Annotated in this window: 60 protein-coding genes and 1 tRNA gene (1 of these 61 running past the window's edge); 28 read left to right on the top strand and 33 right to left on the bottom strand. The window is 69.2% G+C overall.

The window, feature by feature from the left end:
- Both AB0J76_RS04420 and AB0J76_RS04425 read right to left on the bottom strand, forming a co-directional pair.
- Positions 1 to 43, bottom strand: the 5' end (the start) of a protein-coding gene (locus AB0J76_RS04420; RefSeq protein WP_352322963.1) for a D-alanine--D-alanine ligase. 914 nt of this gene lie to the left of the window's left edge; only the first 43 of its 957 coding nucleotides appear in the window; its start codon is at positions 41 to 43; its stop codon lies beyond the left edge, outside the window.
- 130 nt (positions 44 to 173) lie between these two features.
- Positions 174 to 1,406, bottom strand: a complete 1,233-nt coding sequence (locus AB0J76_RS04425) for a PLP-dependent aminotransferase family protein (RefSeq protein ID WP_352322971.1) — start codon at positions 1,404 to 1,406, stop codon at positions 174 to 176.
- Positions 1,407 to 1,675: 269 nt separating this feature from the next.
- On the opposite strand from AB0J76_RS04425, the gene AB0J76_RS04430 reads away from it, so the two are divergent.
- Positions 1,676 to 2,293, top strand: coding sequence for a GNAT family N-acetyltransferase (locus AB0J76_RS04430; protein WP_352322962.1), 618 nt, complete (start codon positions 1,676 to 1,678; stop codon positions 2,291 to 2,293).
- Positions 2,294 to 2,370: 77 nt separating this feature from the next.
- Here the strand turns inward: AB0J76_RS04430 and trxA are convergent, their stop codons facing one another.
- From trxA to AB0J76_RS04470, 8 genes are all read right to left on the bottom strand, one after another.
- On the bottom strand, positions 2,371 to 2,685 hold the full coding sequence (trxA, locus tag AB0J76_RS04435; protein ID WP_352322961.1) for a thioredoxin: 315 nt from the start codon (positions 2,683 to 2,685) through the stop codon (positions 2,371 to 2,373).
- A 10-nt stretch (positions 2,686 to 2,695) separates the two neighbouring features.
- Complete coding sequence (gene trxB / locus AB0J76_RS04440; protein ID WP_352322960.1) at positions 2,696 to 3,628, bottom strand: thioredoxin-disulfide reductase; 933 nt, start codon at positions 3,626 to 3,628, stop codon at positions 2,696 to 2,698.
- Between the two features lie 124 nt (positions 3,629 to 3,752).
- Positions 3,753 to 4,625, bottom strand: a complete 873-nt coding sequence (locus tag AB0J76_RS04445) for a zf-HC2 domain-containing protein (RefSeq protein ID WP_352322959.1) — start codon at positions 4,623 to 4,625, stop codon at positions 3,753 to 3,755.
- On the bottom strand, positions 4,615 to 5,250 hold the full coding sequence (gene sigM / locus AB0J76_RS04450) for an RNA polymerase sigma factor SigM (protein ID WP_352322958.1): 636 nt from the start codon (positions 5,248 to 5,250) through the stop codon (positions 4,615 to 4,617). Before sigM ends, AB0J76_RS04445 begins: the two co-directional genes overlap by 11 nt.
- A 16-nt stretch (positions 5,251 to 5,266) precedes the next feature.
- Complete coding sequence (locus tag AB0J76_RS04455; RefSeq protein WP_352322957.1) at positions 5,267 to 6,784, bottom strand: protein kinase family protein; 1,518 nt, start codon at positions 6,782 to 6,784, stop codon at positions 5,267 to 5,269.
- Between the two features lie 230 nt (positions 6,785 to 7,014).
- Positions 7,015 to 8,619 (bottom strand): murein biosynthesis integral membrane protein MurJ, encoded by a 1,605-nt coding sequence (gene murJ / locus AB0J76_RS04460; RefSeq protein WP_352322956.1) that lies wholly within the window; start codon positions 8,617 to 8,619, stop codon positions 7,015 to 7,017.
- Positions 8,616 to 10,727 (bottom strand): DUF6049 family protein, encoded by a 2,112-nt coding sequence (locus tag AB0J76_RS04465; RefSeq protein ID WP_352322955.1) that lies wholly within the window; start codon positions 10,725 to 10,727, stop codon positions 8,616 to 8,618. The genes murJ and AB0J76_RS04465 overlap by 4 nt, the downstream gene beginning before the upstream one ends.
- A 44-nt stretch (positions 10,728 to 10,771) precedes the next feature.
- Complete coding sequence (locus AB0J76_RS04470; protein WP_352322954.1) at positions 10,772 to 11,326, bottom strand: YbaK/EbsC family protein; 555 nt, start codon at positions 11,324 to 11,326, stop codon at positions 10,772 to 10,774.
- A gap of 100 nt (positions 11,327 to 11,426) precedes the next feature.
- Here AB0J76_RS04470 and AB0J76_RS04475 point away from each other — a divergent pair, with 100 nt between their 5' ends.
- Positions 11,427 to 12,851: a CCA tRNA nucleotidyltransferase gene (locus AB0J76_RS04475; protein ID WP_352322953.1), complete on the top strand. Its 1,425-nt coding sequence runs from the start codon at positions 11,427 to 11,429 to the stop codon at positions 12,849 to 12,851.
- Here the strand turns inward: AB0J76_RS04475 and AB0J76_RS04480 are convergent.
- Positions 12,831 to 14,120, bottom strand: coding sequence for an MFS transporter (locus AB0J76_RS04480; protein ID WP_352322952.1), 1,290 nt, complete (start codon positions 14,118 to 14,120; stop codon positions 12,831 to 12,833). The two genes, AB0J76_RS04475 and AB0J76_RS04480, sit on opposite strands and share 21 nt — an antisense overlap.
- Positions 14,121 to 14,214: 94 nt before the next feature.
- Here AB0J76_RS04480 and idi point away from each other — a divergent pair, with 94 nt between their 5' ends.
- Positions 14,215 to 14,799, top strand: coding sequence for an isopentenyl-diphosphate Delta-isomerase (gene idi, locus AB0J76_RS04485; protein ID WP_352322951.1), 585 nt, complete (start codon positions 14,215 to 14,217; stop codon positions 14,797 to 14,799).
- Positions 14,800 to 14,825: 26 nt separating this feature from the next.
- Here idi and AB0J76_RS04490 read toward each other — a convergent pair whose 3' ends face one another.
- On the bottom strand, positions 14,826 to 15,905 hold the full coding sequence (locus tag AB0J76_RS04490) for an inositol-3-phosphate synthase (RefSeq protein WP_352322950.1): 1,080 nt from the start codon (positions 15,903 to 15,905) through the stop codon (positions 14,826 to 14,828).
- 13 nt (positions 15,906 to 15,918) lie between these two features.
- Entirely contained in the window at positions 15,919 to 16,503 is a 585-nt protein-coding gene (locus AB0J76_RS04495; RefSeq protein ID WP_352322949.1) for a PadR family transcriptional regulator, read from the bottom strand.
- Positions 16,504 to 16,636: 133 nt separating this feature from the next.
- Here AB0J76_RS04495 and AB0J76_RS04500 point away from each other — a divergent pair, with 133 nt between their 5' ends.
- The 4 genes from AB0J76_RS04500 (at position 16,637) to AB0J76_RS04515 (ending at position 22,103) form a co-directional block, all read left to right on the top strand.
- Complete coding sequence (locus AB0J76_RS04500) at positions 16,637 to 17,023, top strand: DUF5318 family protein (protein ID WP_352322948.1); 387 nt, start codon at positions 16,637 to 16,639, stop codon at positions 17,021 to 17,023.
- Between the two features lie 231 nt (positions 17,024 to 17,254).
- On the top strand, positions 17,255 to 19,729 hold the full coding sequence (locus AB0J76_RS04505) for a transglycosylase domain-containing protein (RefSeq protein WP_352322947.1): 2,475 nt from the start codon (positions 17,255 to 17,257) through the stop codon (positions 19,727 to 19,729).
- Positions 19,726 to 21,042, top strand: a complete 1,317-nt coding sequence (locus AB0J76_RS04510) for a glycosyltransferase 87 family protein (protein WP_352322946.1) — start codon at positions 19,726 to 19,728, stop codon at positions 21,040 to 21,042. Before AB0J76_RS04505 ends, AB0J76_RS04510 begins: the two co-directional genes overlap by 4 nt.
- Entirely contained in the window at positions 21,039 to 22,103 is a 1,065-nt protein-coding gene (locus AB0J76_RS04515) for a mannosyltransferase family protein (RefSeq protein ID WP_352322945.1), read from the top strand. Before AB0J76_RS04510 ends, AB0J76_RS04515 begins: the two co-directional genes overlap by 4 nt.
- A gap of 75 nt (positions 22,104 to 22,178) precedes the next feature.
- Here the strand turns inward: AB0J76_RS04515 and AB0J76_RS04520 are convergent, their stop codons facing one another.
- The gene (locus AB0J76_RS04520; RefSeq protein WP_352322944.1) at positions 22,179 to 22,922 is read right to left on the bottom strand and encodes a deoxyribonuclease IV; all 744 of its coding nucleotides are present in this window, start codon (positions 22,920 to 22,922) and stop codon (positions 22,179 to 22,181) included.
- A 76-nt stretch (positions 22,923 to 22,998) separates the two neighbouring features.
- Between AB0J76_RS04520 and AB0J76_RS04525 the strand changes: the two genes are divergently transcribed.
- The gene (locus tag AB0J76_RS04525; protein ID WP_352322943.1) at positions 22,999 to 23,178 is read left to right on the top strand and encodes a hypothetical protein; all 180 of its coding nucleotides are present in this window, start codon (positions 22,999 to 23,001) and stop codon (positions 23,176 to 23,178) included.
- A 58-nt stretch (positions 23,179 to 23,236) separates the two neighbouring features.
- Here AB0J76_RS04525 and AB0J76_RS04530 read toward each other — a convergent pair whose 3' ends face one another.
- Positions 23,237 to 23,554 carry a hypothetical protein gene (locus tag AB0J76_RS04530; RefSeq protein WP_352322942.1) on the bottom strand — a complete coding sequence of 106 codons (318 nt, stop codon included), beginning with the start codon at positions 23,552 to 23,554 and terminating at the stop codon, positions 23,237 to 23,239.
- Positions 23,555 to 23,745: 191 nt separating this feature from the next.
- Between AB0J76_RS04530 and rpsF the strand changes: the two genes are divergently transcribed.
- The 7 genes from rpsF to AB0J76_RS04565 all read left to right on the top strand — a co-directional run bounded on the left by rpsF (position 23,746) and on the right by AB0J76_RS04565 (position 28,162).
- A complete protein-coding gene (gene rpsF / locus AB0J76_RS04535; protein WP_026214314.1) occupies positions 23,746 to 24,036 on the top strand; it encodes a 30S ribosomal protein S6 in 291 nt (96 codons plus the stop codon).
- A gap of 148 nt (positions 24,037 to 24,184) precedes the next feature.
- Positions 24,185 to 24,742 (top strand): single-stranded DNA-binding protein, encoded by a 558-nt coding sequence (locus tag AB0J76_RS04540; RefSeq protein WP_352322941.1) that lies wholly within the window; start codon positions 24,185 to 24,187, stop codon positions 24,740 to 24,742.
- 63 nt (positions 24,743 to 24,805) lie between these two features.
- Positions 24,806 to 25,042, top strand: a complete 237-nt coding sequence (gene rpsR / locus AB0J76_RS04545; RefSeq protein ID WP_020543048.1) for a 30S ribosomal protein S18 — start codon at positions 24,806 to 24,808, stop codon at positions 25,040 to 25,042.
- 14 nt (positions 25,043 to 25,056) lie between these two features.
- Positions 25,057 to 25,503 (top strand): 50S ribosomal protein L9, encoded by a 447-nt coding sequence (rplI, locus tag AB0J76_RS04550; RefSeq protein ID WP_352322940.1) that lies wholly within the window; start codon positions 25,057 to 25,059, stop codon positions 25,501 to 25,503.
- Positions 25,504 to 25,686: 183 nt separating this feature from the next.
- Positions 25,687 to 26,565, top strand: coding sequence for an ABC transporter substrate-binding protein (locus AB0J76_RS04555; RefSeq protein WP_352322939.1), 879 nt, complete (start codon positions 25,687 to 25,689; stop codon positions 26,563 to 26,565).
- 17 nt (positions 26,566 to 26,582) lie between these two features.
- On the top strand, positions 26,583 to 27,422 hold the full coding sequence (locus AB0J76_RS04560; protein WP_352322938.1) for an amino acid ABC transporter permease: 840 nt from the start codon (positions 26,583 to 26,585) through the stop codon (positions 27,420 to 27,422).
- Entirely contained in the window at positions 27,419 to 28,162 is a 744-nt protein-coding gene (locus AB0J76_RS04565) for an amino acid ABC transporter ATP-binding protein (RefSeq protein ID WP_352322937.1), read from the top strand. The genes AB0J76_RS04560 and AB0J76_RS04565 overlap by 4 nt, the downstream gene beginning before the upstream one ends.
- On the opposite strand, the gene AB0J76_RS04570 is transcribed toward AB0J76_RS04565, so the two are convergent.
- A complete protein-coding gene (locus AB0J76_RS04570; protein WP_364388757.1) occupies positions 28,159 to 29,628 on the bottom strand; it encodes an amino acid permease in 1,470 nt (489 codons plus the stop codon). The two genes, AB0J76_RS04565 and AB0J76_RS04570, sit on opposite strands and share 4 nt — an antisense overlap.
- Positions 29,629 to 29,750: 122 nt before the next feature.
- Positions 29,751 to 31,052 (bottom strand): MATE family efflux transporter, encoded by a 1,302-nt coding sequence (locus tag AB0J76_RS04575; protein ID WP_352318477.1) that lies wholly within the window; start codon positions 31,050 to 31,052, stop codon positions 29,751 to 29,753.
- 284 nt (positions 31,053 to 31,336) lie between these two features.
- On the opposite strand from AB0J76_RS04575, the gene AB0J76_RS04580 reads away from it, so the two are divergent.
- Both AB0J76_RS04580 and AB0J76_RS04585 read left to right on the top strand, forming a co-directional pair.
- Positions 31,337 to 33,970 carry a replicative DNA helicase gene (locus AB0J76_RS04580; protein WP_352318475.1) on the top strand — a complete coding sequence of 878 codons (2,634 nt, stop codon included), beginning with the start codon at positions 31,337 to 31,339 and terminating at the stop codon, positions 33,968 to 33,970.
- Positions 33,971 to 34,084: 114 nt separating this feature from the next.
- Entirely contained in the window at positions 34,085 to 34,540 is a 456-nt protein-coding gene (locus AB0J76_RS04585) for a universal stress protein (protein ID WP_352318473.1), read from the top strand.
- Here the strand turns inward: AB0J76_RS04585 and soxR are convergent.
- Together soxR and AB0J76_RS04595 are read right to left on the bottom strand one after the other, a co-directional pair.
- Positions 34,506 to 35,012, bottom strand: a complete 507-nt coding sequence (gene soxR / locus AB0J76_RS04590) for a redox-sensitive transcriptional activator SoxR (protein WP_352318471.1) — start codon at positions 35,010 to 35,012, stop codon at positions 34,506 to 34,508. The two genes, AB0J76_RS04585 and soxR, sit on opposite strands and share 35 nt — an antisense overlap.
- 9 nt (positions 35,013 to 35,021) lie before the next feature.
- Complete coding sequence (locus AB0J76_RS04595; protein WP_352318469.1) at positions 35,022 to 35,453, bottom strand: Lrp/AsnC family transcriptional regulator; 432 nt, start codon at positions 35,451 to 35,453, stop codon at positions 35,022 to 35,024.
- Positions 35,454 to 35,509: 56 nt separating this feature from the next.
- Between AB0J76_RS04595 and AB0J76_RS04600 the strand changes: the two genes are divergently transcribed.
- Complete coding sequence (locus AB0J76_RS04600) at positions 35,510 to 36,421, top strand: SMP-30/gluconolactonase/LRE family protein (RefSeq protein ID WP_352318467.1); 912 nt, start codon at positions 35,510 to 35,512, stop codon at positions 36,419 to 36,421.
- Between the two features lie 5 nt (positions 36,422 to 36,426).
- Here AB0J76_RS04600 and AB0J76_RS04605 read toward each other — a convergent pair whose 3' ends face one another.
- Positions 36,427 to 37,158, bottom strand: coding sequence for an ABC transporter permease (locus AB0J76_RS04605; protein ID WP_352318465.1), 732 nt, complete (start codon positions 37,156 to 37,158; stop codon positions 36,427 to 36,429).
- Positions 37,155 to 38,060 carry an ABC transporter ATP-binding protein gene (locus AB0J76_RS04610; protein ID WP_352318463.1) on the bottom strand — a complete coding sequence of 302 codons (906 nt, stop codon included), beginning with the start codon at positions 38,058 to 38,060 and terminating at the stop codon, positions 37,155 to 37,157. The genes AB0J76_RS04605 and AB0J76_RS04610 overlap by 4 nt, the downstream gene beginning before the upstream one ends.
- 109 nt (positions 38,061 to 38,169) lie before the next feature.
- Between AB0J76_RS04610 and AB0J76_RS04615 the strand changes: the two genes are divergently transcribed.
- The 3 genes from AB0J76_RS04615 to dnaN all read left to right on the top strand — a co-directional run bounded on the left by AB0J76_RS04615 (position 38,170) and on the right by dnaN (position 41,452).
- The gene (locus AB0J76_RS04615; RefSeq protein ID WP_352318461.1) at positions 38,170 to 39,588 is read left to right on the top strand and encodes a histidine kinase; all 1,419 of its coding nucleotides are present in this window, start codon (positions 38,170 to 38,172) and stop codon (positions 39,586 to 39,588) included.
- On the top strand, positions 39,588 to 40,241 hold the full coding sequence (locus AB0J76_RS04620; RefSeq protein ID WP_352318460.1) for a response regulator transcription factor: 654 nt from the start codon (positions 39,588 to 39,590) through the stop codon (positions 40,239 to 40,241). The genes AB0J76_RS04615 and AB0J76_RS04620 overlap by 1 nt, the downstream gene beginning before the upstream one ends.
- 113 nt (positions 40,242 to 40,354) lie before the next feature.
- Positions 40,355 to 41,452: a DNA polymerase III subunit beta gene (gene dnaN / locus AB0J76_RS04625; protein WP_352318458.1), complete on the top strand. Its 1,098-nt coding sequence runs from the start codon at positions 40,355 to 40,357 to the stop codon at positions 41,450 to 41,452.
- Positions 41,453 to 41,471: 19 nt separating this feature from the next.
- On the opposite strand, the gene AB0J76_RS04630 is transcribed toward dnaN, so the two are convergent.
- Positions 41,472 to 41,927 (bottom strand): helix-turn-helix domain-containing protein, encoded by a 456-nt coding sequence (locus AB0J76_RS04630; protein WP_352318456.1) that lies wholly within the window; start codon positions 41,925 to 41,927, stop codon positions 41,472 to 41,474.
- Between the two features lie 63 nt (positions 41,928 to 41,990).
- On the opposite strand from AB0J76_RS04630, the gene AB0J76_RS04635 reads away from it, so the two are divergent.
- Both AB0J76_RS04635 and AB0J76_RS04640 read left to right on the top strand, forming a co-directional pair.
- Complete coding sequence (locus tag AB0J76_RS04635; RefSeq protein ID WP_352318454.1) at positions 41,991 to 42,278, top strand: antibiotic biosynthesis monooxygenase; 288 nt, start codon at positions 41,991 to 41,993, stop codon at positions 42,276 to 42,278.
- Entirely contained in the window at positions 42,275 to 43,117 is an 843-nt protein-coding gene (locus AB0J76_RS04640) for an SDR family oxidoreductase (RefSeq protein ID WP_352318452.1), read from the top strand. Before AB0J76_RS04635 ends, AB0J76_RS04640 begins: the two co-directional genes overlap by 4 nt.
- A gap of 7 nt (positions 43,118 to 43,124) precedes the next feature.
- Here AB0J76_RS04640 and AB0J76_RS04645 read toward each other — a convergent pair whose 3' ends face one another.
- The 5 genes from AB0J76_RS04645 to upp form a co-directional block, all read right to left on the bottom strand.
- Entirely contained in the window at positions 43,125 to 43,799 is a 675-nt protein-coding gene (locus tag AB0J76_RS04645; protein WP_352318450.1) for a FadR/GntR family transcriptional regulator, read from the bottom strand.
- Positions 43,800 to 43,899: 100 nt separating this feature from the next.
- Positions 43,900 to 45,243: a helix-turn-helix transcriptional regulator gene (locus AB0J76_RS04650; protein WP_352318448.1), complete on the bottom strand. Its 1,344-nt coding sequence runs from the start codon at positions 45,241 to 45,243 to the stop codon at positions 43,900 to 43,902.
- 96 nt (positions 45,244 to 45,339) lie between these two features.
- Complete coding sequence (locus AB0J76_RS04655) at positions 45,340 to 45,873, bottom strand: PH domain-containing protein (protein WP_352318446.1); 534 nt, start codon at positions 45,871 to 45,873, stop codon at positions 45,340 to 45,342.
- A gap of 264 nt (positions 45,874 to 46,137) precedes the next feature.
- On the bottom strand, positions 46,138 to 46,362 hold the full coding sequence (locus AB0J76_RS04660) for a hypothetical protein (RefSeq protein WP_352318442.1): 225 nt from the start codon (positions 46,360 to 46,362) through the stop codon (positions 46,138 to 46,140).
- Between the two features lie 210 nt (positions 46,363 to 46,572).
- Positions 46,573 to 47,211: a uracil phosphoribosyltransferase gene (upp, locus tag AB0J76_RS04665; protein WP_352318440.1), complete on the bottom strand. Its 639-nt coding sequence runs from the start codon at positions 47,209 to 47,211 to the stop codon at positions 46,573 to 46,575.
- Between the two features lie 155 nt (positions 47,212 to 47,366).
- On the opposite strand from upp, the gene AB0J76_RS04670 reads away from it, so the two are divergent.
- The 4 genes from AB0J76_RS04670 to AB0J76_RS04685 all read left to right on the top strand — a co-directional run bounded on the left by AB0J76_RS04670 (position 47,367) and on the right by AB0J76_RS04685 (position 48,924).
- A complete protein-coding gene (locus AB0J76_RS04670; RefSeq protein ID WP_352318439.1) occupies positions 47,367 to 47,876 on the top strand; it encodes a tRNA adenosine deaminase-associated protein in 510 nt (169 codons plus the stop codon).
- Positions 47,877 to 47,895: 19 nt separating this feature from the next.
- Entirely contained in the window at positions 47,896 to 48,372 is a 477-nt protein-coding gene (locus AB0J76_RS04675) for a tRNA adenosine deaminase-associated protein (RefSeq protein WP_352318437.1), read from the top strand.
- Positions 48,369 to 48,824 (top strand): tRNA adenosine(34) deaminase TadA, encoded by a 456-nt coding sequence (gene tadA, locus AB0J76_RS04680; protein ID WP_352318435.1) that lies wholly within the window; start codon positions 48,369 to 48,371, stop codon positions 48,822 to 48,824. Before AB0J76_RS04675 ends, tadA begins: the two co-directional genes overlap by 4 nt.
- 10 nt (positions 48,825 to 48,834) lie before the next feature.
- A tRNA-Ser gene (locus tag AB0J76_RS04685) sits at positions 48,835 to 48,924 on the top strand.
- Positions 48,925 to 48,964: 40 nt separating this feature from the next.
- On the opposite strand, the gene AB0J76_RS04690 is transcribed toward AB0J76_RS04685, so the two are convergent.
- The 6 genes from AB0J76_RS04690 to AB0J76_RS04715 form a co-directional block, all read right to left on the bottom strand.
- Positions 48,965 to 49,282, bottom strand: a complete 318-nt coding sequence (locus tag AB0J76_RS04690) for a hypothetical protein (RefSeq protein WP_352318433.1) — start codon at positions 49,280 to 49,282, stop codon at positions 48,965 to 48,967.
- Between the two features lie 109 nt (positions 49,283 to 49,391).
- Positions 49,392 to 49,688 carry a type II toxin-antitoxin system VapB family antitoxin gene (locus AB0J76_RS04695; RefSeq protein ID WP_352318431.1) on the bottom strand — a complete coding sequence of 99 codons (297 nt, stop codon included), beginning with the start codon at positions 49,686 to 49,688 and terminating at the stop codon, positions 49,392 to 49,394.
- Between the two features lie 45 nt (positions 49,689 to 49,733).
- On the bottom strand, positions 49,734 to 50,591 hold the full coding sequence (locus tag AB0J76_RS04700) for a neutral zinc metallopeptidase (RefSeq protein ID WP_352318429.1): 858 nt from the start codon (positions 50,589 to 50,591) through the stop codon (positions 49,734 to 49,736).
- A 53-nt stretch (positions 50,592 to 50,644) separates the two neighbouring features.
- Positions 50,645 to 51,616, bottom strand: a complete 972-nt coding sequence (locus tag AB0J76_RS04705) for a neutral zinc metallopeptidase (protein ID WP_352318427.1) — start codon at positions 51,614 to 51,616, stop codon at positions 50,645 to 50,647.
- 200 nt (positions 51,617 to 51,816) lie between these two features.
- Positions 51,817 to 52,293, bottom strand: a complete 477-nt coding sequence (locus AB0J76_RS04710; RefSeq protein WP_352318425.1) for a hypothetical protein — start codon at positions 52,291 to 52,293, stop codon at positions 51,817 to 51,819.
- Between the two features lie 160 nt (positions 52,294 to 52,453).
- A complete protein-coding gene (locus AB0J76_RS04715) occupies positions 52,454 to 53,236 on the bottom strand; it encodes a class I SAM-dependent methyltransferase (protein ID WP_352318423.1) in 783 nt (260 codons plus the stop codon).
- A gap of 351 nt (positions 53,237 to 53,587) precedes the next feature.
- Between AB0J76_RS04715 and AB0J76_RS04720 the strand changes: the two genes are divergently transcribed.
- Entirely contained in the window at positions 53,588 to 54,697 is a 1,110-nt protein-coding gene (locus tag AB0J76_RS04720) for a hypothetical protein (protein WP_352318421.1), read from the top strand.
- Positions 54,698 to 54,829: the final 132 nt, after the last annotated feature.

Raw genomic sequence — 54,829 nt, forward strand, 5'->3', positions numbered from 1 at the left:
AGAGGCCCCCGGCCAGCACGAGCACGTGGCCCAGATCGCTCATCACATCTCCTCCGCTGATCGTACGCGTCCAACCGTACCGGCGGCTGGCGGCGAATGGTGTAGGTGAGGCCCGCACACGAGTACGGCCGGCGTCCCCGTCCCCGGGGGAGCGCCGGCCGTACCGAGGAAAGCTAGGCCAGTTCGGGCCCCGGCGTGTCAACGCCGGCCCGCTCGGGACCGGAGCCGGTGCCGAACATGTCCCGGAGCTGCATCTCCTGCTCGATCACCCCGGACAGGCGCCGGACGCCTTCGCGGATGCGATCGGGCTCGGGGAAGCAGTAGGACAGTCGCATGTGCCGGGCGCCGCTGCCGTCGGAGAAGAACCCGGTGCCGGGCACGAACGCCACCCGCTCGGCCACGGCCCGCGGCAGGATCGCCTTGGAGTCGAGCCCTTCGGGCAGGGTCGCCCAGACGAAGAAGCCGCCGGCCGGCCGGGTCCAGGTGACCTCGGGCGGCATGAGGGCCTCCAGGGAGTCCAGCATGGAGTCGCGCCGCTCGCGGTAGAGCTCCTTGAAGGACTTGATCTGCTCCCGCCACGGCTGCGTGGCCAGGTATTGGCCCACGGCGAGCTGCGTGAACACCGAGTGCGACAGCACGGCCGACTCCATGGCCAGGATCAGCTTGTCGCGGATGGCGTGCGGCGCGAGCGCCCAGCCGACGCGGAAGCCGGGGGCGAGCGTCTTGGAGAACGACCCCAGGTAGACCACGCCGTCGGGGTTGTCGGCGCGCAGGGCGCGCATGGGCTCGCCGTCGAAGCCGAGCAGCCCGTACGGGTTGTCCTCGATGATGAGGATTCCGGCACGCTGGCAGATGTCGAGCACCTGCTGCCGCCTGGCCAGGTTGAGCGTGACGCCGGCCGGGTTCTGGAAGGTCGGGATCGTGTAGAGGAACTTGACGGGAGCTCCGGCGGTCTCCAGCGCGTAGATGGTCTGGGCCAGCGATTCGGGCACGATGCCCTGATCGTCCATGGCGATGTGGACCACTTTGGCCTGGTAGGCGGAGAACGTCCCGAGGGCCCCGACGTACGAGGGGCCTTCGGCGAGCACGACGTCGCCCGGGTCGATGAAGATCCGGGTGATCAGGTCGAGCGCCTGCTGTGAACCGACGGTGACGACGACGTCGTTCGCCCCGGCCTCGATCCCCTCCAGCCGCATGACCTCGCAGATCTGCTCGCGCAGGTGCGGGTCACCCTGGCCGGAACCGTACTGCAGCGCGACCGTGCCGCGCGTGGTGACCAGGTCGGAGACCAGCTGGCCGACCATGTCGAGGGGGAGCGCCGTGACGTACGGCATGCCGCCGGCGAGCGAGACCACCTCGGGTCTCGACGCGACGGCGAAGAGAGCTCGGATCTCGGAGGCGACCATCCCGGTAGCTCGCGCGGCATACCGGTCGACGTAGGCGTCGATGCGCGACCCTTGGGTCGCGGGTGTCTGACCGTGATCCAGCTCTTCCGTCACGGCCCACCTCCTAGGTGTCATATCGGACCGAAATACCAGATTACGCCAGTCGGACATGTCCTTCGTGACCGGGCTCGACCGTCGTGGTATCCGCTGGCTCCATCTTCACTGAGCTACCATGCCACCAACGGACGCGGTTTTCGCGCGCTTTTCTGGGTCGACGATAGGGGCCGTAGTTGTCGCGCCGGCTGGTCAACATAACCCTGGACAATCTCGAAGATCTGCCTCGCCGCTGCCGGCGGTGCGTGTTCTGGGAGCTCGATCCCGTCAGCGGCGAGCGTGCCATCCATTCCGGCGACTCCGGGCTGGAGAAGGAGGCCTGGATCTCGGGCACGCTGCTGGAATGGGGGAGCTGCGGGAAAATCGTCTATGTCGACGGGGTTCCGGCCGGGTTCGTCCTCTACAGCCCGCCGCTCTACAGCCCGCGTTCGCTGGCCTTCCCCACCTCGCCGGTGAGCGCCGACGCCGTGCTGCTGATGACGGCCCACATCATCCCCGAGTTCTCGGGCGGCGGGCTGGGCCGGATGCTGATCCAGGGCGTGGCGAAGGATCTGACCCGGCGCGGGGTGAAGGCCATCGAGGCGTTCGGCGACCTCAAGTGGGAAGAGCCTAGTTGTGTGGTTCCTGCTGAATACTTGCTTTCTGTGGGTTTTAAGACGGTTCGACCGCATTTGCGATTTCCGCGCCTGCGTTTGGAGCTGAAGAGCGCCATCTCGTGGCGTGAGGACGTCGAGGTGGCCCTCGAACGCCTTCTGGGGTCCATGAGCCCGGAGCGCGCCCTTCGTCCCGTCTGACGGCTCTTGGGGGCCGAAGAAGGGCATACGAAAGCCCCCCGCGGGCATCGCCGCAGGGGGCTCTCACATGAGGGCGACTAGATGATGCCGTCGAGCTCGCGCAGCAGCATGGCCTTCGGCTTGGCGCCGATGATCTGCTTCACGACCTCGCCCCCCTTGTAGACGTTCATCGTGGGGATCTGGAGCACGCCGTACTGGCGGGGAACCTCGGGGTTCTCGTCGATGTTCAGCTTGACGATCTCGAGCTTGTCGCCGTGCTCGTTCGCGATCTCCTGCAGGATGGGCGCGACCTGACGGCACGGGCCGCACCACTCGGCCCAGAAGTCGACCAGCACGGGCTTGTCGCTCTTGAGGACCTCGGTCTCGAACGTGGCGTCGGTAACTGCCTTCACGGTGCGCTCCTTACTTCTCGTTGTTGGCCAGCCAGCGCTCGGAGTCGAGCGAGGCGGCACAGCCGGTGCCGGCCGCGGTGATGGCCTGGCGGTAGGTGTGGTCGACGACGTCGCCGGCCGCGAACACACCGTCGATGTTGGTGGCGGTCGAGGGCGAGGCGACCTTGACGTACCCGTCCTCGTCGAGTTCGACCTGGCCCTTGACCAGGTCGGTGCGCGGGTCGTGACCGATGGCCAGGAACAGCGCGTCGGTGGCCAGCTCGCACTCCTCGCCGGTCTTGACGTTGCGCAGCTTGACCGCCTCGACCTTGGTGTCGCCGAGCACGTCGACGACCTCGGAGTCCCAGACGAACCGGATCTTCTCGTTGGCGAACGCGCGCTCCTGCATGATCTTGCTGGCGCGCAGCTCGTCACGGCGGTGGACGACCGTCACCATGCGCCCGAACCGGGTCAGGAACGTCGCCTCCTCCATGGCGGTGTCGCCGCCGCCCACGACCACGATGTCCTTGTTGCGGAAGAAGAAGCCGTCGCAGGTGGCGCACCAGGACACGCCGTGGCCGGACAGGCGCTTCTCGTTCTCCAGGCCGAGCTCGCGGTAGCCCGAGCCCATGGCCAGGATCACCGACTTGGCGTAGTAGGTGTCGGTGTGGGTCTTGACGACCTTGGGGTTGGCCTCCAGGTCGACCTCGACCACGTCGTCGGCCACCAGCTCGGCGCCGAAGCGCTCGGCCTGCTTGCGCAGGTTGTCCATCAGGTCGGGGCCCATGATGCCGTCGGGGAAACCGGGGAAGTTCTCCACGTCGGTGGTGTTCATGAGCGCACCGCCCGCCGTCACGGAGCCCTCGAAGACCAGCGGCTTGAGTTCGGCGCGCGCGGAGTAGACGGCCGCGGTGTAGCCCGCAGGGCCCGACCCAATGATGATCACGTTACGAACGTCGCTCAACGCTCCCACGCCTTCCTCGTCTGCTGTTTGCTTCGGGCTCAACAGATCCTAGGCCGCGCTGATTCCCGGCCCTGCCCGCGAAACGAAAGAGCCCGCCGAAGCGGGCTCTGACGTGGGCTTTCGATTACCAGCGGCCCAATGTGGGCTTGCGCAGGTTCTTGCAGTTGAACGGGTCGACGATGTCGATGCGCAGCTTCTTGGCGGCCTGGTCCTTCCAGGAGGCCACGATCAGCGCCTCCTGGCCGTTGTACTGGCCCTGGTCGACCGCGAACGTCTTCAGCTTCGAACGGGCCGCCACCTTGCCGACGCATCGGTCGACCCTGGCGGTGTCCGTGGGGCCTTCGAGGGCCGGCGCGGCGCCGAAGTACCCGAGCAGCGGCTGGCGCAGCTCCCGGTCGCTGTAGTTGTAGTTGCTGTCGGTCAGCGCGTAGGCCCTGGCCCGCTGGTGGGGCTTCGACGGTGTCACCGGCTGCGCCACCGTGGGCCCGGACGAACCGCCCGGCCCGCTCCCGCCGGCCAGCAACCCGCCGGAGACCGCCAGCGTGCCGACCACCACCGCGGCCGCCGCCGACGCCGCCACGGCGGGCATGGCCCACCTGCGCCGCCGTGCCGACCTGGTCCGGGCCGGGACGATCGTGCCGTCGTCGGAGACCACGCCGAGACGTACCGGCTCGGGCGTCTCCGCCGCCGGCTGCTCCCACGGGGAGTCCCGCATGAGCCTGTCCCAGTCAGGTGCCTCCACGAGGTCGACGCCCCCTCGGCGGGACTCCGCCTCGGCGGCCAGCGCCTTGTCGATGCGCAGTGCGACGCCCATCGGCATGGCCGGTGTTGGGGTCGCCGCGAGCACCTCGCGAACCGCCGCCAGGTCTGCCAGCAGCTCCCCACAGGGGTCGCAGACCGCGAGATGCTCGCGGACCCGGCGTGCCGTCGCGGCGTCCAAGAGACCCTCTGCCAGCTCGGCTAGGACCTCAAGATCGTAGTGCGTATCACCCGTCACGAAGTTCTGCTCCCTTCGCGGATGAGACGCGATTGAGGTCCGAACGGTTCCGCAGATGCGAAAGAATTGGGGCAAGTTTCGCGCGACCCCTCGCGCATCTGCTCTTCACGGTGCCGCTGGGCACCTGAAGCACCTGAGCTGCGTCTTCGACGGAATACCCCATCATGTCCACGAGCACGAGAGCCGCCCGCTGGTCGGCGGGCAGCAGTTTCAGAGCGGCCGAAACCTCCATCGAGACCTCGCGCTCGACGGTCTGGTCGGGGAGCGGGCTGTCCCGCTCGGCGGCCTCGATCAGTTCGTCGTCGGCCACCGGACGGACGGACTTGCGCCGCATCCGGTCGAGGCAGGCGTTGACGACGATGCGGTGGAGCCAGGTGGTGACGGCCGCCTCGCCTCGGAACGAGGCGGCCTTGCGATATGCGGAGACGAACGCGTCCTGAACGGCGTCCGCCGCCTCGTCAGGGTCACCGAGAGTACGCAGCGCCACCGCCCACATGCGGTCACGGTGCCTTTTGACGATCTCGCTGAACGCGTGTGGATCCCCGTTGATGTGCGCGGTGAGCAGCTCGGCGTCTGTGATCGCCGGCCGCTCCGCTGGTGAGGGTGTCTCGGGTGGGGAGTTCACAAGAGAGATTCCTGATTTATGCCGATCCGGGAGAATGCACCACTACTTCATAGATGGTGCCACGAAACTGGCCCGCATCTGCCGGAACGCGCGTAAACCAGATCAAAACGTACCGACCGCTTGCTGAGTCCTCGGGGGTCAGGGTGGTCTTGCCCGAGGCGCTCTTCTGGGTCGCCACGGTCTTGAGCGAGCCGAGCTCGGGGGAGTCGCCGACCTTGAGCTCGACGCTCGCGCCGTCGGCCTTGCCCAGCGTAGCCACCACGTCGCTGATCTGCATGGACTTGCCCATGTCGAGCAGCAGGCCGACGCCCTTCTTGAGGTTTCCCAGCTCGGCGTTGCCGTAGCTCTGGGTCGTCCAGGCCGTGCTGGGCTTGCCGTCGATGGCCAGCTCGGCGATGTCGGACTTCTCGTCGCCGTCGTCGCCGAGCGGGTCGAAGCCCTTGGCCTTGTCGGCCTTGACGGCCTGGACCGAGGCCGAGGCGGAGGACTTGCCGGTGGTCGGGCTGACCGACGCCTCCGGGGTGGCGGGGCTGCCGAGGCTGCGGCCGATCGTCCAGGCGCCGACGCCCACGGCGGCGATGACGAGCAGCACCACCAGCGTCATCAGCACCCGGTTGAGCACGCTGCCGCCGCCCTGGCTGGGCGGCCGGCGCGGCACGGGCGGCGGGGGCGGCATCGTGCGCTGCTGCCGGTGGGCGATGTCGAGGCCCTCGGTGTGGGAGGCGGAGGCGACCGCCGGCGTCGAGGGGTAGGAGATGGCGATCGGCATGGGCCGGGCCACGTCGGCCAGCGCCTCGGCGACCTCCGACGGGCTCGACAGCGCGCCCTGCCCCTTGCGCGACTCGGGAAGGCAGGCGCGGACGGTGACGGTGTCCAGATAGTTCGGGACGCCGGCGGTGACCTGCCGCGGCGAGCAGAAGTGCCCGTCGATCATGGGAGCGGCGGGCAGGCCGCCCTCCTCCTCGTCACCGGGCCAGTGGCCGGTCAGGCCGGCGTAGAGCAGCCTGCCCAGCCCCTCGGCGTCGTCGAGGGCGGGCTGGTCGGTGGTGAGCCCGGACAGCGCGGCGTCGACGGCCACGCCGAGCACCTTGACCGTGTTGCCCGTCGTCCAGATCAGGTGGGACGGGCGCAGGCACAGGTGGTAGAGCTTGGCCTCGTGAGCGTGCGCCAGCGCCTCGGCGGCCTCGGCCACCAGGCCGGCCGCGCGTTCCGGCTCCAGCGGGCCGGCGGCGAGCAGGTCGGTCAGCGACTCGCCGGTGACCCACTCGCTGACCACGTAGGAGTGCTTGTCGTCCTCGGCCGCGTCGAACACCTGCGTCAGGCGCGGGTCGGTGAGCCGGCTCGCCGCACGGGCGGCGGTGACGACCTCGTGCACGCGCGGGAAGTCGGGGCCAAACGTGTGCACCGCCACCGGGCGGGCGAGGATCTCGTCGATCGCCTTCCACAGGGTCGCGCCGTCGGACTCGCTGACGCGGTCCTCCAGCCGGAAGCGCTCGGCCAGTCGGGTGCCGGGTTCCACGGCCGACGTGCTCACAGGCTCTCTCCGCTAGGCCGATCGGGCGTGCTCATGACTCGACTCACCTGCGTGGTGGTGTCCCACGTAGGCACGCTATGCCGGGTGGATCCGCCCACGCCCCTCCTGCTTCCATTCGCGCGTGTCGGGCACCATGGTAGTGCCGAGTCGATTCCCCCCGCGTTCTTTGCCAACGGGAAACTCGTCAGCCGTCGTGGTCAAGTCCGTCCATATGCCGGATTTCCCAATTACTACCGACCTACGCGTCTGGCGACCATACCAACGAGTGAGTTGACCTCCGCTATGCGCATCCTGTGGGCGACGGCGAGATAGAGCAACAGTCCCAGCCCACCACCCACGGCCAGGACAATCAGCGAGTTGACGAAACCCAGACCACCGAACAGCTGAGTGACCACCCAGACGGTGAGCAGCCCCAGCAGGGCAGTGGGCAGCGACGCCAGGTACATCCTGGTCAGCGCCGTGCCGATGGTCCAGCCGCCCAGGCCCTGGACGCGGCGGCTGGCCAGCGTCCAGGCCAGGACCGCGCCCAGCCCGTACGCGACGGCGTACGCCAGCGCCAGGCCCATCACCGCGTAACGGGCGGGCAGCAGCACGAAGAAGATCACCATGAGCAGCGCGTTGACCGCGGTCGTGCCGGCCCCCACGAACACCGGCGTACGGGTGTCGCCGAAGCTGTAGAACACCCGCAGCAGGAGCTGGAACACCGCGAACGGCACCAGCGCCAGGCCGTAGACCTGCAGCACGTTCCCGATGTAGACGGCGTCGGCGACGCTGTTGGCCCCGTGGCCGTAGATCGGCACGGTGACCGCCGGGCCGAGCACCATCAGCAGCAGCGAGACCGGCACCATGAGCGAGCAGATCAGCCGCACGCTCGACCCGAACTCGCTGCGCACGTCGTCGAGCCGGCCCTCGCCCACCGCCCGGCTCATCCGGGGCAGCATCGCCGTGATCACCGACACCCCGATGATCCCGTACGGCAGCTGGAAGAGCTGGAACGCCAGCGTGTACGGGCTGATGCCGTGGCCGGCCACCTCGTTGCCCGCCGAGCTGGCCAGGTTGGTCGTCAGCATGAACCCGAGCTGGGTGACCACCACGTAGCCGATGGTCCAGACCCCGGCCCTGCCCATCTCGCCCAGCCGGGCGTTGCGCACGTCGAAGCGCGGGGTGAACGAGAACCCCACCCGCTTCAGCGCGACGATCAGCACCACCGCCTGGGCGACGATGCCCGCCGTGGTGCCGAGACCGAGCAGCGCGAGGTCGCCGGTGGTGACCGCCTCGATGTCGGACCCGCTGCCGACCACGGCGTAGGCCACGAACACGCAGATGACGACCAGGTTGTTGAGCACCGGCGCCCACATCGGAGCGCCGTAGCGGTCGCGGGTGTTCAGGATGGCGCCGGCGACCGCGCCGATGCCGAAGAAGGCGAGCTGCGGCAGGATGAACCGGGCCAGCATGACCCCGGTCTCGAACTTGATGCTGCCGCGGTCCCAGTCGGTGTAGAGGTCGATGAGCAGCGGCGCGCCCAGCACGGCCAGCGCGGCCACCACGACCAGCACGGCGGTGGCCAGCGTCAGCAGGCGCTGCTCGTAGGCCCGGCCGCCGTCGGCGTCGTGCTGCTGCGCCCGGACGATCATCGGCACCACGACGCTGCTCAGCACGCCGAGCAGCAGCAGGTCGAGGATGCTGTACGGGATCGCGTAGGCCGCGTTGTAGGAGTCGCCCAGCGCCGCGGTGCCGATGGCGTAGGCCAGCACCATCGTGCGGGCGAACCCGGTGACCCTGGACACCATCGTGCCCGCCGCCATGATGGCGCTGGCCCGCAGCATGCGGCTCATACGGTCTCACTCTCCCGGGATCTGCCCGCTCGCGCGAGCCGTCGCTCCGACCGGCGGCGCAGGATCCGCGTCACGACGGCGGCGAGCATCACCGTCAGCGCGGCGCCCACGATGACCAGGGCGATGCCGGTGTAGCCGGTGGTGCGGATGGTCAGTCGCTCCGGCTTGCCGTAGGGCAGGCCGTCGATCGTGCGCAGTTGCACGGTGACGGTGGCGTCGCCGCTGGTGGTGGCGGTCATCTTCACCTGCAGCGTGCCGCTCTGGTTGCCGCCGATCACCAGCGGCTCCTCCGACACGGGCTCCTCGATCTGCAGCCGCCCGCGGTCGTTGGACCTGACGTCGATGTGCAGGGTGACGGGCTGGTCCAGCGAGTTCTTCACGCTGATGGGCACCACGCCGTTGCTGCCGGCGAGCGTGCGCGGCGCGTCGGTGATCTGGATCTTGTCGATGCGCTCGTCCACGGCCGTGCCGACGAGCTTGGTCACCGCGCGGCCGGCTCGGGTGTTGTTGCGCCAGGCCGACGAGGTGAGCCTGAGCACCGCGGCGTCGAAGGCCGAGGGCGCCTTGGTCCCGGCGACCGAGGCGGTGACGGAGGCGGTGAGCTGCGCCTGCGTGGCCACCTCCTTGACGGGGGCCAGGTACTTGGCGCTCAGCTCCTCCTTGCGGTCCTGCTCGGTGTAGGTGAGCCCGGCCCGTGGCGTGGCCGCCTTGCTCGGCTTGATCGAGTCGAGGGTGGTCATCGAGAGCCACGGCAGCTTGCGCGCGGTCTTCAGCAGGCTGGTGACCAGCGTCGGGTTGGGGTCCCAGCGGCGCGACGGCGCGACGACCAGCGACCGCGGCTCGACCTGCCCGGTCTCGGCGGCGATCATCGCGGTCTCGGCGATGAAGCGCTGCGTGCTGAGCAGGACCGTCGTGGGCGCGGTCGGCTCGAACAGCCGGCTCAGCTCGGCGTCGGCGACCAGCGCCTTGACCGGCCCGGCGACGCTGTCGAGGGTGGCGACGGCGTCGGGCGTGTGGGCGACGGGCGGCTGCGGCGGCAGGTTGGTGGAGTTGAGCAGGACGGTGGTGACCTTGCCGGGGCTGACCGCGAGCAGGTCGAGCGCGTCGGCGTCGAGCACGCCCGCGGGCGGCCAGTTGATCGAGGTCTGCGCGTTGCGGTTGAGCAGCGCCCTGGCGGTCTGGCCGCCGAGCTCGATCGCCCGGCCGGGCTGCGCGTCGAGCCCCTGATGGGCCAGCGCCGCCACGTCGGGGTCGCCGTAGGGGGTGGCGATGACGGGGGAGTCGGCCAGCGCCGTGCTCATGGTGGACAGCCAGGTGCCGGCGGTGTCGTTGGCCGGCTTGCCGTCGGTGGCGTCCTTCGTCTTGACGTGGTAGCCCTTGGTCATCGCCTTCAGGTCGTCGAGCAGCGACGGCTCGACGAACCAGGTGACCTCCTTGGGCGCCGTCTGCGCGATGCGGGCCAGGTCGGCCAGGCGGCCCTTGCCGCTGAGCGACTGGCTCAGCTTGTCGTCGACGAACAACGTCTCGTCGTAGCCCCGGTGGGGCTGGTCGATGACGGGCAGGGCGACGGCCAGCTTGTTGCGCGGCAGCTTCGGCGTGGTGGGCGGGGCATAGGTGAGGAACGTGCGCTGCGCCGAGATCGGCACTTCGTTCTGGGAGACGTCGACGGCGATCCGGTAGACGCCGAACGCGCGGTAGCCGAGCTGGATCGGGGTCGCCGTGAACGTCCAGGTGGCCTGCCCGCCGACGGCCAGGGCCGGGATGTCCATGGCCGAGGTGCGGGAGACGTTCGCGGGCAGCGTGGCGTTGTTCTGGTCGATCTGGTACGCCGCCATGGAGGCGCGGTCGTAGAAACGTTCGCTCGTGTAGCGCAGGCGTACACGGAGGGGGCCGAGCGCGGTTCCGGTGTCGTTGCGGACCGTGCCGGTGAACTTGATCTCGTCGGTCGGGCTGCTCGTCACCTGCGGCGTGATCGAGGTGATGGAGACCGAGAGCGACTCGCGCGCCGCCTCCACCGTGGCAGCAGAGTTCGGCGCCGCCGCCACCATGGGGGCGAGCGACGCGACGGACATCACGGCGAGCAGCGCGACCTTACGGATCACACGCATGCCAGAGCTGGGGTACGACGGCGCACGCCCGCAATGGTACGGGTTCAGTGCCGCGGCGCGACCGCCTCGCGTGTTCCCCGCGGTCGGGGCGTACGCAGGTCGACGGTCTTGCCGGTGAGGAGATTCAGCAGGTCGAGCGCACGAAGACAGAGCGCGGTGTGCCGTTCGCCGGTGGCGGTGAAGACCGCCATGTCGTCGGCGACGAGCCGGTCGTCGATGAGCACCGGCAGCGTCTCCGGCAGCAGCAGCGGGCAGACGAGCCCGTCGGTGTAGTCGGTGGCCGAGTTGACCAGGAAGGCCGGCGCCGGCCGCACCTGGCGGGCGCCCAGCAGGCCCCCGACGACGCCGGGCTGGGGCGGGGTCGCCGCGGTGGCGACGACGGCGACGACGACCTCGCTGCCGATCCTGGTGGCGACGTCGAACACGGTGACCACGACGCACCGCCCGGGCTCTGCGGAGACCGTCTCCGGCAGTTCCTCCGCGCAAGTCATGGGGCGCGGAAGGCGTACGATCTCATGATGGACCTGGTGTGCGAGGAGCCAGCGGTGGATCGCGAGGGCGTCCTTCATGAAGTCCTCCTCCGTCTCGCCCTGTTCCATGGCCCCCGACGGTCCCCAGACCGAAGGTAACCCGGACCTGATGTGGCTCGGGGGATATGTTCCGGAATCGAAGGACCGACAGGGTTTGTCCGACTCAACAATGACCGAAAGCCAGCAGCGGGCGATGCACGACCTGTTCCGCAAGATCGCACCGGTGGCCGACGAGCTCGGCCGCCTGTTCGCCGACCACGGCCACGAGCTGGCCCTCGTCGGCGGCCCCGTGCGCGACATCCTGCTGGGCCGCGTCGGCAACGACCTCGACCTGACCACCGACGCCAACCCCCACAGGGTGCTCGACGTCGTCCGGGACTGGGCCGACTCCGTGTGGACGATCGGCATCGACTTCGGCACCGTCGGCCTGCGCAAGGGCAACTGGCTGATCGAGATCACCACGTACCGGAGCGAGTCCTACGACCCCAAGTCGCGCAAGCCCGAGGTCGCCTACGGCGAGACGCTGGAGGCCGACCTGGAGCGGCGCGACTTCGCGGTCAACGCGATGGCGGTGCGCCTGCCCGGACACGAGTTCGTCGACCCCTACGGCGGCCTCGACGACCTGCGCGCCAAGCGGCTGCGCACGCCCGGCACCCCCGAGCGCTCGTTCGCCGACGACCCGCTGCGCATGCTCCGGGCCGCCCGGTTCGCCTCCCAGCTCGGCTTCGGCGTCGACCGGGCCGCTCTGGCGGCGATGACCGCGATGGCCGAGCGCATCGAGATCGTCTCGGCCGAGCGCATCCGCGACGAGCTCGACAAGCTGATCTGCGGCGCCAACCCGCGCGAGGGCCTGCGCCTGCTGGTGGAGACGGGCCTGGCCGCCCACGTGCTGCCCGAGCTGCCCAAGCTGCGCCTGGAGATCGACGAGCACCACCGGCACAAAGACGTCTACGAGCACACGCTGACCGTCCTCGACCAGGCCATCGCCCAGGAGGAGGACGGCAAGCCCGACCGGATCCTGCGCTGGGCCTCGCTCATGCACGACATCGGCAAGCCCAAGACCCGGCGCCACGAGGCCGGCGGGCGGGTGTCGTTCCACCACCACGAGGTCGTCGGCGCGCAGATGACCAAGAAGCGCATGGCCGAGCTGAGGTTCCCCAAGGACGTCGTGGCCGACGTCTCCCACCTGGTCGAGCTCCACCTGCGCTTCCACGGGTACGGCACGGGGGAGTGGACCGACAGCGCCGTGCGCCGCTACGTGCGCGACGCCGGCCACCTGCTCGACCGCCTGCACAAGCTGACCAGGGCCGACTGCACCACCCGCAACAAGCGCAAGGCGGCGGCGCTGTCGCGCACCTACGACCAGCTCGAAGAGCGCATCGCCCGGCTCGCCGAGGAGGAGGAGCTGGCCAAGATCCGGCCCGAGCTCGACGGCAACGAGATCCAGGCCGTGCTCGGCGTGGGCCCCGGGCCCGTGGTGGGCCGGGCCTACAAGTTCCTGCTCGACCTCAGGCTGGACAAGGGCGTGCTCGGCAAGGAGGCGGCCACCCAGGCGCTGCTCGACTGGGCGAGGTCAAACGGCCTGGGAGCGTGACGCCGACGTCGTGACCATCCGGTAGGCCAGCGCCGCGAGGGGGTAGCCGACCGTGATGATCACGACGGCCGCGTACGACTTGCCATTGGGCGGCAGGATCGCCGCCGAGAGCGCGGCGGCCAGCACGTACATGCCGTTGAAGAGCATGTCGTAGAGCGAGAAGGCGCGGCCGAGATAGGCGTCCTCGACGTCGCGCTGGACGGTCGTGTCGGCGCAGATCTTGACGCTCTGCCCGGCCACGCCCAGCACGAAGCCGGCCACCGGCAGCCCCCACGTCTGGAACGGCAGGACGAGCGCGCCCGCCAGCACGCCGGCCGAGGACAGCGCGATGACCACCCAGGGGCCGATGCCGAACCGCTCGGTCGCGTACGGGGTGATGATCACCGCCAGGAAGTAGCCGAAGCCGGAGGCGGCCACCACCAGGCCGATCCCGCGCAGGGCGGCGTCGGGGTCGCCGTCGGTGAAGTAGTAGCGGTAGAGGATGATGCCGAGGGCGGTGGCCATGCCGTACAGGAAACGGTGGGCGGCCATCGCGCCCATGGTCGCCGCCGCTTCGCGGTGGCGCGCCAGGTGGCGGGCGCCGTCGACCAGGCCCACGACCACGTTGCGCAGGGCCTCGCGGGCCTGCGGCTGGTGAGGGTCGTAGGAGGGGCCGAGCAGCGCGCGGTCCATCGTGCGGGCGACCAGGGCGCTCAGCCCGAACATCACGCCGGACACCGCCAGCAGCAGGCCGATGCCCCGGTCGCCGTCGCCGAACACCTCGCGCAGCAGGAACCCGACGCCCGCGCCGACGAACGTGACCACGGTGCCGCAGGTCGGCGTCACCGCGTTGGCCGCCATCAGCCGGTCGGCCGGCACCACGTGCGGCAGCGAGGCGCCGAGCGCGGCCAGGAAGAACCGGTTGACCCCGAGCACGCCGAGCGCGGCCGCGTAGAAGACGGGATCGGGCGCGTCGGAGGCGACCAGCGCCGCCGCGACCAGCAGCAGCCCACCGCGCACGAACGGCGCTGTGACCAGGATCTGCCGCCGCGACCACCGGTCGATGAACACCCCGACGAACGGCCCGAGCACGCTGTACGGCAGGAACAGCACGGCCAGGCCGGCGGCCACCGCCAGGGCCGTCGTCTGCTTCTCGGGGCTGAAGAAGGCGAAGTTCGTGACGCCGAACTGGAAGATCCCGTCGGAGAACTGGGAGACCAGCCGCGTGCCGAACAGCCGTCGGAAGTCACGGCCTTGGAGGACGACGCGGAGATCGGCGACGAATGACACCCCGTCAGCCTAGCCGGGCGCACCGCGGCATAGGATGCGCCGAGGTGGCCGGGCGGGTTCCGAACGCGCATGACGATCTCGTACGCTTCATAGCGTGACGACCGAGGAACACGTTGTGCTGGTCGACCGCGAGGGGCGCGCGCTCGGCACCGCGCCCAAGACGTCGGTGCACGGCCGGGAGACCCCGCTCCATCTAGCCTTCTCCAGCTACGTCTTCGACCCGGAAGGCCGCGTGCTGCTCACCAGGCGGGCCAGCCACAAGATCACCTGGCCCGACGTCTGGACCAACAGCTGCTGCGGCCACCCGCTGCCGGGCGAGGCGCTCGGCAGCGCGGTCATCCGCAGGCTCTCCTACGAGCTGGGCCTGCACGCCGGGAGCGCCGATCTCATGCTGCCCGGCTTCTCCTACCGCGCCGTCATGGGCAACGGCATCGTCGAGCACGAGCTGTGCCCGGTCTACCGCGTCACGGTCGACGCCCCGGTGGCGCCCAACCCCGACGAGGTGGGCGAGGTGCGCTGGATGCCGTGGAAGGAGTTCGCCGAAGGCGTGCGCAGCGGTCTGCTGGCGATCTCACCGTGGTGCAGGGAACAGGTGCCGCTGCTCAGCGAGCTGGGCGCCGACCCGATGAGCTGGTCTCCCGCCTCCGACGACGAACTGCCCCCCGCCGCGCGCGGCTGAAGCCGCGGCCGCGAGGGGCCCACAGGTCAGCGCTCGACCTCGCCCCTGATGAACTTCTCGACGTACTCGCGGGCCTCGTCGTCGGAGTACTGCTCCGGCGGCGACTTCATGAAGTACGACGACGCCGACAGGATCGGGCCGCCGATGCCCCGGTCAAGAGCGATCTTGGCCGCGCGCACGGCGTCGATGATGATGCCGGCCGAGTTGGGGGAGTCCCAGACCTCCAGCTTGTACTCCAGGTTCAGCGGGGTGTCGCCGAACGAGCGGCCCTCCAGGCGCACGTACGCCCACTTGCGGTCGTCGAGCCACGGCACGTGGTCCGACGGGCCGATGTGCACGTCGGCCTTGCCCATCTCGTGCGGGATCTGCGAGGTGACCGACTGCGTCTTGGAGATCTTCTTCGACTGGAGCCGGCTGCGCTCCAGCATGTTCATGAAGTCCATGTTGCCGCCGAAGTTGAGCTGGTACGTGCGCAGCAGCTCGACGCCGCGGTCCTCGAACAGCTTGGCCAGCACGCGGTGCGTGATGGTGGCGCCGACCTGCGACTTGATGTCGTCGCCGACGATCGGCACGCCGGCCTCGGTGAACTTCTCGGCCCACTCGGGGTCGGAGGCGATGAAGACCGGCAGCGCGTTGACGAACGCCACCTTGGCGTCGATGGCGCACTGCGCGTAGAAACGGTCGGCCTCCTCCGAGCCCACCGGCAGGTACGACACCAGCACGTCGACCTGGTTGTCGCGGAGCACCTTGACCACGTCGACGGGTTCCTCGTCGGACTCCTCGATGATCTCGCGGTAGAACTCGCCCAGACCGTCGAAGGTGTGGCCGCGCAGCACGGTCACCCCCGTCGGCGGCACATCGGTGATCTTCACGGTGTTGTTCTCGCTGGCGACGATCGCCTCGGACAGGTCGCGGCCGACCTTCTTGGCGTCCACGTCGAAGGCGGCGACGAACTCGACGTCACCCACGTGGTAGTCACCGAACTTCACGTGCATCAGGCCCGGCACTCGCGCGGCCGGGTCCGCATCCTTGTAGTAGTGGACGCCCTGGACCAGCGAAGACGCGCAGTTGCCGACACCGACAATGGCCACGCGAACCGAACCCATCGCACTCGCTCCCTTACTCATCAGTTGACGTGGTATCTCTCTCGGGCCCTTCCGAGGCCCGCCGCTCCGTGGCGATCAGCTCGTTCAGCCAACGCACCTCGCGTTCGACCGACTCGAGCCCATGGCGCTGCAGCTCCAGCGTGTAGCTGTCGAGCCGCTCCCTGGTACGGGCCAGCGCCGTGCGCACGCTGTCGAGGCGCTCCTCCAGGCGGCTGCGGCGGCCTTCGAGGATGCGCAGGCGCACCTCGGCCTCCGTGTGCCTGAAGAAGGCGAAGTGCACACCGAAGCTCTCGTCCTCCCAGGCTGACGGGCCGGCCTGGGTCAGCAGCTCCTGGAGGCGTTCCTTGCCCTCCGCGGTGAGCTTGTAGACGATTTTCGACCGGCCGCCGACGATCGTGGCGGGAGCGGGCTGCTCCTCCACGATGAGGCCCTGGGCCAGAAGTGATCGCAGACAGGGGTACAGCGATCCATAGGAGAACGCACGGAACATGCCCAGCAGGGCGTTGAGCCGTTTGCGCAGCTCATAGCCGTGCAGCGGCTGTTCGTGCAGCGACCCGAGCACGGCTAGCTCCAGAACTCTGCCTTGTCCGCTAGCCACTGGAACCGCCCCCTCTCGCGTCGATGTATCGAGTCGATACATCCAGAGGATACGTCGATTCGCTATAAGGCCGCAATCAAAGGATTTGCCAAGCCGTTGGGATGAATCGGTAAAACGCCGTAGTCTGGCGCTCATGTGGTCACAGCGGAGGGTGGTGGACTACGGCCTCGCCAAGCGGGCAGCGGTCCGTTCCCTGGAGGTGGGCCGTGCCTCGCGCGGGGACCTCTGTGACGCACAGCCGTACCTCCTTCGCGCGGCCCGCGTGTTCGGCGAGCCGACCGAACGTCTCTGCCCGGTGTGCGAGAGGGAGAACGTCACCAACGTGACCTATGTCTTCGGCGATTCGCTGGGGCGGCATGCCGGTCAGGCAAAGGCCACGTCAGAGCTTGTCGAAATGGCCCATGATTACGATGAGTTCCGGGTGTACGTCGTCGAGGTCTGCCAAGGTTGTTCCTGGAACCACCTGACGGTCTCGTTCGTCCTCGGCAACGGACCGCCAGACCTCGTCGGCCAACCGTGAACACCGAGGGCGGCGAGTCACCTCACGCCCATACGCCGTTTTTATCCGACGACGATGCGAGGACGTGTGAGTAACAGCATGAATGAGGGGACGGCCCGCCCGGGAAGGCGCCGTCGCTCCAACTCATCCCGTTCTGTGCCCCCAGGTTCTCCTCCCCAAACCGGCGATTCCGATTGGGGTGCTTCGCAGCAGCAGCGTCGTCCTGAAGCCGCTTATGAGCAGACGGGCGCGATGTCCGCGCAGCCGTACGGCGACCCCGCCTCCGGGCCGCAGCCCCAGCGCGGGGCGCCCCAGGGGCGCGAGGAGCCGGCGCCGCGCGGCCGCTCCCGGGCCCGGCAGGACACGCGTTCGCTGAGCAACCAGGAGACGATGGTCAGCGACGCGCCGCCCAGGCGTTCGCGCAGGGCGAGCGGGCAGGGCGAGCCGCCCGAGCCGCCGGGCCCGCCCGGCCGGCCCGACGGGAAGCGCGGCGGCTGGCGCCGGTTCGTGCCGAGCTGGAAGATCGTCGTGGCCAGCGTCGTCGTGCTGGCGGCCGGCATCTTCGGCATGATCATGGTCGCGTACAACCTCACGCCGGTGCCCGAGGGCACGCAGGCGTCGGCGGTGGCGCAGCAGAGCACGCTCTACTACCGCAACGGCAAGGTCCTGGCCAAGCTCGGCGTGCCCCGGCAGACCGTCACCATCGACAAGATGGCCCAGACCGTCAAGGACGCCACGGTCGCCATCGAGAACAAGACGTTCTACGAGGACTCCGGCGTCTCCATCTCGGGCATGGCCCGTTCGGTGTGGATGACCGCCACCGGCCAGCAGCTCCAGGGTGCCTCGACCATCACCCAGCAGATGGCCCGCGGCTACTACGACGGCCTCAGCCAGGAGGTCTCCGTCAAGCGCAAGCTCAAGGAGATCTTCGTCGCGGTCAAGCTCAACCAGTCGCTGAGCAAGGAAGAGATCCTCGCCCGCTACCTCAACACCGTGAACTTCGGCCTCGCCTACGGCGTCGAGGCCGCCTCGCAGGCGTACTTCGGCAAGAACGTGCACGCCAAGGACCTGACCCCCGAGCAGGGCGCCTACCTGGCCGCCCGCATCCAGCGCCCGAGCTGGGGCCCCGACGACCCCGGCCTGCGCGAACGGTGGAGCACCACCATCAAGTACATGGCCGAGCAGTGGCCCGACAAGTACGGCGACCTGCCGGCGAAGGCCAAGTTCCCCAAGGTCTACAAGGGCGACACCAAAGAGGTCTACGCGGGCCTGCGCGGCTACATGATCACGCAGGTGCTGGAGGAGCTGAAGCAGCGCAAGCTCACCCCTGACATGGTCAGGAGCGGCGGCTACCAGATCACCTCGACCTTCGACGAGAAGCTCATGAAGGCCGCCAAGACGGCGGTGGAGACCGAGCTGGCGACCAGGTCGAAGGAGTACCACGCCGGGCTGGCGGCCGTCGATCCGCGGAACGGCCGCGTCCTGGCCTTCTACGGCGGCTCGAACTTCCTCACCGACCCGTTCAACGAGCCCTTCGACGCCAACAAGCAGGCCGCGTCGGCGTTCAAGCCGTACGTGCTGGCGGCCTGGCTGCAGGCCGGTTACTCGCTCAAGAGCTACGTGCCGGGCAACCAGACCGTGCCGAAGGTCATCCCCGGCCAGCAGAACGGCGGTTTCCGCAACAGCCACAACGTCGGCCAGGCCGTCGACGTGGTGAAGGCCACGGCCCAGTCCGTCAACACCGCGTACGTGTCGATGGCGTACAAGCTGCCCAGGAAGCTCGACGAGGTGAAGGAGCTCGTGGAGAACGCCGGGTTCGACAAGGGGCGCATGGACCAGGACGTCAAGGAGCACCAGTTCCAGTTCGCCATCGGCAGCGCCCTGGTGAAGCCGGTCGAGCAGGCCGCCGGATACTCGATCTTCGCCAACGGCGGCAAGTACACCAAGTACCACGTGGTCCAGGACGTCAAGCTCAACGGCCAGGTCGTCTACCCCGAGCAGCGGACCTCGACCAGGGTCATCGACGCGGAGGTGGCCGCCGACGCGACGACCGCCATGCAGGAGGTGCTGAGGAGCGGCACCGCCGCCGGCCAGGGCCTCGGCAACCGGCCCGCGGCCGGCAAGACCGGCACCAACAACGACGAGAAGGAAGCCTGGTTCGTCGGTTACACCCCGCAGATCTCCACGGCCGTCGGGTTCTACCGCGAGCAGTGCGTGACCAAGAAGGGCACGGTCGTCCAGCCCCGTCACTCGAACTGTCCCGTGACCCCTGACGAGAAGAAGCCGAGCAAGAAGTACGGCCCGAACAACCCGTACACCAGGGCCAAGGAGGTCTCGCTCGGCTTCGAGGGCGCCGGCCCGCCCACCGCGACCTGGCGGCGGTTCATGCTCGCCGCCCACGAGGGCAAGCCGATCGAGCAGTTCCCGCAGAAGGCCGACATCGGCCTGCCGGAGAACATCGTGGAGCGCCCGGTGCCGACGCCGACGCCGACCGCCACGAACCCGTTCGACGACGGCGCGGACAACCCCTTCGACGACGGCGGCGACCAGAACTGCCTGGCCGCGCCGTGCAACGACGACAGCGGCGACGTCACCGACGACTCGCAGGACACCGGCATCCCCGAGGCCGACGACCACGGCATCCTGAGCGGCGGCGGAGGCGGCCGGGCGCCCGACTCCCGGCCGACGGGCAGCTCGCAGATGAGCGCCCGGCACGAGGAGTGGTGACCACGACCGAGGCACGCGTCCCGCTGGCGGCGCGTGCCGTGCCGTACCTGCCCCTGGGGCTGATCGCCGCCCTGGGGGCCGTCCTCGGCTACGTCGTGCGGCTGCCGTGCCGCACCGGCGGGTGGAACGACCAGGTCCAGACGTACACGAACTTCTGTTACACCGACATCTACCCGCTGTACTTCGACCGGCAGCTCGCGACCCAGAACCCGTACTTCGCCGACGTGCCGTTCGACAAGCAGGTCGAGTACCCCGTGGTGCTCGGCGAGGTGATGCAGGCCATCGCCTGGATCTCGCGGAAGCTGGAGCTCGACCAGGTCGCGCAGGCCGTCCGGTTCTACGACCTCACGGTCCTGCTGCTCGGCGTCTGCCTGGTGGCCGGCGTCCTGCTGATGGCGGCGGTGGCCGGGCCCACCCGCCGGTGGGACGCGCTGTGGTACGCGATCTCGCCGGCCGTGATCCTGGCCGCGTACATCAACTGGGACCTGGTCGCCGGCGCGCTGTCGATGGGCATGCTGCTGGCCTGGGCGCGCAGGCGGCAGGTGCTCGCGGGCGTGCTGCTCGGGCTGGCGATCGCGACCAAGTTCTACCCGCTGATGTTCCTCGGCGCGCTGTTCCTGCTCACGCTGCGGACCGCGCGCTGGCGGCCGTTCCTGGTGACGGTGGGGTCGGCCGCGGGGGCCTGGCTCGTGGTGAACGTGCCCTTCATGGTCTTCGCCTGGGACGGCTGGCGCCGGTTCTACGTCTTCTCCCAGGAACGCGGGATCGACTGGGGCTCGCCCTGGCTGTTCTTCCAGCGCAAGGGCTGGGGGATCCTCGGCGAGGCCGACGTCAGCACGCTCGGCATGGTGACGCTGGCCGCGCTGTGCCTGGGCATCGCCGTGCTCGCGCTCACCGCGCCGCGCCGGCCCCGGCTGGCGCAGCTGTGCTTCCTCGCCCTGGCCGCGTTCATGATGACGAACAAGGTGTGGTCGCCGCAGTTCGTGTTGTGGCTGGTGCCGTTCGCGGTGCTGGCCAGGCCCAGGTGGAAGCCGCTGGCGTTGTGGCAGCTCGCCGAGGTCTGGTACTTCGCGGCGATCTGGCTCTACCTGCTCGCCCAGCCCCCGCTCAGCAGGGACGACCTGGGCATCGGGGACAACACGTACTTCACCGCCGTCTGGGGACGGGTCATCACCATCGGCATCATGATGGCGTTCGTCGTCCGTGACATCCTGCGTCCGGACCGGGACGTGGTGCGCCAGGACGGCATCGACGACCAGGCGGGCGGGGTGTTCGACGACGCCCCCGACCGGTTCGTGCTGAAGACAAGATGATCACCCGCTCGGCCGCTCGGGACGCGCTGCTGCTGTGGCTCGGATCGCGGGCCGGGCTTCTGCTGTCGACGCTGCTCGGCCTGACCCTGGCCGAGTACGCCGGCAAGTGGCGCCAATGGGACGCCGGCCTGTTCCTCACCATCGCCCAGTACGGGTACGACGGCGAGCCGGGCAAACCACGCGACGACGGCCTGCCCGCGTTCTTCCCCGGCCTGCCGGTCGTGCTGCGGGCGGTGCATCTCGTGGTGCCCGACTGGGCGATCTGCGGGCTGCTGATCTCGCTGGTCGCCGGGGCGGTGGCCATGGTCGCGCTGGCCCGGCTGGCCGAGTTCGAGGGCGCGACCGGCTGGATGGCGGTGCTGGCGCTGCTGCTGTTCCCGATGGCCGTGTTCCTGGCGGCGGGCTACAGCGAGTCGCTGTTCCTGGCCTTCGCGATCCCCGCCTGGCTGGCCGCCCGGCTCGGACGCTGGCCGCAGGCCGTCCTGCTGGCGGCGGGGGCGTCGTGCGTGCGGATCACCGGGCTGTTCCTGGCGGTCGCGCTGGCGGTGGAGTTCGTCAGGAGCAGGGAGTCGTGGCGGCGGGCCGGCTGGCTGGCGGTGCCGTTCCTTCCGCTGGCGGCGTACTCGTTCTACCACTACCGGCGCTCGGGCGACTGGCTGGCGTGGAAGCACGCGCAGGAGGCCGGCTGGGGACGCGACTTCGTCTGGCCCTGGGAGGCGTGGCGCACGACGTGGAACTCGGCCATGGGCACCGACGACTTCGCGGTGGCCTTCCGCATGGAGATCGCCGGGGCCGTGCTGGCGGTGGGCGTGCTGGTGTGGCTGCTGGCGCTGCGCAGGTGGAGCGAGGCCGTCTACTGCGGGTTGCAGGCGGCGGCGCTGATGACCTCGGCGTACTACCTGTCCATCCCGCGCTCGCTGCTGCTGTGGTTCCCGCTGTGGGTCCTGGTCGCCAAGGTCGCGACCAGGAAGCCGTGGGTGATCGTGCTGTACGCGGTGATCTGCGGGCCGCTCATGTACCTGAACGCGGCCCGCTTCCTCACGGGCGCCTGGGCGGGCTGAAATCTCTACCCGTTTCTTCGCCTCGGTAATCCAGGGAAGTTATCCACAGGCTGTGTGTTTTCGGCCGGGAGACGTTCAGAGGTTCTTGCGCAGGAACGCGATGTCGTCGGCCTGGCCCTCGCCCGGCGTCTCCACCACGACCGGCGCGCCCGCCGCCCGGCAGACCGCGAGGATCAGCTCCGGGTCGATCTTCCCCTGACCCAGGTTGGCGTGCCGGTCGGCGCCGGAGTCGAAGTCGTCGCGCGAGTCGTTGCAGTGGACGAGGTCGATGCGGCCGGTGATCGCCTTGACCCGCTCGACCAGGTCGACCAGCTCCTCGCCGCCCGCGTGCGCGTGACAGGTGTCGAGGCAGAAGCCCACGTCGAAGCCGTCGAGCGCGTCCCACAGACGGGCGATGCGCTCCAGCTTGCGGGCCATGGCGTTGCCGCCGCCCGCGGTGTTCTCGATGAGCACGGGGATCGGGCACTCCATGCGCTCGAACACCTTGCGCCAGTTGTCGAAGCCCACCTGCGGGTCGTCGCTCTTGTTGACGTGGCCGCCGTGCACGACCAGGCCCTTGGCGCCGATCCCCGCGGCCGCCTTGAGGTGCTGTTCGAGCAGCTTGCGGCTGGGGATCCTGATGCGGTTGTTCGTCGTGGCGACGTTGATCAGGTAGGGGGCGTGGATGTAGACGTCGACGCCCTCGACCGGCTTGTCCAGCAGCACCGGCTTGGCGTAGCCCTGCGGGTCGCCGAGGAAGAACTGCACGACCTCCGCCCCGACCCGTTCGGCGTGAGCGGCGGGATCGTCCTGGTCGACGTGAGCTCCGATACGCACCATGTCAAGGAGCTTATCCGTTTGGCGCAACGGCCTCCGGGAAGACGCCCGGCACCCCCTACCCCCGAGGAGAGCGCACATGACACGCTGGCGGCTGCGGGCGCTGATCTTATTGGTCTACGTGATCGTCGGAATCTACGTCGCCTGGCTCCACGACTACATCACCCCGGGTCTCCTCCGGGACGTCGCCGAGGCCCTGCTCGCGGTGTTCCTCTGGTTCCTGGTGCTGCTCGGCATCGACCTGCACATCGGCAGGTGAGTCACATATACCCGACGGCCCCGGCGTCACCGGGGCCGTCGGCCGGGTGCGGGGCCCGTCAAGGATGCGGCAGGAAGCCGCCGTGGGCGATGCCGAGCACGGCCCCCACGAACGAGGCCACCAGGCCCACGATGTTGACCGAGCGCTGCGGCGTGGTCACCGAGATGTACTGCGAGTAGAGCCCGGTCCCGAAACCGAGCGTGCCGATCCAGGACGAGATCACGTGGGCGGCGGGGAAGAACGCGGCGACGAACGCCACGAGCCCGCACACCAGTGTCGCGATCGCCAGGCCGTTCTCCACCGGGTGAGAGCGTCCGTCGGTGTTGAGCGTGAGCCTGAACCGCTCCCTTTCGGAGGGATGAAGCACATGTGGCACAGCCGCCACCCCCTTGGTTTCCTACAGGCCTTCCCACCTACTCGTGGCTGGTAACCTGGGCAGCGCTGCGTTGTGATGGGTGACCCATCGCCCCGGGGCGCCGAAATGGGGCGCCGCGGCCTGACGTCAGCGTCCTCCTGTCACGGCAGAGTGTCGTGACCGCAAAAGTCCAGAGGAGGTTGGAGTCCCGCATGCGTCGTTACGAAGTAATGGTCATTCTGGACCCTTCGCTCGATGAGCGCACTGTCGCGCCGTCCCTCGACCAGTTCCTCACCGTGGTCCGCAACGACGGCGGCACCGTGGAGAAGGTCGACGTCTGGGGCCGTCGCCGTCTCGCCTACGACATCGACAAGAAGTCGGAAGGCATCTACGCCGTCATCGACCTGTCCGCGGAGCCCGCGACGGTCAAGGAGCTCGACCGCCAGATGAACCTCAACGAGGGCATCCTGCGCACCAAGGTCCTGCGCCCGGACGTGCACTAGCCACAGGAAAGCCGCGAAGCGGGCCGTCCCCCCGGGAGGCGGCCCAACGAGCGGGTTTCTTGTTGACGACCACCGGCTTTTTGTCGGAGAGCACCCGTACTCTGAGCCGTAATCCAAGCGAAGGCGTGCAGGAAGGCGAGCGCTAGCCATGGCAGCAGGCGACACCGTAATCACCATCGTCGGCAACCTTGTCGACGACCCGGAGCTGCGCTTCACCCCGACGGGTCAAGCGGTGGCTCGATTCCGCATCGCGTCCACTCCGCGGTTCATGGATCGCCAGACCAACGAGTGGAAGGATGGCGAAAGCCTCTTCCTGACCTGCAACGTGTGGCGGCAGGCGGCGGAGAACGCCGCCGAGAGCCTCCAGCGCGGCATGCGGGTCATCGTGCAGGGGCGGCTCAAGCAACGGTCTTACGAGACCAAGGAAGGCGAGAAGCGCACGGTCTATGAGGTCGAGGTCGACGAGGTCGGCCCGTCCCTGCGCAACGCCACGGCCAAGGTCAACCGCACCACCCGCCAGGGTGGCGGCGGTGGCGGCGGCTTCGGCGGCGGTCCCGCCGACGACCCGTGGGCCTCTGCCTCGCCCGCCCCGCCCCAGGGCGGCGGCTACCAGGGCGGTGGCGGCGGCTTCGGCGGCGGCGGTGGCGGCAACCAGGGCGGCGGCTTCGGCGGCGGCAACGACTTCAGCGACGAACCGCCTTTCTAACACCTGTCCACAAGCCCGAGTCCATTCCCGCCCGAAAGGCGGGGCTCTGAGAGGAGCACCACGATGGCTAAGCCGGCACTGCGCAAGCCCAAGAAGAAGGTTTGCCTGTTCTGCCACGACAAGATCTCATACGTCGACTACAAGGACACGGCGCTGCTGCGGAAGTTCATCTCCGACCGCGGCAAGATCCGTGCGCGCCGGGTGACGGGCAACTGCACCCAGCACCAGCGCGACGTGGCGACCGCGATCAAGAACGCCCGTGAGGTGGCTCTGCTGCCTTACACGAGCACCGCGCGCTAAGGAGGTCTGTCGACATGAAGCTCATCCTCACCAACGAGGTCTCCGGCCTCGGCGCCCCTGGCGACGTCGTCGAGGTCAAGGACGGCTACGGCCGTAACTACCTCATCCCGCGCGGCTACGCCATGCGCTGGACGCGTGGCGCCGAGCGCCAGATCGAGACCATCAAGAAGGCTCGCGACGCTCGCGAGATCCGCGACCTCGGCACCGCCAAGGAGGTCGCCGGCCAGCTCGGCGCCCTGCGCGTGCGGCTGTCCACCCGCGCGGGCGAGTCGGGCCGGCTGTTCGGCTCGATCACCACGGGCGACATCGCCGACGCCGTCAAGGCGGCCGGCGGCCCGATCCTCGACCGCCGTCGCATCGAGATCCGCAACCCGATCAAGAGCGTCGGGTCGCACAAGATCACCGTCAAGCTCCACCCCGAGGTGTCGGCGTCCGTCGACGTCGACGTCGTGGCCGGCTGACGAACGCTGATCAAGCCCCTCTCCGCCAGGAGAGGGGCTTTTTCGTGTTCCGGGCGACCGGCTGCCACGGCGACGCGTTCCCCGGCGGGGCCGGCTGACCTGGTGACCTGCGCACTTAATCCCTATCGGGGCAGCGTAGAATGCCTGCGTTCTTTGTGTGTGTTTCCCCCTGGAGGCTCTGCCATGGCCCGTTCCACGATGCTGCTCGCGATCGGTGTGCTCGCGGTAGGGGCCGTCGCATGTGCCCCGGCCGACCAGCCGGCCGCCACGGCGACCGGTCCCGCCGCGACCGGCTCCACGGCGGCCGACGCCTGCGCCAAGGACCAGCTCAAGCTCGTCAACGGCGGCAAGCTGACGGTCGGCACCGACAAGCCGGCCTACGAGCCGTGGTTCAAGAACGACGACCCGAGCAACGGCCAGGGGTTCGAGAGCGCGGTGGCGTTCGCGGTGGCCGGTGAGCTCGGCTTCGACCGGACCGAGGTGGAGTGGAGCACGGTCAAGTTCGACTCCGCGTTCGCACCCGGGGCCAAGCAGTTCGACTTCGACGTCAACCAGGTCTCGATCAACCCCGACCGCGCCAAGGCCGTCGACTTCAGCAAGGGCTACTACACGGTCAAGCAGGCCGTCGTGGCGATCAAGGGCAGCAAGTTCGCCGAGGCCAAGAGCGTGGCCGAGCTCAAGGACGCCAAGTTCGGCGTCCAGGTGGGCACCACGTCGCTGGCCGGCGTGAAGGACGTCGTCAAGCCCTCCGCCGAGCCCAACGTCTACAACGACCAGGTCGACGCCGTGAACGCGCTGAAGAACAAGCAGGTGGACGCGATCGTCGTCGACCTGCCCACCGCGTTCTACGTGACGGCCGCCCAGGTGGAGAACTCCAAGATCGTCGGCCAGTTCAGCTCGACCGGCGGCACGCCGGAGGAGTTCGGGCTGGTCATGGAGAAGGGCAGCGCGCTCAAGCCCTGCGTCGACAAGGCCGTCGACTCGCTGAAGTCGAAGGGTGAGCTGGCGAAGATCGAGCAGGAATGGCTGGGCTCGGCGGCGGGCGCGCCCGAACTGTCGTGAGCCCGACCAGTAAGCCCGTGAGCGAGCACGTCCCCTCGCAACGGCAGCTTGAGCGCGAGCGCGTCCGCCGATCACGGGCGCGCCGCTCGGCCTCGATCGCGACGGCCTCGACGATCGTGTTCATCGTCCTGGTCGCCGTCCTGGTCACGAACTCGCCCGGATGGCCCCGGGTACGGGAGGCGTTCTTCGCGCCCGAATGGTTCGTCGCCGCGCTGCCCAAGGTGCTGGAAGGGTTCCTGCTCAACATCAAGATGTTCCTGATCGCCGAGCCGCTGATCCTGATCGTCGGGCTGCTGGTGGCGCTGGCCAGGGGCATCACCGCGCCCGCGTTCTTCCCGATCAGGGCCCTGGCCACGCTCTACACCGACGTCTTCCGCGGCGTGCCGACGATCCTGGTCATCTACCTCATCGGGTTCGGGCTGCCCGCGCTGCGGTTGCAGGGCATCCCGACCGACCTGGCGACGCTGGGCGTGATCGCGCTGACGCTGTCGTACGGCGCGTACGTGGCCGAGGTGTTCCGCTCCGGCATCGAGTCGGTGCATCCGAGCCAGATCGCCGCCGCCCGCTCGCTGGGCCTGAGCCACGTCAAGGCCATGCGGTTCGTGGTGCTTCCGCAGGCCACCCGCCGGGTCGTGCCGCCGCTGCTCAACGACTTCGTCTCGCTGCAGAAGGACACCGCCCTGGTGGCCACGATCGGGCCGCTGGAGGCGCTCAGGCAGGCCCAGATCATCGCCACCAGCAAGTTCAACTACACCCCCTACCTGGTCGCCTCGCTGGTGTTCATCCTGCTCACGATCCCGATGGCCAGGTTCACCGACCACCTGGCCGCCCGTACGCGCAGGAGGCGTGGCGCATGAGCCTGCTGACCATCGAAGGGGTGTGGAAGAACTTCCACGGCCACAGCGTGCTGCGCGGGATCGACCTTGAGGTGCAGCCGCACGAGGTCGTCAGCCTGATCGGCGCGTCCGGGTCGGGCAAGTCCACCCTCCTGCGCTGCGTGAACCTGCTGGAGACCGTCGACGACGGCGCCATCCACCTCGACGGCCAGGAGATCACCGACCCCCGCGTGGACGTCGACGACGTGCGCAAGCGGCTCGGCATCGTCTTCCAGGCGTTCAACCTGTTCCCGCACATGAGCGTGCTCGACAACATCACGCTCGCGCCCCGGCGGGTGCTCAGGACGTCCAAGGAACAGGCCGAGGAGCAGGCGCACGAGCTGCTGGCCAGGTTCGGGCTCGCGGCCAAGTCCGGCGCTTACCCCGACCAGCTCTCGGGCGGGCAGCAGCAGCGGGTGGCGGTCATCCGGGCGCTGGCCATGCAGCCCAGGCTGATGCTGCTGGACGAGGTCACCTCGGCGCTCGACCCCGAGCTGGTGGTGGAGGTGCTGGGGATCGTCAGGGAGCTCAAGGAGTCGGGGATGACGATGATCCTCACGACCCACGAGATGAGCTTCTGCCGCGACATCTCCGACACCGTGTGCTTCCTCGACGGCGGGGTGCTGGTGGAGAAGGGCCCGCCGGAGAAGATCTTCGCCGCGCCGGAGCAGCCGCGCACCAGGGAGTTCCTGCGCAGCGTGCTCGAATCCGGACGCCTCTAGCGACGGTGGCGGCCCCGGCCGGGTTCGGCCGGGGCCGCCCGCGGGGTGGCCAGCAGGCTGTGGCGGCGGCCGTACAGAAGGTAGACCAGGAGGCCGAAGGCCATCCACAGGACGAACCACGCCCAGGTGAGCAGGCGCAGGTTGAGCATCAGCCACAGCGTGGCGACCAGCGACAGCGCGGGCAGCAGCGGCGAGAGCGGCACGCGGAAGCCGCGTTCCAGGTGCGGCATGCGCCGCCGCATCACGATCACCCCGGCCGCCACGAACAGGAACGCGAAGAGCGTCCCGATGACGACCAGTTCCTGCATGGTGAGCACCGGGACGAACTCGGCCAGCACGATCGCGATGAACCCGATCACCAGCGTCACCCGCGACGGGGTGTGGTACTTGCGGCTGACCGTGGCCAGGCCGCGCGGGATCAGCCCGTCGCGGGCCATCGAGAACAGCACCCGCGTCTGACCCACGATCAGCACCAGGATCACGGTCGTCAGCCCGAGCACCGCCCCCGCGTCGATGACGTGCACCATCCAGTCCACGCCCACGGCACGGAACGCGCTGGACAGCGGGGCGTCCCCACTGATCTTGGTGTACGACACCATGCCCACCATGACCAGCGCGACCGCCAGATAGATGACCGTGGCGATCACCAGGCTGCGGATCATGCCCTTGGGCACCGACTTCGGCGCGTTGACGCTCTCCTCGGCCGAGGTCGCGACGATGTCGAAGCCGATGTAGGCGAACGCGATCGCCGAGGCCGCGGCGAAGACGCCGAACCAGCCGAAGGCCATGCCGTGCCCGGCGAAGAGCTCGATGATGGTCTGCGGGCGGACGGGCAGGGCCTTGGGCTCGACGTAGAAGTCGCCGTAGTTGGCCACGTCGATGTGGGTCAGGCCCACGACGATGACCGCCCCGATGGCCAGCAGCTTGGCCGACACCATGATCCACAGCGCCCGGAGCCCCACCCGCGCGCCGACGGCCACGATGCCCGTGAGCAGCACCAGGATGACCAGGACGAGCACGTCGTCCACGCCCTGAGGCACCCGCACGCCGAAGTCGGCGACCGCCTTGACCGCGATGGACGCCCACGCCCTGGCCACCACCGCGGCGGCGAACTGCAGCTCCAGGATCAGCGCCCAGCCGATGATCCAGGCCCAGACCTCGCCGAAGATGACGTACGTGAAGGTGTAGGCGCTGCCCGAGGTCGGCATCGTGGACGACAGCTCGGCGTAGCACAGGCAGGCGAGCAGGCACGCGATACCGGCGATCATGAACGAGAGGATCACGCCGGGACCGGCCATGGTGTGGGCCTGCTCGCCGGCGATGCTGAAGATGCCGGCGCCGATGATGACGCCGAGCCCGAGAACGACGAGGTCGGCCGGGCGGTAGACCTCGGGCAGGCTGTGCCGGGCGCCGGTGCGTAACCCGGTCGCCTCTGACGGTGGCAGTCGTCGAAGAATCGTGGACACGGAACACCCCGCTCAGGGAACTCGCCCACTCTGTCTCACCACTTGGACAACGGCAAGCACAGGACGATTACGGTGACCCGGCGTCCGGGCGTGCGCAGGGGGGACGCGGCTGGTCGGATCGGCTACGCGCCGGTCACCAGCCAGGCCGTGCCGGCCGCGCGCCGCCCGAGGGTGATCAATCGGGCGATCATCCACACCCCGAGCGCGCACCAGAGCGCGACCACGCCGAACCCGGCGGCCAGGAACGCCGCCGGGAGGTACGCCAGCGTCGTCCACACCCCGGCCCAGGCCAGGTAGCGCTGGTCGCCCGCGCCGATCAGCACGCCGTCGAGCACGAACACCACGCCGCAGATCGGCTGGAACAGCGCGACCGGCCACAACACGGCCAGGAGCTCGCCGGTCACCGCCGGGTCGGCGCCGAACAGGCCGGGCAGCAGCGGCCTGGCCGCCACGACCACCACGCCGAGCGCCAGGCCCGACCACAGGCCCCACTGCATCATCCGCCTGGTCGCGGCCCTGGTGGCCACCGTGTCCCCGGCGCCGAGCGAGCGTCCGGTGATGGCCTGGCCGGCGATCGCGATCGCGTCCAGGGCGAAGGCCATCAGATTCCACACCTGGCCGGCGATGGCGTACGCGGCCAGTTCGGCCTGGCCCATCCTGGTGGCGACCACCGTGCCCACGATGAGCACGATCCGCAGGCACACCGTACGGATGAGCAGGGCGAAACCGGCCGTACCGGCCTGCCGGACGCCCGCCAGGTCGGGCATGAGCGGCGTGCCGAGCCGTCGCGCGCCCCTGACCACCACGACGAGGTAGACGGCCGCGCCCAGCGTCTGGGCCAGCGTGGTGCCCCAGGCAGAGCCGGCGATGCCCCACTGCAGCCCGAGCACGAACCAGGCGTTCAGCGCCGCGTTCAGCGCGAACGAGCCCACGGCCACCACCAGCGGCGTGACGGTGTCCTGGAGACCGCGCAGCACCCCGGTGCCGGCCAGCACGACCAGCATGCCGGGCGCGCCGAGCAGGCTGATCCGCAGGTACGTCACGGCCAGCGCGGCCTGGTCGGGACCGGCTCCGAAAAGGTCCACCATGGCCGGCGCGAGCGGCCAGCCCAGGGCGATGAGCACGACGCCGATGGACAGGGCGAGCCAGATGCCGTCCACGCCGTTGCGCATGGCCCGCGTGTGGTTGCCGGCGCCGCTCTGCCGCGCCACGGACGCCGTCGTGCCGTAGGCCAGGAAGACGCAGAGGTTCACCAGCGTCGCCAGGACGGCCCCCGCCACCCCCAGCGCGCCCACGGCCGTGGTGCCGAGGCCGTGGCCGACGATGGCGTAGTCGGCCAGCAGGAAGAGCGGCTCGGCGACCAGCGCGCCGAACGCCGGCAGCGCGAGCCGCAGAATCTCCCGGTCCCGGGGTGTAATGGGCATTTGTCTATTATGGCCATTACACGGCGTGTCGGGCCAACTTTCTTTCCTCCACAGTCGGTGGACACTGTTTGCCCAGGTCAGACGATGATCGGTGCATATCCGAAAGAGTTATCCCCAGGCTCGTCCACAGAGCTTTCACACCCTGAGCGCGATAGTGCACAGCTCACCCACAGCGTTGTCCACAGGCCGCGTTGCCCTCACGCGCCGAACGAGCGAAACTGTCACACCGGTCGGCTACAAGTGGGGGTGGTGCGACCGCCTGCAAGGTTGTTCGAGGGGGCGCGGTGAGCATTGACGAAGAGGGCGGCGGAGGCCCCGGTTTCGAGCGCACCCCGCCGCACAACATCGAGGCGGAGCAGTCGGTGCTCGGCGGCATGCTGCTGTCGAAGGACGCCATCGCCGACGTCGTCGAGATCCTGCGGTCCGACGACTTCTACCGGCCCGCCCACCAGATGGTCTACGACGTCATCACCGACCTCTACGGCCGCGGCGAGCCCGCCGACGCCGTCACCGTCTTCGACGAGCTGCAGAAACGCGGCGAGATGGCCCGGGTGGGCGGCGCCGCCTACCTCCACACGCTCACGGCGGTCGTCCCCACGGCCGCCAACGCCGGCTACTACGCCAAGATCGTGCGCGAGCAGGCGATCCTGCGCCGTCTCATCGAGGCCGGCACCCGCATCGTCTCCTTCGGCTACGGCGGCCAGAACGAGGAGGTCGACGACCTCGTCGACCGCGCCCAGGCGGAGATCTACAAGGTCACCGAGCGCCGCACGTCGGAAGACTACGCGCCGCTGGCCGACATCATGCCGGGCGCCCTCGACGAACTGGAGGCCATCGGCAGCCGCGGCGGCCAGATGGTCGGCGTCCCGACCGGCTTCCAGGACCTCGACCAGCTCACCAACGGCCTCCACCCGGGCCAGATGATCGTCGTGGCCGCCCGCCCGGCCATCGGCAAAAGCACCCTTGGTCTAGATTTCGCACGATCTGCGGCGATCAAGCATGGAATGACCACTGTCATCTTCTCGCTGGAGATGTCCCGCAACGAGATCACCATGCGTCTGCTGTCCGCCGAGGCCAGGGTCGCCCTGCACGCGATGCGCTCGGGCATGATGGGCGACGACGACTGGACCCGCCTCGCGCGCAGGATGAGCGAGGTGGCCGAGGCGCCGTTGTTCATCGACGACTCGCCCAACATGTCGATGATGGAGATCCGGGCCAAGTGCCGGCGGCTCAAACAGCGCAACGACCTGCGGTTCGTGGTCATCGACTACCTCCAGCTCATGAGCTCGCCGAAGAAGACCGAGAGCCGCCAGAACGAGGTCTCGGAGATCTCCCGTGCCATCAAGCTGCTGGCCAAGGAGCTGGAGGTGCCGGTCATCGCCATCTCCCAGCTCAACCGAGGCCCCGAGCAGCGCACGGACAAGCGCCCGGCGGTCAGCGACCTTCGCGAATCGGGCTGCCTGACCGCCGCCACCCGCATCATGCGCGCCGACACCGGCGCCGAGGTGTCGATCGGCGAACTGCTGGAGAGCGGCGCGCGGGACATCCCGGTGTGGTCGCTCGACGAACGGCTGCGGCTCGTGCCGCGCACGATGACCCACGCCTTCCCGAGCGGGGTCAAGGAGGTCTTCCGCCTGCGCCTGCGCTCGGGGCGTGAGATCGAGGCCACCGCGAACCACCCCTTCCTGACCTACGACGGCTGGCGGCCGCTGGGTGAGCTGACCACCGGGTCCCGGCTGGCGGTTCCACGTCACGTTCCGGCCCCGCAGGGCCTCCAGGAGTGGTCGGAGGCGGAGATCGTGCTGCTCGCGCACATGATCGGCGACGGCTCCTTCGTCAAGCGCCAGCCGATCCGCTACGCGAGCACGGACGAGGCCTGCCTGACGGCGGTCACGCGGGCGGCCGAGCACTTCGGGATCAGTGCCGTCCGCGACGAGTACGCTGCCGCACGGGTCACCACCTTGAGGTTGCCGGCTCCCCACCGGCTGACGCACGGCAGGCGCAACCCCGTCGCCGCCTGGCTGGACGGCTTGGGGCTCTTCGGGTTGCGGAGCCATGAGAAGTTCGTCCCTGATGGGGTCTTCTCCCTGCCCAAGAAGCAGATCGCGCTGTTCCTGCGGCACCTGTGGGCCACCGATGGCTGTGTGTGGTGGGACGCGAAGAGCGGTCAGTCGAGGATCTACTACGCCTCGACGAGCCGCAGGCTGGTGGACGACGTGGCTCGGCTGCTCCTCCGGTTCAACGTGATGACCCGCGTGAAGGAGGTGCGGAAGGACGGTCACAGGCCCGGATACCAGTTGGCCGTCTACGGTGCCGAGAACCAGCTGCGGTTCCTGGACGAGGTGGGCGTGCACGGCGAGCGGTCGGCGCAGGCGGACGCGTCCGCGGGCCGGCTGCGGGAGATCAAGGGCAACACCAACCTGGACACGGTTCCCCGCGAGATCTGGGACCGCGTGCGCGGCGTGCTGTCGGAGCGCGGAATGACTCACCGGGAGTTCTCCGCCCGGCTCGGTACCCAGTTCTGCGGCAGCACGTTGCGGAAGCACGCGCCGAGCCGGGAACGTCTGGGCAAGGTGGCTTCGATCCTCGACGACGCCGACATGGAGATGCTGGCGACGAACGACGTGTTCTGGGACGAGGTCGCATCCATCGAGAGCCTGGGCGATCAGCCGGTGTTCGACGCCACGGTCCTCGGCACCCACAACTTCGTCGCCAACGGCATCGCGGTGCACAACAGCATCGAGCAGGACGCCGACATGGTCATCCTGTTGCATCGTGAGGACGCCTACGAGCGGGAGTCCCCCCGGGCCGGTGAGGCCGACCTGATCGTGGCCAAGCACCGTAACGGCCCCACCGCCACGGTGACCGTGGCCTTCCAGGGGCACTACAGCCGTTTCGTGGACATGGCCCAGCACTGACCCCGAAGAACCGCGAAAGCCGGGTCAAGGTGTGACAAAGCAGACAGCGCGGAAGGGATGGCGATCGATCACCGGGGCGCTTTACCCGATGACTGAAGCAAAGGGGAGAACGCCATGACCATCCTGATCGCCTACGACGGCTCGGCCGACTCGCGCAGCGCCATCGAGTTCGCCGCCAAGCACCTGGCCGCCCAGCCGGCCGTCGTCGTCACCGTGTGGGAGCCGCTGCTCGTGCAGGTCAGGAAGCACCCGCTGGCGGCGGGGGCGATCTCCCCCGAGACCGAGACCGAGGGGCAGGCCCAGGCCGAGTACTACGCCAAGGAGGGCGCCGAGCTGGCCACCGCCGCCGGGCTGCCCGAGGTGAGCCACCGCGCGGTCGCCGACAACGAGTCGATCTGGAAGACGATCGTCGACGTGGCCGACGAGCTGGACGCCTCGCTCATCGTGACCGGTTCGCGTGGCCTGGCGGGGGTCAGGTCGGTGCTGCTCGGCAGCGTGTCCAACCATGTGCTGCACCACGCCCGCCGGCCGACGCTCATCGTTCCGCCGGCTGCGCAGCCGAAGGCGTGACGCAGCAGACCTTGGGCGGGGACAGCCGGGTGTCCATACGACGGGCGCCCGGTCCCTCCTCGCCGAGCCGGTCGCGGGGGTTGGCCACCGGGCACCGGTCGAGTGACAGGCAGCCGCAGCCGATGCAGTCGGTCAGGTCGTCGCGCAGCCGCTGAAGTTGTTCGATGCGGTCGTCGAGCTCGCCGCGCCAGGCGGCCGACAGCCTGGCCCAGTCCTCCCGGGTGGGGGTGCGCCCGTCGGGCAGCTCGGAGAGCGCGTCCTTGATGGTCGCGAGGGGGATGCCGAGGCGTTGCGAGAGCCGGATGAAGGCGACCCTGCGCAGCGTGTCGCGGTGGTAGCGGCGCTGGTTGCCCGCTGTGCGGCGGCTGGCGATGAGCCCCTTGGTCTCGTAGAAGTGCAGCGCGGAGACGGCCACGCCGCTGCGCTCGGCGAGCTGTCCGACCGTCAGTTCTCTGCTGTTCCAGGCGACCATACCTGAAGCTTACTTGAGGGTTCGTTCGAAGAACGTCTCCAGCACGACGACGGTCTGGGTGCCGGTCACGCCGTCCACCTCGAAGATCTGGCGCAGGACGTCCTGGAGCTCTTTGGTGCTGGACGTGCGCACCTTGAGCAGCAGCGACGCGGGCCCGGCGATGACGTGGGCCTCCTCGACGGCGGGGATGCGCGCCAGCAGGCCGGCGCTGTCGCCCATCCAGCTCGCGCCGTCGACCAGCACGTAGGCGGTCACCGTGCGGCCGAGGGCGGCCTGGTCCACCTCGATCGTGGTGCGCCTGATCACGCCGCGCTCGCGCAGCTTGCGCACGCGTTCGTGCGCGGCCCCGCTGGACAGCCCCACCGCCTTGCCGAGCGCGGCGTACGACTGCGTCGCGTCCTCCAGCAGCAGGCCGATCAGTGTCCTGTCGATGTCATCCACAACAGAATGCTATCTGGCGAAATGTAGTGATGGTCGAATGGCGTATGGTGGCCGCCATGGACACGATCCCCACCGAGTTCGAAGTTCTGGACGAGCGCTTCGCCACGATCGGCGGCGACGACCGGATCGAACGCCTCCACACGGGCACCCGTTGGGCCGAGGGCCCGGTCTACTTCCCGGCCGGCCGCTTCCTGGTCTGGAGCGACATCCCCAACGAGCGCATGCTGCGCTGGGACGAGATGACCGGCGCCGTCGGCCCGTTCCGGCAGCCGTCCGGCTACACCAACGGCAACACCCTCGACCGCGAGGGCCGGTTGATCTCGTGCGAGCAGGGCAACCGCCGCGTCACCCGCACCGAGCCCGACGGCTCGATCACCGTCATCGCCGACCGCTGGCAGGGCAAGCGCCTCAACAGCCCCAACGACGCGGTCGTGCGCTCCGACGGCTCCGTCTGGTTCACCGACCCCCCGTACGGCATCACCAGCAACTACGAGGGCGTCGTGGCCGAGCAGGAGATCGACGGCTGCCACGTCTACCGCGCCGACCCGGTGACCGGCGAGGTGCGCGTGGTGGCCGACGACTTCGTCCGCCCCAACGGCCTGGCCTTCTCCCTCGACGAGAAGCTGCTGTACGTCGCCGACACCAGGGCCAGGCACCTGCGCGTCTTCGAGGTGCGCGAGGACGGCACGCTGTCGGGCGGCCGGATCTTCGCCGAGGGCACCCAGGCCGACAACTTCGACGGCATGCGCCTCGACGACACCGGCCGCGTCTGGGCCGCGGCGGGCAAGGCGCTGCTCTGCTACGACCCCGACGGCACCCTGATCGGCCGGCTCAGGCTGCCGGAGTTCACCGCGAACCTGGTGTTCGGCGGGCTGAAGAGGAATCGGCTGTTCATCGCCTCCTCCTCTTCGCTCTACTCCCTGATGACCAACGTCACCGGCGCCCGCCCGGTCTGGGCCCGCCGCTGACGTCCCTACTCCCACCGGAACAGCCGCACGGCCAGGCCCCCGAACACCGCCAGCCCCGCGGCCATCACCACCAGGTGCAGGAGCTGGGGGCTCTGCCCCGCCCAGGTGTCCTTGAGCGCCTGGGCGAACGGCCCGGCCACGGAGAAGTCGCTGACCTTGCGCAGGGCGTCCGGCATCATCTCGCGCGGCAGCCACATGCCGCCGACGAACATGAGCGGGAACATCACCGCCGAGCCGATCCCCGAGGCCGCCTTCCCGTTGGGCGCCAGCGCCGCGATCACCAGGCCGATGGCCATCAGCGCGGCGGTGCCGAGCAGGAAGACCAGCACGAACCCGAGCCACTGCCTGGGCGCCGACGTCCCGAACGCCGCCATCCCGGCCACGATCAGCACGACCGTGGACACGGCCCCGACGGTCAGGTTGATCAGGAGCTGGACGGTCAGCAGCCGTCCGGGATGCACCGGCGTGGTGGACATGCGCCTGAGCACGCCCTGCTCCCGGTAGCCGGCCAGCACGGTGGGCAGCACGCTGCAGGCCAGCGTCAGCAGCGCGAGCAGGGTCATCATGGCCGGCATGTGGGCGTCCACCGACCGCAGTCCGGAGGCGTCGGGCTTGGTCATGTCCGGCACGCTGAGCCCCAGCACCAGCAGCAGGCCGACCGGCAACCCGATGGTGAAGATCATGAACGGCCAGTCGCGCAGGTGCAGCTTGGCCTCCACGAGCAGGATCTTCGTCATGACAACTTCCTTCCGGTGAGCGCGAGGAACGCGTCGTCCAGGGTCGCCTGCTCGATGCGCAGGTCGGCGGGGATGATCTGGTGCTGTGCCAGGGCCAGCGTGACCACGTGGGCGAGGTTGCCGGTGCCGGACACCGAGACCTGCCCGCCGTGCCGGACGACCTCGCGCACCTCGGGCAGCGCCAGCAGCACGGCGTCGTCCAGCGGGCCGGAGGGGCGGAACCGTACGTGCTGCTCGGCCTCCACCTGGGCGATCAGCCCCGCGGGCGTGTCGGTGGCCACCACCTTGCCCGCGTCGATGAGCGCGAGCCGGTCGCAGAGCCGCTCGGCCTCCTCCATGAAGTGGGTGACCAGCACGATCGTCACGCCCGAGTCGCGTACCTGCTCGACCAGCTCCCAGGTGTCCCGGCGGGCCTGCGGGTCGAGGCCGGTGGTCAGCTCGTCGAGCACCGCCACCCGGGGCCGGCCCACCAGCGCCAGCGCGACCGACAGCCGCTGCCGCTGGCCGCCGGACAGGCTCTTGAAGGCGGCGTCCCGCTTGTGCGCCAGGCCGACGTGTTCGAGCAGTTCCCGCCAGTCGGCCGGGTCGGGGTAGAAGGAGGCGTACAGGTCCAGGGCCTCCCACACCTTGATCTTCTCCGGCAGCGCGGCGCTCTGCAGCTGCATGCCGAGCACCTGGCGCAGCTCGTCGCGGTCGCGCCGCGGGTCGAGGCCGGCCACGCGGACGGTGCCGCCGTCCGCCTGGCGCATGCCCGCCACGCACTCCACGGTCGTGGTCTTGCCGGCGCCGTTGGGGCCCAGGATGCCGAAGATCTCGCCCTCGGCGACCTCGAAAGACACGTCGTCCACCGCGAGGTGGTTCGGATACTGCTTGCGCAGGTTCCTCACTTCGATCACCTTCATGGCATCGACGCTAGGAGCTGCGGGTTTTCCGGGGAATCTCGGTAGATGCCGAGCAAGGGTGTATCTAGGTGCAATGTCCCCGGCGGGGATGTTGGCGCAGACTAGGGGCATGCTGCAACGGTTCGGGCAGGTCGCGGTCTTGTTCGCGCTGCTGCTGGTCGAGGTGGCGCTGATCCCCTTGGCCGGCGCCATGATCACGCTGTCGTTCGCGCTGGGGATGGTCTTCTTCTTCCCGTGGCAGGCCAGGCTGGTCAGGCGGACGGCCGAGCGCCACCGCCACCTGCTGCGCGCCTGGACCGGCGTCGAGATCGAGGCGCCCTACCTGCCCGAGCCGCCGCCGCCGGTCCCCATGGCCGACGGCCTCTACCGCGTCGACCGCACGCTGTACAAGTCGCCGCGCATGCCGGCCTGGAACGACCGGTTCAAGTGGCTGCTCACCGACCCGGCGACCTGGCGCGACACGCTCTGGCTGACGCTCGACCCGATCGTCAAGATCGGCCTGCTGCCGCTGTTCGTCCTGCTCCCGGCGCGCGGCCTGCGTTTGTACGCCCTCACCGTCCGGCTCCTGCTCGGCGCCACCTCCGCCAGTCGGCTGGCCGTCCAGATCACCCATCTCCGGCAGGTGCGCAACCTGGCCGCCGACTCCCAGGCCGCCGAGATGCGCAGGATCGAACGCGACCTGCACGACGGCACCCAGGCCCGGCTGGTGGCCATCGGCATGACGCTGGGCGCGGTCGAGCAGCTCATCGACGACAACCCGGCCGCCGCCAAGGCCCTGCTGGCCAAGACCAGGGACGCCTCCGCCGAGACCCTGACCGAGCTGCGTACCGTCATCCGCGGCATCCACCCGCCGGTGCTGGCCGAACGCGGCCTCGCCGACGCCGTGCGCGCCCTGGCCATGGACAGCCCGCTGCGCGTCAAGGTGGACGTCGAGCTGCCCCACCGCCTGGAACCCCCGGTGGAGGCGGCGGCCTACTTCGCGATCAGCGAACTGCTCGCCAACGCCGCCCGGCACAGCGGCGCCGAGTCGGTGGCCATCGACATCAGCGTCAACGGCGCGGCCCTGCGCGTCACCGTCAGCGACGACGGCATGGGCGGCGCCGACCCGGCCAAGGGCAGCGGGCTGACCGGCATCGAACGCCGCCTGGCCGCCTTCGACGGCGTGCTGGCCCTGCACAGCCCGCCGGGCGGCCCCACCACCGTCACCCTGGACGTCCCGCACGTCCTTCCCGACCAGGCCGAGCAGGCGAAACTGCCGCCCAGGAAGGCCGCCACGATCGCCGTCCTGTACGCCACGGCCTGGTGCCCGCTGTTCCCCCAGGGCCTCGTCACGGCCATCTTCAAGACGTTCCACATCGACGAGCGCAGCTGGTTCCTCGCCCTGTACCTGCCCGAGCCCCTGCAGTGGCCGGTGATCGTGGCCAACATCGCCCTCGGCACGCTCATGTACATTGCGGCCATGCGCATCCGGCTCGTCCACAACAGAAGCCTCGTACTCGGCCGCGTCGGCGGTCTGGGGCCCTGCTGATGCAGCGGGTGCTCGTCGCCGAAGACCTCTACCTGCTCAGAGACGGCCTGGTCCACCTGCTGCAGGCGCACGGGTTCACGGTCGTCGCCGCCGTCGAGAGCGGGCCGGAGCTGCTGAAGGGCCTGCTGGAGCTGCGTCCAGACGTCTCGGTCGTCGACGTACGGCTGCCGCCCACGTTCACCGACGAGGGCCTTCAGGCCGCGCTGGCCGCCCGCGCGCAGATCCCGGGGCTGCCCGTCCTGGTGCTGTCGCAGCATGTCGAGCAGCTCTACGCCCGCGAGCTGCTGGCCGACGGCTCGGGCGGCATCGGCTACCTGCTGAAGGACCGGGTGTTCAACGCCGAGCAGTTCGTCGACGCCGTGCGCAGGGTGGCCGAAGGCGGCACCGCGATGGACCCCGAGGTGATCGCCAAGCTGCTGGCCAGCAACGCCAGGAACGAGCCGCTGGCCGCGCTCACGCCCCGCGAGCGAGAGGTGCTGGAGGCCATGGCGGAGGGCCGCTCCAACGCCGCGATCTCCCAGCGGCTCTTCCTCAGCGAGAGCGCCGTCGCCAAGCACACGGCCGGCATCTTCGCCAAGCTCGGCCTGGCCCCCTCCGACGACGACAACCGCCGCGTCCTCGCCGTGCTCGCCTACCTGAACAGCCGCGCCTGATCCCACCAGGCTCATGGTGCACAGGGCGCTCAGCCGTGCCCGGACGCAGCCGGAGTTGTCGGTGGGAGCGGCTATTTTCATAGAGGCACGGCGCGACGAAAGGGTGGATCCTCGTGAAGATCCGGGTTAACCGCGATGTACTGGCAGATGCGGTGGCATGGGCCGCCAGAGTCCTGCCCAGCCGCCCGGTGGTGCCCGTACTCTCCGGGTTGTTGCTGGAGGCGGGCGAGGAGCTGAGCCTGTCCGCCTTCGACTACGACGTCTCCGCGCGCGCCCTGGTCGACGCCGACGTGGTCGAGTCCGGGAGCGTGCTCATCCCCGGCCGCCTGCTCGCCGAGATCAGCCGCAGCCTGCCCGCCGAAGACGTCGAGATCGTCACCGAAGGCGCCGAGGCCGTGCTGACCTGCGGAAGCGCTGAGTTCGGGCTGATCACGATGCCGGTCGAAGACTTCCCGGCCCTGCCCACGATGCCCCCGAGCATCGGCGCGATCGGCGGCGGCGTGTTCGCCTCCGCGGTGAGCCAGGTCGCGCCCGCCGCCAGCCGCGACGACACGCTGCCGATGCTCACCGGCATCCGGGTCGACATCGAGGGCGAGTCCGTGGCGATGGCCTCCACCGACCGCTACCGCATCGCCGCCCGCGACTTCGCCTGGCGTCCGGCCGCTCCCGACGTCGCCGTCTCGGCCATGGTGCCGGCGAAGGTGCTGGTGGAGGTGGCCAAGTCGCTGCGCGGCGGCGAGGTGTCGGTCGCGATGGGCGACGGCGTGGCCGGGTTCGAGAGCGTCGGCCGCAGCACCACCGTGCGCCTGCTCGACGAGCAGTTCATCGACTACCGGGCCAGGCTGACCTCCGACTGGTCGATCAGGGCCGACGTCGCGGTGACCCCGTTCGTCAACGCGATCAAGCGGGTGGCCCTGGTGGCCGAGCGCAACACCGCGATCCGGCTGTCGTTCTCGCAGGGCCAGGTGCTGATCCAGGCGGGCGGCGGCGACATCGGGCGCGGCACCGAGGTGGTCCCGTGCGAGCTGCGCGGCGACGACATCCAGATCGCCTTCCAGTCGCAGTTCCTGCTCGACGGCCTGACCGGCATCGAGAGCGAGCTGGCCAGGCTCAACATGGAGTCGCCGACCAGGCCCGCCCTCATCCAGGACGTGCCGGGCGACGCCCAGCCCGCCTTCCGCTACCTGGTCATGTCGCTGCGCCTGACCTGAGGTCGCCTGACCCGAGCCGTCACTCCGCCGCGTCCGTCTGCCGCTCGGCGACCAGCTTGAAGACCCTCTTGAACTCCGCGTACGCCTGCTCGCCCACGGCCCGTGCGTGCGCGGCCTCCATCTCGGCGATGATCGCGTCCGACTTCGCCATGTGGTCCAGCGCCTTGTCCGTCGGCACGATCAGCTTGGCCCGCCGGTCGGCGGGGTCGGGCTGCCGCTCCACGTAGCCGAGCGCGACCAGCTCGTCCACCAGCGTGCCGATCACCTGCTTGTGCTGCCCCGACTGCGCGGCCAGGTCGGTCGCCCTGCTGCCCTCCTCGTCCAGGTAGGCCAGCACGGCGCCGTGCCGCGGCCGCAGCCCCGGATGCCCCTGCTCGGCCAGCTTGGCGAACAGGTCGCGCTGCAGGGCGAAGAGCGTGCGCCCCGCCAGGACGCCGAGGTCTGGTTCGTCCTGCTTGCGATGACTCCTGCGCACGGGTGGCCCTCCCAATTAGTCACTGATTTTGACTGTCACTGATTCTTACTATATTGTCGTGCCATGACCACGACAGTGGAACTCACCAGATTCAGAGTGTCCCCGGAACGCGCCGGCCAGTTGCTGGCGGCCCGTCCGGGCATGCTCGCCGACTTCGCGGCCGACCGCGCCGGCTTCCTCGGCGCCCGGCTGGTCCGCCTGTCGGACGACGAATGGCTGGACATCGTCGACTGGCGCTCGGGCGACGACTTCGCCGCCTCCCGTGCCAAGGGCGCGAACCTGCCCGGCATCCAGAAGTTCTTCGACCTGATCGACGAGTTGATCTCCGCAGAAGAGGGGACATTGCGATGACCATCCTGATCACCGGTGCCACCGGCACCGTCTCCGGGGCCGTGCTGAAGTCGCTGGGCGACCTGAGCGACGTGCGCGTCCTGGTGCGCGACGCGGCCAGGGCCCCCGAGGGCATCGAGGTGGCCGTCGGCGACCTCGACCAGCCCGCCACGCTCGACGCCGCCTTCGAAGGGATCGAGACCCTGTGGCTGCTGACCGCCATGGGCCCCCAGGCGCCCCATGCGAGCATGAACGCCCTGTGGGCGGCCCGGAAGGCCGGGGTGCGGCACGTCGTGCGCCTGTCGGCCATTGGAGCCGCCCACGACGCCCCCACGCGCAACGGCCGCCTGCACGCCCTGTCCGACGTCGAGCTGGCCGCCTCGGGCCTCGACTGGACCGTCATCCGCCCGGCCTTCTTCATGCAGAACCTGCTCGGCTCGGTCGCCGGCGACACCCTCTACGGCGGCACGGGCGACGGCCGGATCGGGCTGGTCGACGTCCGCGACATCGGCGACTTCGCCGCCGCGGTGCTGCGCGACCCGGCGCCGCACAAGGGCCGCATCTACACGCTCACGGGCCCGGCCAGCATCTCGCTGGGGGAGGCGGCCGGCGCCCTGACCGACGTCTACGGCACGCCGATCGCCTACCAGCCGGTCGCCCCCGACGACGCCTACCGCTCGATGCTCGACGCCGGCATGCGCGAATGGGACGCGGCCGTCACCAGGGAATACCTCACGGCGTACGCCGCGAACTGGGGCGACCTCACGACGACGGCCTTCACCGACGTGACCGGGCGCCCTGGCCGCAGCTTCGCCGAGTTCGCCAAGGACCATGCGGCCGAGCTGCGCCCCGCCGCATGAGGGCCGGTCAGGAGTCGGTGAGGGCGATGAGGATGTGCTCCATGCACGCGTGCCCGGCCCGCTCGGCCGCGGTGGCGTCGCCGGCGGCGATGGCGCGGGCGATGGCGTCGTGCGGGATGTAGCTCTTGTTGAACGACGTGCCCGCGGCCGTGATGCTGGCCCGCAGAGCCGCCGAGAAGTCCTCGTAGAGGTCGATGAGCACGAGGTTGTGGGTGGCGTGCGCGACCGCCATGTGGAAGGCGAGGTCGGCCTCGACGAAGAAGTCGGGGTCGTCCAGCTCCCAGGCGCGGTCGCGTTCGGCCAGCGCGGCCTCGATGCGGCGGATGTCCTCGTCGGTGCGGCGGGTCGCGGCCAGCCGGGCGGACTCCACCTCCAGCGCGCGCCGCACCTCAAGGATCTCCAGCTGCTCGGCCTGGCGCAGCCGGCGCAGCATCGCCCCCGACAGCTCACTGGTCGCCCGGACGTAAGTGCCGTCCCCCTGACGGCACTCCAGCAGCCCGGCGTGCGTCAACGCGCGCACGGCCTCGCGAACGGTGTTGCGTCCCACTCCGAGTTGCTCGGCGAGCACGGTCTCGGTGGGGATCTTGCCGTTCATCTGCCACGACCCTGAGGTGATCTGCTCCTTGAGCTGATCGATCACCTGGTCGACGAGCGAAGCCCGCTGCGCCGTACGCAGACTCACAGTCCGCCTCCTCCGGGGAAACCAATCATCCTATGAGTCAATGACTGGTCGACCCTAATTATTCCAGACTCAAAAGTCCAAATCTGGAGCTCCCGGAGGTTCAGTGCGCGACCGTGGCCTCGACCGTCACCCCTGCCAACGCGGAGCGAACTCCGGCAGCTTCAAGGGCTTTACGATATGCGGCGGTCTGCTGTGCCCTCGCCCCGACCCTGCCGTAGAGGTCACCCAGCTCGCGCCAGCAGCGGGCGGCCGGCCTGTCGGACCCGAACACCGGACGGTCGAGCGAGTCGAGCAGCTCGTGCGCGGTACGGAGCTGCGTCATGGCACTGCCGTCGAGGTCGAGCGCGACGGTGGCGAGCACGAGGTTCGCCTCGGCCGGCGTGGTGCCCGAGCCGTCGTGGGCCAGCCCCAGCGCCGTGGTGGCCAGCTCGGCGGCGCCCGCCTGGTCGCCCGCCCGAAGCCGCACCCGAGCATGCGCGACCAGGCTCTCGCCGTGCTCGCGGACGCTGCCGGGGGAGGACGCGAAGGCCCGCGACGCGGCGGCGGCCAGCCGCTCGGCCTCGTCGAGCGGCGCGGTGACCAGCCTCGACCAGTGCATCGCCGCCCGCGCGAGCTGCAGCGCGAGCCGGGACTGACGACCGGCCATGATGGCGTCGTCGGCCAGGCGCACGGCCAGCGCGGAGTCCTCACCGGCGGCGGCGGCGGAGCTCGCCTGCCACAGGGCGTGGATCTCCTCGGAACGGTCCATAACTTCAGGAACGCCGCTGTTGTCCAGCACCCGCTTGACGTACTCGAGCTCGGGGGAGTCGCCCTGACGCTCGCTGCGCGCCTCGACCAGAGCGGTGGCCAGGTCGACCGCGATCTCGCCCTGCGAGATGGACAGCCGCTCGGCCTGCTCCAGCGCGGACGCGGCCAGGTCGCGGGCCCGCAGCCGGTCGCCGGCCCGCTGGTAGCAGCGGCTCAGCGCGATCGTGAGCGGCAGGTCGGCCAACCGCTCGGGATGCGCGGCGGCCTCCCTGCGCAGCCGTTCGAACGCCTCTACGGCCTGGCCGAGACGCCCCTGCGCCTCCAGCGCACGGGCCCGGCCGAAGCGGGCGTGCGCGGTGAGCATGGCGTTCTCCTCGTCGGCCGCCTTCACGATCTCCGTGAAGCGGTCGGCCGCCACCGCGGGGTCGCCGTGCTGCAACTCCAGCTCGGCATGGCGAAGACCCAGCTCGGTGTCGATGCGCTGCCGCGGCTCGATGCCGTGCAGGAGGAACTCGGTGGTGCACCCCAGCCGCTCGGCGAGGAGGCGGGCCACGACAGGAGTCGGCGTGCGCTTGCCCGACTCGATGAGCGAGACATAACTGTCAGACAGGTCGGGTCCGGCCAACTGGGCCTGGGACATCCGCCTGTTCAGCCGCAGTCCACGGACGCGGTCACCGATGGTTCCCTGACTCGGCATCTCATCTCTCAAGGCGGGGAAGGGTCAACAACACGCAATGATTGCATGAAGTAGCCGAATCTGGTATCCCCGCGTGAAGAATTTGCCACGCGGAGTTTAATCGTCGCTGTCGTCCTTGCTGGGGAAAAGCATCTGGCAGACCTCCAGGTAGAGGGTCTCCGGATACGGAATGTACTCGACCGTTGACAGAGCCTGGTCCTGACCAGCGGACTCAAGGATGAACTCGCCGTAACCGAGCATGCGCCCCAGGAGAGATCGCTGGAAGCTCATGTCGGTGACTTTGCCGAGCGGCATCATCGCGACCTTGCGCGTGATCAGCCCGGTGGTGAGCAACATCCGCTTGGACGTCACCACAAAGTAATCGACCGACCACTCGGCGACTTTCCACACGAAGCGCACGAGCAGCAGCAGCCACAGCCACCACACCACGACGAGCGCCGTGCCGCCGGACTCCCCGCCACCGAAGAACTTGCTGAGGAGCCCGGCGATGACCAGGCCGCCGAAGACCTCGGCGACCGGGCGCAGCAGCACGGCGGGATGACGCCGCACCATGATGACCTGTTGTTCGTTGGGGAGGAGGTAGCGGTTGACCGACGACGGAGCAGAGTCCCCGTGGGTCACCAGTCTCATGCGAGGTTGTTCACAAATTGGGCCAGAGAGTCGGCCGCGTTGAACACCGTGTCGAACGCCCCCTTCACCGCGTCTGCGGCATCAGCTGGTCGTGCGAACAGGTAGTACGCCACAAATGCGATACCACCGTATGTGAGGACTTTTTTGACCTGCACTGTCGCCTCCGTGCCACTAACCCACTCCACCCGCCGTATACATTACCCACCCGGTAGCCGGGGTAAAGGTAACTTGGCGGGTTAGTTTCGATCTTGGATTGGCTCTTGCTCAGCCACGTTCGCTGGCGACCAGCGCCAGGACGTGAAGGTGCTTCCGGGCGATGCGCTCCACAAGGCTCGGATGCGCATAGCCGGTGACCTCCAGCGCGCCGTAGTGCGCTGCTTCCACACAGCGCGTTACGGTGGTGGAGGAATGCACGCCGGCGAACTCGTCGCGCAGCGCGGCCTCGACCTCCGCGTACGGGGTCGGGTCGGCCTCGGTGTGCTCGCTCATGCGCCCTCCTGTGCTGGTCGCATGAGACGGGGCGCTGCTGTTGCCGGTCGGTCGCTCGTTCACGAGGACTCCTCGGCACCGGGCATGTCGCTCATCGTGCTTCCCCCACGCGCATGCGGAAGTTCCCTTCCTGTCTCTTCGTACCCACCCAACCACAGTATGTAACGAAGTGACGACCCAGCGTAAGGAGAAGGGGAGCCGATGGAAGGGTCAGACCACGCCGTAGAGGCGGTCGCCGGCGTCGCCGAGGCCGGGGACGATGTAGCCGTTCTCGTTGAGCCGCTCGTCGAGGGCGGCGGTGACCACGCGGATGGGCCTGCCGGAGCCGGCGAACACCTTGTCCATGTACGCCAGGCCCTCGGGGGCGGCCAGCAGGCAGATCGCCGTGACGTCGACCGCGCCCCGGTCGAACAGGAACTGCACGGCCGCGGCCAGCGTGCCGCCGGTGGCGAGCATCGGGTCGACGACGAAGCACTGACGCCCGGACAGGTCGTCGGGCAGGCGGGTGGCGTACGTCTCGGCCTGGAGGGTGGACTCGTTGCGGATCATGCCGAGGAAGCCGACCTCGGCGGTGGGCAGCAGCCGGGTCATGCCGTCGAGCATGCCGAGCCCGGCGCGCAGGATGGGCACGACCAGCGGCTGGGGCTTGGCCAGCCGCACGCCGTGGGCGGGGGAGACCGGGGTCTGGACGGTCACGTCGGTGACCCGGACGTCGCGCGTCGCCTCGTACGCCAGCAGCGTCACCAACTCGTCCGCGAGCCTGCGGAAGGTCGGGGAGTCGGTGCGGACATCGCGCAGCGTGGTGAGCTTGTGAGCCACGAGCGGATGGTCGACGACGAGGGTTTCCATAGCGCCCAACGGTATCCGGTGGACGGAGTGGTGGCATCCCGGGCCTTTGGTTTTGATCACAATTTGGTCGGAGAAGCACACGCCGCGTGGCCTGTTCTGGAACGATTGGGGTCTGGTGCGAACCTGTCGTGTCAGAGGCTCGGGTGGGGATGGCGATGACAGACGAAGATGCGCTCGACTTCGCCATAGTGATTTACCGCGAGGACGAGCGGTGGCACGCTGAGCTGCTGCCCGTCACGCTCACGTCCGACCTCGACGGCCTGATCCAGGCCCTCAGGCAGCAGCCGAGCGAGAGCGGCACCATCGGCCTGATCGCCGTCGGCGACGAGTTCTTCGTGGCGCTGCGCGTGCTCGGCGAGCGGGTCGACGTCTTCCTGTCCGACATCGCCGCCTCCTGGGACTTCCCGCTCGCCCGCCAGGTGCTGCACTACCTCGACGTGCCGGTCCCCGACGAGGAGGAGCTCGACGAGATCCTCCAGGACGAGGAGACCGTGCTGCCGGCGGGAGATCTGTCGATCTTCGCCGATCTCGGATTGGACGAGATGGAGCTGGGCATCCTCTCCGGCGACATCGATCTCCTCCCCGAAGATGTGCTGTCCAGCATCGCCGCGCGGCTCGGCTTCTCCGAGCCGTTCGAGCGTGCCATCGAATCGGTCTTCGGCTGAACCCCCCTGGAGTGCGGGCATGGCGTCCAACACCTTCTCTGCGGCTTTTGTCAGGACTTCCGACGGCTGGACCGGCGCCGAGGTCGATCTGCGCGACGCGGAGATCGTCGACGACTTCGGTGACGCCGTCATCGAGACGCTGGGCCTGACGGGCGACGAGCTGGCCCTGCTCTGCGTCGAGGTCGAGGACGAATGGTTCGCCATCGCCCGCTACCGCGGCGAGGACGAGCCCCGGGTGTTCCTGTCGGACGTGCACGCGATCGCCTCCAACAGCATGGGCGAGCTGTTCGCCGAGTTCGCCGGCGTGGCCCCCGACAAGGAGGGCAACGGGCTCGGCGTGCGGCCCGCCGGTGACTTCGAGCTGCTCGGCGACCTCGGCGTGAGCTCGGAGGAGCTGCTGGAGCTGAGCATGGAGGAGGGCCTGCTGCCCGCCGACGTCCTCTCGGTGATCGCCGAACGGCTGTCGTTCGCCGACGAGCTCGACCGGCTGCGTTGACCCACGAGGAAGCGATGCGGCTGGCCCTGGCCGAGGCCGTCGCGGCCGGCGGCAGGGGCGAGATCCCCGTCGGCGCCGTCGTGCTCGGCCCGCTGGGCGAGGTGCTGGCCGCGGCGGGCAACGACCGCGAGTCCGCCGCCGATCCCACCGCGCACGCCGAGGTGCTCGCGCTCAGGCGGGCCGCCGCGCTGCGCGGGCAGTGGCGGCTGAGCGGCTGCACGCTGGTCGTCACGCTGGAGCCGTGCACGATGTGCGCGGGCGCGTCCGTGCTCGCCCGGGTCGACCGGATCGTGTACGGCGCCGTCGACGCGAAGGCCGGCGCCGTGGGCTCGCTCTGGGACGTCGTGCGCGACCGCAGGCTCAACCATCGGCCCGAGGTCGTCATGGGCGTATTGGCCGAAGAGTGCTCTGCCGTCCTCAAGGAGTTCTTCGCTACTCGGAGAATCCGGTAAGCTCGTCCGCGGTGGTGTCGCCTAGTGGCCGAGGGCGCACGCCTCGAAAGCGTGTGATGGGGCAACTCATCCGTGGGTTCAAATCCCACCACCACCGCCAACGGGCCTCCGACGACCTCGGAGGCCCTTTTCTTTTGCCCTCAGGGCTGCTGGGTGGGCCCGTCGGTCGGCGGATTCAGGTTGAGCTGGATGTCCGGCGGGCTGTCCTCGACGACCTGCGTCTGGACCGTCTCGCCGCCGCGGGTCTCCGGACGGCCGTCGTCGGTCAGGACGAAGAACAGCGCGCCGCAGGCGCTCAGGAGCAGCAGCGGCAGCCCGATGGCCAGCAGCACGATCAGGTTGCGATTGTCGAGCGGCCCGGGCTCCTCGACGTACTCGTGCGCCGGCGGCTGCGAGTAGTAGGACGGCGGGCCGTATCCGGGTGGCGGCCACGACCCGTGTGGCGGTGGATACGACACGGCATTCTCCGAATGATGTTGAAAGACGCGGACGTGACACACGGCACGTCGATCAGGTTGACACATGAAAAAGGGAGCCGCGAATGGCGGCTCCCTTTTCCGGCGCGTTTCAGTTGGGCAGATCCAGGACCCTGGCGTGCAGGATCGACCGTTGGTGCAGGGCCGCGCGCAGGGCCCGGTGGAGGCCGTCCTCCAGGTAGAGCTCGCCCTGCCACTGCACGACGTGCGGGAACAGGTCGCCGTAGAAAGTGGAGTCAGCGGCGAGCAGCGAGTGCAGGTCCAGCATGGCCTTCGTGGTGATCAACGAGTCGAGCCGGACCTGCCTGGGAGGGATCTGCGCCCACTCTCGGTTCGTCAGACCGTGTTCGGGATAAGGGCGTCCGTCGCCGACGAGCTTGAAGATCACCCACCTCATTTTAGGAGAGAATTCGACCTGCTGCGTTGTCCGGAGCTATCGGCCCAGCTCAGACTGTTCACAGTCGCCCGGCCGGCCGTTTTGGTAGCCGCGCTGGAAGGCGTTGACGCGTTGCTCGGACGAGCCGTGCGTAAACGATTCGGGATCGATTCTGCCGCTCGTGCGTTGCTGGATTCTGTCGTCGCCCACGGCGGCCGCGGCGTCCAGGGCCTCGGCGATTTCCGTCTGGGTGAAGGCCTTTTCGTAGAAGCCGGTGCGGACGGCGTTGTGCGCCCAGACGCCGGCGTAGCAGTCGGCCTGGAGCTCGACGGGGACCGAGCTGCCGGTGTCCGACTGGAGGGCCCCGCGCAGGTCCTGGACGTGATGGCCGTATTCGTGGGCGATCACGTACGCCTGGGCGAAGGGGCCGCCCTTGGCGCCGAACTGGCTGTGGAGCTGGTCGAAGAAGCTCAGGTCGAGGTAGACGCGCTGGTCGCTCGGGCAGTAGAACGGCCCGACGGCGGAGCTGGCCGCGCCGCAGCCGGTACGGAGGCTGCCGGAGTACAGGATCGTCTTCGACGTCCGGTAGTCGGGGATCTCCTGCTTCCAGTAGTCCTGGATGCTGTTGACCACGCCCACGACGCGGCACTTCTCCGACTGGTCGGCGTCCTTGCCCGTCTTGCACTCCTCGGCGAGTTTGGCCGGGGGTTGCTGCTGCGCCGGCTCGGCGTCGCCGCCACCGCCGCCGCCCAGGTTGTTGAGCACGAACACCAGCACTAAGGCGATCAGGCCGACGATGCCGCCGCCCCCGAGGACCATGCCGCCGGGGAAGCCGCCGCCCGAGAACCCGCCACCGCGACCGCCGACGTCCTCGACCTGCGACGAGTCGAGGTTGACGTCGTCCTTGAAATCCATATCTGACGTCCCTTCTGGGTGCTGCCCGCTAGAGAGCTTCCCCAGGAAGGCCCCTAGATGCCATCCGAGAAGGTGTCACATCTGTCCGGGAGGCCGCTGTCGTACCCGACGCTGAACCACTTCTCGCGTTGCTGGGAGGTGCCGTGGGTGAACGCGTCGGGCGTGACGCGGCCCTGCGAGCGGCGCTGGATGCTGTCGTCGCCGACCGCCGCGGCGGCGTCGAGGGCCTGGTTGATGTCGGACTGCGAGAACGGCTCGCGGTAGAAGCCCGTCTTGACCGCGTTGTGCGCCCAGACGCCGGCGTAGCAGTCGGCCTGCAGTTCCAGGCGCACGGACGCGCTGCCGGCGCCCGGCCTGCTGTTGTTGCCCACCTTGTCCATGGTGCCGAGCAGGTTCTGGACGTGGTGGCCGTACTCGTGGGCGACCACGTACGCCTGGGCGAACGGGCCGCCCTCGGCCCCGAAGTCGCGCTGGAGCGTGTCGAAGAAGGCCAGGTCCAGGTAGACCTTGCGGTCGGGCGGGCAGTAGAACGGGCCCACGGCCGAGTCGGCGGGGCCGCAGCCGGTGTTCACGGCCCGGGAGAACAGCACGGTCTTGGCCGGTGTGTACTGCTTGTCGCGTTCCTTGAACTCCTGCCGCCAGTAGGACTGGATGCTGTTCACGGTGCCGACGATCCGGCAGTCCTCCGACTGGTCGGCGTCGGCGCCCGTACGGCAGCGGTTGGCCAGGTCGCCGCTGGGGGAGAGCTGGCCGGGGGCGCTCGGGTAGCGTCCGCCGCCCTGCTCGCCGCCCTCGTCGCCGCTGAACGGCGTGGGGGCGAGCTTGAACAGGAACAGCCCGGCCACCGCCAGGACCAGCAGCAGGCAGCCGCCGCCACGGCCGCCGATGGGCAACATGCAGCCGCCGCCCGGCATCCCGCCCCAGCCGCCGCCGCCCCGGCCGGGCTGGGGGCCGGAGGCCCGGACGTCCTCGACCTGTGAGGGGTCGAGTGGCGCGTCGTCGTCGAACTGCATGCCCTCTGTCATCCCCCGTAGTCAGGCGATTACGCAAGGCAATATGCGGGACAGTGATTTTCTGCGATTTATCAGTCAATCTGCCGCTATGACGGGTGGCTTGGTGGGGATCGCGCTGGCGTCCCTGGGGCGGCGCCTCGGTTTTCAGTCGCGTGAGCTGGCGGTCTATCGTCCGCGCCGGCTGTTCGCCATGGGGCTGTCCTGGCCGGGCTCTACTGGCTCACCTGGGTCCTGAAGCGCTCGTGGGCCGCCTGCTTGGAGATGCCCATGGCCTCCCCGATCTCCGCCCAGGAGGCGCCGTTGTCCCGCGCCCCGGCGACGGCCTGGTCGAGCAGCGTCCGCTGCCAGCTCTCCACCTGGGACAGCAGGGTGAGCGCCGCCAGCGGCCGGTCGGCCGCGAGCTTGACGACCTGCTCGCACAGCAGGTTCGACTTCGTCACCAGCCAGCTGGGCGGGGCGGCGGCGAGCAGCGGCGGCGTGTGCCTGCTCCACCACCGGTACTCCGCCTCCTTGGCCCCCTCCGGCGTCGCCGGATACCGCCGCCGATCGGTCCATCCGCACGAACAGGCGGCCTGGTACCCGACGAACGTCCTGGTGAAGGCGCTGGACGAGGAGGCCAGCTCCCCGTCGGGCAGAACGGGCGCGACGAACCCCTCGTGCCCGGGAAGAACGGCAATGCTCAAAGTCATGACCGTCAAGATATCCTGACGATTCCAGCTCTCGCCACCCCTTCCGCGGTGCCGGAGGGCCGTCAGGCTCCGTCGTCGGGGTTCAGCGTCTCGGCCACCTGGCGATGCACCCGGGTGAGGACGCACGGACAGCAGCGGCTGCACGCCTGACGCGACCGGCTCAGCGCCCGGGTCGCCTGGCGACCAGCACCTCGGTGGTCAGCCGCTGCTTCCACCGGCCCGCGGGGTTGCCGGCGAGGAGCGCCCGTCGCAGTGCCTCGACGAAGGCGGGCAGACGATCGCCGAGCCTGGCGGGGCAGCTGTAGGAATAGGAGAGCTGGAGCCCGATCAGGCCGTCCACGTCCCACGTCAGCCGTCGGCTGAACACCCGGGACTCCAGGCTGCCGAAGGGTGAGGCGGCGAGCACGCCGCTGTGGTGCTCGCCGGTGGCGTGGAACGAACTGGCGGCGGTGTGGATCTCGAGGCCGAACTCCTCGCACACCCGTCTCTCGATCGGCTGCCACGGTTGCGCGTCGGGCTGCCACGGTTCACCCTGCTGCCTCGCGGGGCCGACCAGCGCCACCACGCCGCCGGGCGGCAGCAGCCCGTCCAGCTCCACCAGCACGGACCGGCGGTCCATCCAGTGGAACGACCGCCCCATCACCACATGATCGAACGGCGGCAAGGCCCTCAGACCGGTCGAGTCACCACGCAGCCAGACGATGTTCCCGACACCCCCGGCCAGCCGCCTGCCCTCCGCCAGCATCTCCCGCGCCGGATCGACGGCGAGCACGGCCTTCGTCCGCCGCGCCAGGGGGATCGCGATCGTCCCGGGGCCGCAGCCGAGATCCAGCACGCGGCTGTCCGCGCCGAACGTCTTGGCCAGGTGTTCCGTCGTCGCCTGCCCGTGGCCGGGACGGTACCTGGCGTAGTACGGCGCAGCACTGCCGAACAGGTCCTCCATGAACCGGACCCTAGAAGACCGGCCGGCCGAGGCGTCCGGAGAACGACAGAAGGGCCATCCCGTTGACCTGGGATGACTCTGCTTTCCAAGTCTGTGGACTTTCGTTCACCGCCGGTCATGGGTTTCCAGCTGCGGCGTCAGCTCTGTTACCGACTTCGGTGCACGTCCCTGTACCAGGGGTGAATTAAGACCGGGAATGAGACTGCGGAACAGAATCCGGCTGTGCATCCAAGCGTCATGACTTGCTCTTTCTGCCATGCAGATGCAGTCACTAGTCTGATCCCGGCCGTTGATCGACATGGATACGAGGTACGTCCGGTGGGTGCCAGGTCCCTGGTTGTTGGTGCGAGTTTGCTGTTGGCCGTCGGTTCGCTGAACCTGCCGGCGGGAAGCGCGGCATCGGAGGTTGTTCCCGCGGAGGGCAATTCATCTGCGGCTGATATCCCTCCCTTGGGTACGCAGATCGGTGACTCGTTCAAGGGGCACACGGGTCCCGTACTGGCCTTGGCCGTCGGCAAGCGCAGTGATGGCACGCCTGTCGTCGTCTCCGGCGGTTTTGACAAGACCATCCGCATCTGGAACCTGAACACTGGAAAGCCCATCGGAAAGCCCCTGAGAGGGCATCGCCAGGAGGTATACAGCCTGGCGATCGACAAGCGTAGTGACGGCACCCCGGTCATCGTCTCCGGTGGTGAAGAAGACGGCAGCGTACGGATCTGGAACCTGGACACCGGCAAACCGATCGGGAAGCCCCTGGTGTTGGATCGCAGCATCACGTGGGGGGTGGCGACGGGGAGGCTTCGAGACGGTACCGGGGTCATTGCCGCCACGCGGACGGACGACGTATCCGTCGTCGCCCTGTGGAATCTGGACACAGGTAAACACATCAAGAGGACCTTCGACGAGTTCGCCACGACCAATACCTTGGCAACCGGGAAACGTAGCGATGGAACACCTGTCGTCGTCACTGCGAATGCTGAGGGACGGACGCGTATCTGGAGCCTAGGGACGGGAAAACCGCTCAGCAAACCTCTGTACAGCTGTCATGAATGCCAGTCCAGGGCCTTGGCGACGGGGAAGCTCCGGGACGGCACACCGGTTGCCATCTCCGCGAACACCGACTATCCGTTGCCGGATGAAGACACACCCGACGGCAAGATCTGGATGTACAACCTGAACACGGGAAAGCCAGTCGGGAAATCCATCCGAACCCCCGCAACCAGGTTCGCCGGCATGGCAGTGGGGCAGCGCCGTGACGGCTCCACCGTCATCGGGTACGGCGACGACTCTGGCAACATGTCGGTCTGGGACTTGGACACAGGAAAGGCAGTGGGAGAGCCCTTCACTGCTCATTCCGGCACGATCTTCACTGTGGCCTTGGGCAAGCGAAGCGACGGGACCCCTGTCTTGGTCACCGGTGGCTGGGACAGGGCGATACGAGTCTGGAGCCTAGGATCCTAGGCACAAGCGGAGCGCGCCAAGGCTCGCCAGCTCTGGATAGAGGGGGACCGCGTCTTCGCCACTGCGACTGGTCGTCCGTCACCCCCTGCTCGCTTCCGCCGGAGTCAGGGAGTTCCCTGGCGAACGGTCATA

The organism is Nonomuraea sp. NPDC049624, from assembly GCF_040675255.1.
Taxonomy (GTDB): Bacteria; Actinomycetota; Actinomycetes; order Streptosporangiales; family Streptosporangiaceae; genus Nonomuraea.

Coding starts and splice junctions, on each gene's coding strand:
- AB0J76_RS04490 (WP_352322950.1), bottom strand. CDS start 15,905: ATGGGTTCGGTTCGCGTGGCCATTGTCGGTGTCGGCAACTGCGCGTCT.
- AB0J76_RS04505 (WP_352322947.1), top strand. CDS start 17,255: ATGTCCGCGCAGCCGTACGGCGACCCCGCCTCCGGGCCGCAGCCCCAG.
- AB0J76_RS04675 (WP_352318437.1), top strand. CDS start 47,896: ATGGCGTCCAACACCTTCTCTGCGGCTTTTGTCAGGACTTCCGACGGC.
- AB0J76_RS04500 (WP_352322948.1), top strand. CDS start 16,637: ATGTGGTCACAGCGGAGGGTGGTGGACTACGGCCTCGCCAAGCGGGCA.
- AB0J76_RS04425 (WP_352322971.1), bottom strand. CDS start 1,406: ATGGTCGCCTCCGAGATCCGAGCTCTCTTCGCCGTCGCGTCGAGACCC.
- rpsF (WP_026214314.1), top strand. CDS start 23,746: ATGCGTCGTTACGAAGTAATGGTCATTCTGGACCCTTCGCTCGATGAG.
- murJ (WP_352322956.1), bottom strand. CDS start 8,619: ATGAGCCGCATGCTGCGGGCCAGCGCCATCATGGCGGCGGGCACGATG.
- AB0J76_RS04475 (WP_352322953.1), top strand. CDS start 11,427: ATGACCGAAAGCCAGCAGCGGGCGATGCACGACCTGTTCCGCAAGATC.
- upp (WP_352318440.1), bottom strand. CDS start 47,211: ATGGAAACCCTCGTCGTCGACCATCCGCTCGTGGCTCACAAGCTCACC.
- AB0J76_RS04525 (WP_352322943.1), top strand. CDS start 22,999: ATGACACGCTGGCGGCTGCGGGCGCTGATCTTATTGGTCTACGTGATC.
- AB0J76_RS04705 (WP_352318427.1), bottom strand. CDS start 51,616: ATGACAGAGGGCATGCAGTTCGACGACGACGCGCCACTCGACCCCTCA.
- AB0J76_RS04700 (WP_352318429.1), bottom strand. CDS start 50,591: ATGGATTTCAAGGACGACGTCAACCTCGACTCGTCGCAGGTCGAGGAC.
- AB0J76_RS04635 (WP_352318454.1), top strand. CDS start 41,991: ATGACCACGACAGTGGAACTCACCAGATTCAGAGTGTCCCCGGAACGC.
- AB0J76_RS04650 (WP_352318448.1), bottom strand. CDS start 45,243: ATGCCGAGTCAGGGAACCATCGGTGACCGCGTCCGTGGACTGCGGCTG.
- AB0J76_RS04715 (WP_352318423.1), bottom strand. CDS start 53,236: ATGGAGGACCTGTTCGGCAGTGCTGCGCCGTACTACGCCAGGTACCGT.
- AB0J76_RS04575 (WP_352318477.1), bottom strand. CDS start 31,052: ATGCCCATTACACCCCGGGACCGGGAGATTCTGCGGCTCGCGCTGCCG.
- AB0J76_RS04515 (WP_352322945.1), top strand. CDS start 21,039: ATGATCACCCGCTCGGCCGCTCGGGACGCGCTGCTGCTGTGGCTCGGA.
- AB0J76_RS04470 (WP_352322954.1), bottom strand. CDS start 11,326: ATGGAACAGGGCGAGACGGAGGAGGACTTCATGAAGGACGCCCTCGCG.
- AB0J76_RS04520 (WP_352322944.1), bottom strand. CDS start 22,922: ATGGTGCGTATCGGAGCTCACGTCGACCAGGACGATCCCGCCGCTCAC.
- AB0J76_RS04565 (WP_352322937.1), top strand. CDS start 27,419: ATGAGCCTGCTGACCATCGAAGGGGTGTGGAAGAACTTCCACGGCCAC.
- rpsR (WP_020543048.1), top strand. CDS start 24,806: ATGGCTAAGCCGGCACTGCGCAAGCCCAAGAAGAAGGTTTGCCTGTTC.
- AB0J76_RS04540 (WP_352322941.1), top strand. CDS start 24,185: ATGGCAGCAGGCGACACCGTAATCACCATCGTCGGCAACCTTGTCGAC.
- AB0J76_RS04555 (WP_352322939.1), top strand. CDS start 25,687: ATGGCCCGTTCCACGATGCTGCTCGCGATCGGTGTGCTCGCGGTAGGG.
- AB0J76_RS04585 (WP_352318473.1), top strand. CDS start 34,085: ATGACCATCCTGATCGCCTACGACGGCTCGGCCGACTCGCGCAGCGCC.
- AB0J76_RS04660 (WP_352318442.1), bottom strand. CDS start 46,362: ATGAGCGAGCACACCGAGGCCGACCCGACCCCGTACGCGGAGGTCGAG.
- rplI (WP_352322940.1), top strand. CDS start 25,057: ATGAAGCTCATCCTCACCAACGAGGTCTCCGGCCTCGGCGCCCCTGGC.
- AB0J76_RS04605 (WP_352318465.1), bottom strand. CDS start 37,158: ATGACGAAGATCCTGCTCGTGGAGGCCAAGCTGCACCTGCGCGACTGG.
- AB0J76_RS04620 (WP_352318460.1), top strand. CDS start 39,588: ATGCAGCGGGTGCTCGTCGCCGAAGACCTCTACCTGCTCAGAGACGGC.
- AB0J76_RS04600 (WP_352318467.1), top strand. CDS start 35,510: ATGGACACGATCCCCACCGAGTTCGAAGTTCTGGACGAGCGCTTCGCC.
- AB0J76_RS04640 (WP_352318452.1), top strand. CDS start 42,275: ATGACCATCCTGATCACCGGTGCCACCGGCACCGTCTCCGGGGCCGTG.
- AB0J76_RS04615 (WP_352318461.1), top strand. CDS start 38,170: ATGCTGCAACGGTTCGGGCAGGTCGCGGTCTTGTTCGCGCTGCTGCTG.
- soxR (WP_352318471.1), bottom strand. CDS start 35,012: ATGGTCGCCTGGAACAGCAGAGAACTGACGGTCGGACAGCTCGCCGAG.
- AB0J76_RS04710 (WP_352318425.1), bottom strand. CDS start 52,293: ATGACTTTGAGCATTGCCGTTCTTCCCGGGCACGAGGGGTTCGTCGCG.
- AB0J76_RS04655 (WP_352318446.1), bottom strand. CDS start 45,873: ATGAGACTGGTGACCCACGGGGACTCTGCTCCGTCGTCGGTCAACCGC.
- AB0J76_RS04465 (WP_352322955.1), bottom strand. CDS start 10,727: ATGCGTGTGATCCGTAAGGTCGCGCTGCTCGCCGTGATGTCCGTCGCG.
- AB0J76_RS04610 (WP_352318463.1), bottom strand. CDS start 38,060: ATGAAGGTGATCGAAGTGAGGAACCTGCGCAAGCAGTATCCGAACCAC.
- AB0J76_RS04670 (WP_352318439.1), top strand. CDS start 47,367: ATGACAGACGAAGATGCGCTCGACTTCGCCATAGTGATTTACCGCGAG.